Consider the following 56,822-nt stretch of genomic DNA (forward strand, 5'->3'; position numbering starts at 1 on the left):
ATGCGCTGCCCAATGCCGCTCCCGGCTCCGGTAACGATGGCAACCTGGCCGCTGAGATCGAAAAGCTTCGGGGCGTTCAGAGTGATGTCGGACACCGCTCTTCCTTTCTCTGTCTGTTTTGTTTTCACGCAATTCCTGACGCAAAACCGCTGCACACTTTTGCTGGAATTGCTTTAGATGGTGGCTAGCTCCATGACCGAAACGTCATTCGCCTCGTCACGATTGAGAATGCCTGCCTGTTTGCCTTGGGCAAGCACGAGAATGCGATTGGACACTCCGAGAACCTCCTCGAGGTCCGAGCTTACGACGATGACCGCCACGCCCCGTTTGGCAAGATTGACGATGATGTCGTAGATGCCCGCTCGGGCGCCGACGTCGATGCCTCTCGTCGGTTCGTCGAGTACGACGACCTTCGGATCGCGCATCAGCCATTTCGCGATGACGACCTTCTGCTGGTTGCCGCCGGACAGGTCCGAGGCATATTGCTCAGCACGGCCTTTTACGCCGAACTTGGTGACTGCCTTCTCCGCAAACGAGCGCTTGACGTGCGGCGTAATCCAACGCCCGCCCAGCTTGTCGAGATTGGCGTAGATAATGTTCTCGCTGATCCGGTGCCCGATAACGAGACCTTGCTCCTTGCGGTCTTCCGGGACCATCACGATGCCCTTGGCGATCGCGTCCGCCGGATCGCGCAGCCTGAGTTCTTCGCCTTCCAGCTTGATCGAACCCGCACTGATTGGGTCCGCGCCCGAAATGGCGCGGACAAGTTCCGTGCGGCCGGCGCCGACCAATCCGGCGATCCCGAGAATTTCCCCGGCCCGCACTTCGAAGGTAACGTCACGGAACGAATTATCAGGCGAGCTCAGCCCGGACACCTGGAGTACCGGACGGTCTGTCGGAACCGGCAGGGTAGGGAACAAGCGGTCAAGCGGGCGTCCGACCATGCTCTCGACAATCGTTCGCACCGGGGTCGCGCTATCGGAGAATTCCTGCACTCGCTCGCCATCGCGAAGGACGACGATCCGGTCTGTTATTTTTTTGATCTCTTCCATGCGGTGGGAAATGTAGACAATGCCGACGCCCTCTGACCGAAGCTTTCTAACCTGTTCGAAGAGAGCCTCCGTCTCCGCGCCACCAAGGGCCGCGGTCGGTTCGTCCAGGATCAGGAGCTTTGCATTGAGAGCCAAGGCCTTGGCGATTTCGATGAGTTGTTGATTTGCAGTGGAAAGGCCGGCGACCTTCCGCGTTGCGGGTATGTGAAGGTTCAGGCGAGCGAGCTGCTCCTGGGCGCGGCGAACCATTTGGCCGCGGTCGACGACGCCGTTCTTCATCGGCCAGCGTCCGATGAAGACGTTTTCCGCGATCGACAGCTGCGGCAGCAGCTGCAGCTCCTGATGGATCAGGACAACGCCCTTGTCGATCGCTTCCCTCGGGGAGGCTGGGGCATAAGGCTGCCCCAGCCATGTCATTGATCCTTCGGACGGTGTGCGGGACCCGGCGATGATGCCGGATAGTGTCGACTTGCCCGCTCCGTTTTCACCGAGAAGTGCAACCACTTCACCGGGATAGACGTCCAAACTGACATTCTTCAGAACCTGCAGTGGCCCATACCACTTGGATATGCCCCTCAGGGAAAGAACTGGATCAGTCATGGCACACCTCCTCAAGACCTCGACTTCATTACGGATGGTTGGCAATGAAGCCGGCGACGTTTTCCTTGGTCGTCAGCGTGGCATCCAGGAGCTGGACCGGCGGCACCTTTTCTCCGGCGACAAGCTTGGCGGCGTTTTCAACCGCATCGCGGCCCATCTTCTGCGTCTGCTGGGTCGCAGTGACGTTGAAGACGCCCTTGCTGAGGGCTTCGAGAGCTGCGGTGTCGCCATCGAAGCCGCCAACCACGATCTTCTGGGACGGATTGGCGACCTTGATCGCCTGCGCGGCGCCAAGGGCGAGACCGTCGGCCTGGGCGAACACGATCGAAACGTCCGGATTGGCCTGCAGCATGTTCTGCATGATCTGGAAGCCTTCGTCCTGGCTCCAGATGTTCGAGAACTGCTCGGCGACAACCTTGACATCGGGGTATGCCTTGAGAGATTCAGCGCAGCCCTTCGAACGATCGACTTCCGGCGTCGTGCCCTTCTGGCCGTGGATGATGACCATCTTGCCCTTGCCGCCGGCTTCCTTCAGGATGTAGTCGCAGACCGCCTTGGCAGACGCGACGGAATCCGTTGCAAGGAAGGTGTCGCCGGGTGCTCCCTCGGCGTTGCGGTCAACGTTCACGACCGGAATGCCAGCGCTTTTCGCGAGTTTGACCGGAACGGTCGCAGCGGCCGCACCTGCCGGAATGTAGATCAGCGCGTCGATTTTCTGGGTCAGGAGATCCTGGATCTGATTGACCTGCGTCGGCCCGTCGCCCTTTGCGTCGACGGTGATGACTTCGATGCCGCGCTTCTTGGCTTCGGCTTCGACCGATTGCTTGATCTGGTTGAAGAAGTTTGCCTGAAGGTTGGCAACGGCCAGGCCGAGCTTCTTCAGTTCCGCCGCGTGTACGGGGCCGAGCGTGAGGCCGAGCAGTGCAGCAGACGCGAGCATGGTGCGCGCAATTTTCATTGTATTTCCTCCGTTGTTTGATGGAACCCTCGGGTATGTCCTCCCCCTCGGGGTATTGATCCGCCCCAAACTCTTGGGACGGAATTCCAGGCCGCCGACGCGGCGGACCCCGCTCGTCAGGCGCGACGCCGACGAATGGTCTCCGCGCCAACCGCGAGCACGATGACGATGCCGATGATCACCTGCTGCAGGAACGGCGAGACGTTGAGAAGATTGAGCCCGTTGCGAAGGACGCCGATGATCAGAACACCGATAAGCGTTCCCCCGATACCGCCCGCGCCGCCCGAGAGCGAGGTCCCGCCGATGACGACCGCAGCGATGGTGTCCAACTCATAGCCCAGACCGCTGGACGGCTGGACGGAATCCAGCCTGGCCGCAAGTACGATGCCTGCGAGCCCCGCAAGGACTGAACTTACGACGTAGACGCCAATCGTCACGAGCGGGACGTTGATGCCCGCCAGCCGAGCGACTTCCGGATTTCCTCCCACCGCGTAGAGCATGCGGCCTTCGGACCGGAAGTGCAGGAAAAGCCAGGCCGCAAGAACAACCGCAAGCATGAGAAACACAGTGGCTGTCAACACGCCGAAATGGCGATCTATCGCCAGCATCATGAACCAGTCGGGGAAGCCTACGATCTGCTGGCCGTCCGTGATCATATTTGCGACGCCGCGAGCCGCCGACATCATCGCAAGAGTGGCAATAAACGCCGGAACCCTGAACTGCGTCACCAGAAGTCCGACGATCAGCCCCGAAATTCCCGAAGCGATCAGAGCAAAAACGATCCCGACCGGCAGCGGCAGGCCGGCGACATTCGCGGTCCAGCCCATGACCATCATCGCCAGAGCGAGTGCCGAGCCGACGGAGAGGTCGATGCCGCCGATCAGAATGACGAATGTCATTCCGACGGCCATGATGCCGAGAACAGTGATCTGATCGAGGATGTTGAGGCCATTCCGAACCGAAAGAAACGTGTCGGTGCTGAAGCTCAGAAAGATGCAAAGCGCCAGCAGCCCCACGAGCGGCCCGGTGGCTCCCTTGAGCTTGCTCAACCAGGCGCCGGACGAAAGCCCGTTTTCATTGATATCGAGCGCCACCATTGTTCCTCCCTATGCCTAGGCTACCAGCTAGTTCATTTCAAGAATAAATATTCACGCATGCTGGAAAATTCATTAACAAGTTGCTTTCCTGCTGTCAACAGGGTTTATGGACTTCGTGCGGCCGGTGTGCCGCTTAAAGGGCTTGACTAATCGGCTTCTTGTGCAAGAATATTGATAAATGAATATTTATGCACATGAGGAATCCATGAATACGATAGAACTCGAGCGGGTCGCTCGCGAGATTCGATTGCGCGATCTCCAGGCGGTCTTTGAAGCGGGCGCCGGCCATATTGGCGGGGAAATGTCGGTCATCGACATTTTGACAGCCCTCTATTTTCGTGTGCTGAATGTTTGGCCCGATCAGCCGAAGCACCCCGACCGCGACAGGTTCGTTCTTTCGAAGGGGCATACTGCATGCGCTCTGTATGTGACGCTCGCAAAACGCGGCTTCATTCCGGAGGACGAGATATCCACCTTTCTGCAGCCGCATTCGAGGCTGAACGGACATCCAAATTGCAACAAGGTTCCTGGCGTCGAAACGAATACCGGGCCGCTCGGCCACGGTCTTCCTGTCGCAATAGGAATGGCGAAAGCTGCCAAGCTCTCGGGCGCGAAATATCACACCTACGTCGTCACCGGCGACGGTGAGATGCAGGAGGGCTCCAACTGGGAAGCGATCATGGCGGCCGCGCAGTTCAAGCTCGATAACTTGACGCTGGTCATCGACCACAACAGGTTCCAGCAGGGCGCAGCCCTAGCTGAAACCAACGATCTCGCGCCGCTTCGTCCGAAGCTTGAAGCTTTCGATTGGGAGGTCACCGAGATCGACGGCAACAATATGAGCGAAGTCGTTTCGGCCCTCGAACACCGGGGATCGAGACCGCATTGCATCGTGGCCCATACCAACAAGGGGCATGGAATCTCGTTCATGCAGGACCGGGTCGACTGGCACCACAAGGTGCCGAACAAGGAACAATACGAAATCGCATTGGCAGAATTGTCGGAGGCATTGTAATGAACGCGCCAATACACGCACCCAAGCTCTACGATTGCCGCGACGCATTCGCCTCTACGCTTGAGCGGCTGGCAGCCGAAAACGAAACGATCGTCGCCGTCTGCAACGACTCCGTCGGTTCCTCCAAGCTCGGCGGCTTCAAGGCGAAGTTTGGGGAGCGCCTCGTCAATGTCGGTATCGCCGAGCAGAACATGGTCGGAGTTGGAGCAGGCCTCGCCAACGGCGGACGCCTTCCGTTCGTCTGCGCCGCCGCTCCATTTCTAACGGGACGGTCGCTGGAGCAAATCAAGGCCGATATTTCGTATTCGAACGCCAACGTCAAACTGGTCGGCATTTCCTCTGGAATGGCGTATGGCGAACTCGGCCCGACCCATCACTCGATCGAAGATTTCGCCTGGACGCGGGTTTTGCCTAATCTTCCGGTCATTGCGCCTTGTGACCGCATCGAAACAGCTGCTGCGGTGGAGTGGGCCGCGGCCTACAACGGCCCCTGTTTCCTGCGCCTGTCTCGCGTCGGTGTGCCGGATCTGCTCCCGGAGGGTCACAAGTTCGAACTTGGCAAGGCAAACCTCCTTCGCCAGGGTTCTGACGTCACCCTTATCGCAAACGGTACTTTGACTCATCGAATTCTGAAGGCTGCCGAGATCCTCGCAGAACGCGGCATCAACGCCAGGGTGCTCAACCTTGCAACGGTTCGTCCGATCGACGAGGACGCCATCATCGCTGCGGCGAAGGAAACCGGAGCGATCGTCACAGCCGAAGAGCATTCGATTTTTGGCGGTCTCGGGTCCGCGGTAGCCGAAGTGGTGGTCGACAATGCTCCGGTTCCGATGAAACGTCTCGGCGTTCCCGGCGTCTACGCTCCAACCGGTTCGGCGGAGTTTCTGCTCGACGAATTCGGGATGGCGCCGTCCGCGATCGCCGACGCCGCGCAGTCGCTGATCAGGCGCAAGTAACTGGGATCACGTGATCGGCCGGGACGCTTATTTGTCGTCCCGGCTGCCGTCTGATCCGAGGAGGATAGAATGCGGGCAATTCTGGCAATCGACCAGGGCACCACCAATTCGAAGGCAGTTGTCGTTTCCGAAAAGGGAGAAATTGTCGGCAGAGGTTCGGCTCCAGTCGGCATCGCCTATCCGAAGCCGGGCTGGGTCGAACAAGACCCACGCCGGCTCTACGCATCCGTCTGCGAGGCGATCGACGCCTGCCTGAAGGCCGCTCCCGACGTGGTTATCGAGGCCGTGGCGATTTCCAATCAGCGCGAGTCGGTCACGGCCTGGGACGCCGAAACGGGCGAACCACTTGGACCGGTGGTGAGCTGGCAGTGCCGTCGAACGGCACAGGATTGCGAACGTCTCATTGCCGAAGGCCACCTTGATCGCGTGCAGGCGCTCACAGGCCTGCCACTGGATCCGATGTTCCCGGGTTCGAAATTCCGATGGCTGCTCGACCGTATGCCGGCCGGGCGATCGGTGCGGCTGGGAACGATCGACAGTTGGCTCGTCCACTGCCTGACGGGTGGTCGCCGGCATGTCTGCGATGCTTCCAATGCCGCCAGGAGTCAGTTGTTCGATCTCCAGGAGCAGAGATGGAGCGAGGAACTGGGCGAGATTTTCGGCGTCGATATCGCACTCCTGCCCGAGGTGCTCGACAGTTCCGCCGAATTCGGCAGGACGCAAGGATTGCCAGGCGTGCCGGATGGAACGCCCATAATGGCCGCGATCGGAGACAGCCATGCTGCGCTGTTCGGTCATGGCGCATTCAAGCCGGGTGATGGCAAGGTAACCTTTGGAACCGGCTCTTCGGTGATGACGACGCTTGCGCGATTTATTCCCCCACGCAACGGCGTCACAACGACCGTGGCATGGCGTATCAAGGGAAAGCCGACGTTCGCTTTCGAAGGCAATATTCTCGTTTGCGCTGCCAGTCTCCCCTGGATGGCAGGCATTCTCGGCCTTTCGGACGTGGCGGCCCTTGTCGAACTTGCGGCAAGCGCCGAACCGGGCGGACCGGGCTTCGTGCCAGCATTCGTGGGATTGGGCGCGCCCTATTGGAACTCCGACGCCCGTGCCCTGTTCTCCCAGATCAATTTCAATACGACACGTGCGCAAATGGCGCGGTCGGTAACCGATTCGATCGCCTTCCAGGTGCACGACGTGATCGCAGCCATGCGAGCGCAAAGCGGCGGCGAGCTCGGGGCCCTCTATGTCGATGGCGGACCGAGCCAGAACCGATTCCTAATGCAGTGTGTCTCGAACCTCATCGAACATCCCGTGATCCAATGCGAAGCACCCGAGGCGTCGGCTTTGGGAGCTGCATATCTTGCGGGTCTCTCACTTGGCTTGTGGAGAGATCTCCCTGTTATCGCAGAGCTGCCCCGCAGCTCACAGATCATTGACCCGGAACCCGTGGATCGAGCGGTGCTTCTGGATAGCTGGAATGATGCACTTGCCCGCTCGACGTCACGCATTACAACGGCTAATGATGAATAAAAATTCACTCCAGGATTAGCGATGACTCGCCTCAACGAACTCCGCCTCATCTCAAGGGTCGCCCAGATGTACCACTTGGAGGGACGGCGACAGGCGGAGATCGCACAGCACCTTCGCCTGTCGCAGGCGACGGTGTCGCGCATGCTCAAGCGCGCCGAGGCTGAAGATATTGTGCGAACCAGCGTGACACCCCCCGCTGGCACCTACAGTGAGCTCGAGGGCGCTCTTCGCGAGAAATATGATTTGCCGGAGGCGATCGTCGTCGAGTGCACGGAAGATCGGGACGGAGCCATCATGGCCCGTATCGGAGAGGCAGCGGCTCATCTCCTGGAGGTGACGCTTGCGCCAGGGGAGATCATCGGCGTTTCGAGTTGGAGCCAGACCATCTCCAAGATGGTCGAGAACATTCATCCCCTGAAGAGCGCTCAGGCGAAGTACGTCGTCCAGACCCTTGGAGGCATGGGCGATCCTTCAGTGCAGACGCATGCGACGCAGCTTACCACGCGGCTTGCGCGGCTGACTGGCGCCGAACCGAAACTGCTCCCTGTGCAGGGCGTTACGACGTCCAGAGAGGCAAAGCTTCTTATGCAGGCCGACCCGTTCGTCCGCGAGACGATGGATCTGTTCGGCAGCATAACGCTTGCGATCGTCGGAATCGGGGCAGTCGAACCTTCCGAACTTCTCGCACGGTCCGGCAACATCTTTTCGTCTCGCGAACTGTCCGATCTCGCGGAAGCGGGAGCCGTCGGCGACATCTCGCTTCGCTTCTTCGATAGAAACGGCAAGCCGGTCAAGACACCCCTTGATGATCGGGTCATAGGGCTTCCACTTGAGGATCTCGAACGGGTGGACCGGGTCATTGCACTTGCCGGCGGGACCAAAAAGACGGACGCTATCGCCGGTGCGCTCCGCGTAGGCGTCATCGACATGCTTGTTACGGACAAGTTTACCGCGCAGCGATTGATCGACTGACAGGGCGGAGAGAAGCGCAGCGCCTGGTCGAGGTCGTGGATGGCGACCAGCATGATCATACCTTTGGTGCGGGCCAGACGGTGCCCGGATATCAACCCTTCCTCCCTCATTCCTGTGCTCGTCACAGGAATCCAGCCACAGCGCGTCGGCGCCGTGAATGACTCCCTACAGCAAGTGCGTTTTCCGCGCCCAGGGACTTGGGCGTACTGGATTCCTGTGACGAGCACAGGAATGCGGGCGGGTGGGGTGCGTACTACCCCTATTTTTCACCCACCGGTGACACTCATATGCCGGGCCACGGCCGGGCGGTTATGCGTGCGGTCGATGATGAAGTCGTGGCCTTTGGGTTTGCGGGTGATGGCCTCGTCGATGGCGGCGTGGAGGAGGGCGTCGCCTTCGGTGGCGCGCAGGGCTGCGCGCAGATCGGCGGCGTCGTTCTGGCCGAGGCACATATAGAGCGTACCGGTGCAGGTGAGGCGCACACGGTTGCAGCTCTCGCAGAAATTATGGGTCATCGGTGTGATGAAGCCGAGGCGGCCGCCGGTTTCTTCGACCCGGACATAACGCGCCGGGCCGCCGGTCTGGTAGTCGATGTCGGCAAGGGTGAACTGCTCCTCGAGATCGGCGCGCAGTTTCGAGAGCGGCAGGTACTGGTCGGTGCGGTCTTCCTCGATCTCGCCCATCGGCATGGTTTCGATGACGGTCAAATCCATGCCGCGGCCATGGGCGAAGCGCAGAAGCTCCGGCATCTCGGCATCGTTGAAATCCTTCAGCGCCACGGCGTTGAGTTTGATCTTCAGCCCTGCCTTTTGAGCTGCGTCGATGCCTTCCATGACTTTGGCGAAATCGCCCCAGCGGGTGATCTTGCGGAACTTGTCGGGATCGAGCGTATCGAGCGAGACGTTGATGCGGCGCACGCCGCAATCATAAAGCTCCTCGGCGTGGCGGGAAAGCTGCGAGCCGTTGGTCGTCAGCGTCAACTCGTCGAGGCCGGAACCGATCTTCTGGCCGAGCTGGCGCACCAGATACATGATGTTCTTGCGCACCAGGGGCTCGCCGCCGGTCAGCCTGATCTTGCTGACACCCTTGGCGATGAAGGCGGAACAGAGCCGGTCGAGCTCTTCCAGCGTCAGGAGATCCTTCTTCGGCAGGAAGGTCATATTCTCAGCCATGCAATAGGTGCAGCGGAAATCGCAGCGGTCGGTGACGGAGACGCGGAGATAGGTGACCGCCCGCCCGAAGGGGTCGATCATAGGGTGCGCACCTGCCACCAGCGGCGATGCATTGCCTATCGTTCCAACTCTAGTGTTCACCTGTATCTCCGTACTCCAGTCAATGTGGGCATATGCTATTGTCGCGTCAAGGGAAACAGGTCGCGTGCGCATGCCAATTTCAGCTTGCGCTGAAAAAGATCAGCGCCTACTCCTCGCATGAGAAGAGGACAAAATGATGAGCGATATCTGGCCAACGGAACTCCGCGTCTCGAAAGACCGGCAGCGGCTGGTGGTGACCTTCAACGACGGTCAGAGTTTCGACCTGTCGGCCGAGCTCCTGCGCGTGCTGTCGCCCTCGGCCGAGGTTCAGGGCCACGGGCCGGGGCAGAAGGTGACGGTATCAGGCAAACGCAATGTCGCGATCATCTCGATGATGCCGACCGGCAATTACGCAGTCCGCATCGGCTTCGACGACATGCACGATACCGGCATCTACACCTGGACCTATCTGCGCGAACTCGGCGAACGGGGCGCTGAGCTGTTTTCGGCCTACGAGGACGAGCTGAAGGAAAAGGGCATGAACCGCGACACGGCCGAAAAGCCGCGCTGAGGGGCGCCGTTATCACTCTCAATCCACGCATAATTCCAGCCATCGGGGGGCCATATGGCGAAGACGAACGGAAAGAACTGGCTGCGCGCCAAAGGGAGTGCTGCCGGCAGCAAGGTGACCTTCCTCGAACTGTTCTTCGACCTGGTCTTCGTCTTTTCGATCTCGCAGCTTTCGCATGCGCTCGCCGCCCACTACACGCCGCTCGGCGCCGCCGAGGCAGCGCTGATGACCTTCGCCGTCTGGTGGGTGTGGATCTTCACCGCCTGGGTGACGAACTGGCTCGATCCGGACAAGATGCCGGTGCGCGGCATGCTGGTGGCGCTGATGATGCTCGGTCTGCTGCTGTCTGCCTCGATTCCCGAGGCCTTCGGCGACAAGGGGCTGTTGTTTGCCGGCGCCTATGTGGCCATGCAGGTCGGGCGCTCGCTGTTTACGACCTATGCGATGACGCGCGTCGATCGCGCCAACACATTGAATTTCGTCCGCATCACCACCTGGCTGGTGGTTGCCGGGGTCTTCTGGATCGCCGGCGGGCTGCTCGAGCACGAGGCCCGGCTGATCGCCTGGGTGATCGCGCTTACGATCGAATATATCGGGCCGGCCGCGGGCTTTGCCGTGCCGGGGCTCGGCCGCTCGACGGCGCGGGATTGGGACGTTTCGGGTGCGCATATGGCCGAGCGCTGCGCGCTCTTCGTCATCATCTGCCTCGGCGAAGCGATTCTCGTTTCCGGACGCACCTTTTCGGAGCTGCCGTTTTCGGGGCTGACCAGCATTGTCTTCGTCATCGCCTTCATCGGCACGGTCGCCATGTGGTGGCTGTATTTCCGCTTCGGCCACGGCCGTGCTGCCCACCGCATCGAACATGAAGAGACGCCGGGCAGCTTGGCGCGGCAGGCCTTCACCTATGGGCATATTCCGATCCTTGCCGGCATCATCGTCCATGCGGTGGCCGTCGAGTTCATGTTCTCGCATCCGCATGAGACCGGCGATCTCGGCATCGCCGCGGCGGTGCTTGGCGGCTCCGGCCTGTTCCTGATCGGCAATCTCTGGTTCAAGGGCGCGACCAGCGGGCAGTTGCCGTTGTCGCATCTGGCCGGGCTGGTGCTTGTGATCCTGCTTGCCTTCGCAGCCCCCTTCATCGAGGTCTATTTGCTGGGCATTCTGGCGACGCTGGTGCTGATCATCGTTGCTGCCTGGGAGTACCGCTCGCTGGCCGGCACGACGGCAGCACCGACGCTGCATTGATCATCAAGCGCTCGCATCGAACTTGGTTCATGCGAGGCGCTTTAGGTCTTGGTTTTATGCATGTCGTCTTCCCAAAACCGCTGCACACTTTTGGGCGACATGCATTCGTCTAATCGTCGTCGCGCAACTCCTTGAGCAGCATGGCGATGATACGCTCCATCGAGGTGGCGGTCGCCATGCATTGCTCGATCGGCTCTTCCGAGAGCGTGCGCTCGATGAGATCGGTCTGGATCGCCATCGCTGCCTCAGTCAGCTTCCGGCCCTCCGGCGTCAAATGAAGGCGCAGCACGCGCTTGTCGCGCTCGTCGCCGCGTCGTTCGATCAGCCGGCGGTGTTCCATCTGCGGCAGCAGCATGCTCATGTTCGAGCGGCCGACCAGCAGCTTGCGCGCCAGCTCCTGCTGCGAGATTCCTTCGAAACGATAGATGTTGACCAGGATATCGAGGTGCGGCGGCTTGATGTCGAGATCGGCAAGCGAGCGGGACAGCGTTTGCTGCATCAGCTGACAGGCACGCGCCACCGCGATCCAGCTGCGAAAACGCGGATGATCCCAGGGAAGGGATTGATTTTTGTTCATCGTTGTACTTTATTGTTCAGTGTTGAACAGTCTTTTGGAATCTCACTATGGCAAACTTTGCGCTTGACGTCACCCGCCTCGCGTTTTCGGCCCTTCAGGCAGTTTCGGCTGACCTGGCAGGCAGAGCGGCATTCCAGCTGTTCTGCCGGACGCCATCGCCAATCCCGAAGGGAGCCAAGGCGAAGATGGCGCATGCAGCGGGAGCGGCTAGGCTTGCCGGCGCCGAACACTTCACCCTCAAGCTTGCAGGCGGGCGAGGGGCGCATGCCTATCGGCTGAACGGCGGGGCGAGGGGCAAGCGCAAACGCTATCTGGTGACGCATGGCTGGGGATCGAGCGCCGCCTATATGGCAGAGCTCGTCTCGATGCTTGCGGCATCAGGCGCCGAGGTCGTGGCGCTCGATTTTCCCGGCCACGGCCGTTCGGGCGGACGGTTCCTGCATATGGGGCTGGCGGTCGAGACGATCGCGGCGGCGGAGGCGCGTTTCGGCGCCTTCGATGCGGCAATCGGTCATTCCTTCGGCGGTGCGGCGCTGATGGTGTCGGCGGCAGGCTTGCTGCCTGGCGTGGCGCCTCTAACCGGCGAGCGCCTGGCGCTGATCGGCGCGCCCAGCGAAATGGGCTGGTTGTTTACCGATTTCGGCGGGATGATCGACCTTCGCCCGGCGGCGCAGGCGGCGCTGGGGAATGAGGTTTACCGTGTCACCGGACGGAGACTGGAGGATTTCGACGCCGGGGAGGCGGCCGGCGCGATCGGCCGGCCGGTGCTCGTCATCCATGCCGAGGATGACAAGGAGGTGTCGTCGCTCCATGCCAGGCGCTATGGCGCGGCCGGAAAGAGCGTCCGGCTTTACTGGGCGAACGGCTTCGGTCACCGGCGCATCATCGGCGCCGCGCCGGTTCTTGCGGCGATCGCGGCGTTTCTCGATGGCGATCGGGACGTGGGTGATGCGGCGGACGAAAGCATCAAAAAAGATGCAGAGATCATTCCGTTTTTTGAGCTTCCGGCAAGGCGCGCGGCATTGTAGCGTCCGTCCTGATATCAAGCCGCGGCGGGACGCCTCATGAAAATCATCAGCAGCATCGAAGAGCTCAACACGATCTATGGCGCCGGGCTTTCGCCGGCCTCGGTCAGCAAGGTGACGAAGCAATTGACCCCGCTTTATCGGGAGATGATCGAGATCTCACCTTTCGCGGCGCTTGCGACAGTCGGCCCCGAGGGTCTCGACTGTTCGCCGCGCGGCGATCTCGGTGGCGTCGTGCGCGTCGTCGACGACGAGACGCTGCATTTGCCGGACTGGCGCGGCAACAACCGCGTCGATTCACTTTCCAACATCGTGCGCGATCCACGTCTGGCGTTGATGTTCCTGATTCCCGGCTCCAATACGACGATGCGCATCAACGGCCGCGGTGTCGTCTCCGACGATGGGACGCTGCTTTCGAGCTTCGAAATGGACGGCAAACACCCGCGCACCGTCGTGGTGATTTCGATTGATGAGGTCTATTTCCAATGCGCGCGCGCCGTGATGCGGGCCGAGCTCTGGAATGGAGAGCACTTCGCCGATCCGGCGAAGCTGCCGACGCCCGGGCAGATGCTGAAGGCGGCGGTCGGCGATTTCGATCAGGAAACCTACGACCGGGAATGGCCGGGGCGGGCGGCGAAGACGATGTGGTAAAGCCGCCGTCACCTTATGGTGACAGCGTGCACACGGTGCGGAATTCCCGTCAGGTCTTGTAGATCAGCCAGCTCTTGGTGAAATCCTTCTGCATGCCGTCCTGATAGAGGATGGTGCAGTTGCGGCCGGCATTCTTGGCGCCGTAAAGCGCGATGTCGGTCTTGCTGTAGAGTTCGCCGGCATCGTCGGCGCTTGAGGCCATGCAGATGCCGATCGAGACGGTGACCGGACCGTAATTCACCCGCGTGCGGGAATTCTTGAAGGGCGTCGTCTCCAGGGTGCGGCGAATGCGCTCGGCGATTGCGATGACTTCCTCGGGCGTGTTGCCGTCGATGATGAGGGCGAATTCCTCGCCGCCGGTGCGGGCGACGAAGATGTCGCGGCGGACATTACTGCGGATGACGGAGGCGACGGTGGCGAGCACCTTGTCACCGACCGGATGGCCGTAGGTGTCATTGATCTTCTTGAAATTGTCGATGTCGCAAAGCAACAGCGCCGTCACCGGCCGCATGCCCGGATTGTCGAAGACGGCGGCGAGGCGGTCGTCGAAGGCGCGGCGGTTGGAAAGGCGCGTCAGCGAGTCGGTGTTGGCGATGCGCTTGTATTCGTCGAGTTCCTTGCGGACCTGGTCCATTTCCTGCGAGCGCTGGACGACATCCTCAACGGTGCGTTCGCCATGCGCCATGGTGTCGCCGGTCGCCTGGCTGAGGAGATCGATGGCGTTTTCGATCAGTTCGACGCTGGCATTGCTCTTGGACGTGATGCGCTTGTGGGTCTCGCCGAGCAGCCTGGTATAGCTTTCGAGCGAGTTCTGCTCCTGCCTGAGGATGCGCAACAGGCCGTCGAGTTCGCCAGCAAGACGCGTATGAGCGTCGTCGAAGATGCGGGCGGGACTGTGGGTGAAATGCTGCGCACCGAGCGCATCGAGCTCGGCCTGGGTCACCTGGCTGCCGAGCGCAGCAAGTTCGCGGGTGAGCGCCGGGTTGGACCCGATATAGGCCTCATAGAAGAGTTCGTAATTGCGCGGTATCGGCGCAACGCCCATGGAGCGCATGGCATAGGTGATCTGACCCGCAACATCGGGAACCGGCACCTTGGGCGCGACAGCCGTATTCATCCGGCGAACTCCTCATATATTCAAAGGCAATATTCTGTTTGTTAGCTTAAATTTCTTGGGAAAAGATTAAAGCGATATATACCAAAGATTACATACGACAAATGCCCGATGGGTCAATACTTCGATCAGGCCTATGATTCTCCACGGAAAAACGTATCTTCGGCGGGACAATGCATACCCGCTTTGCGGGAGCGGTGTCTAAAAAACTTACAGTTCTTCTTTGCGTGGAATCGTATTCATCTTGTCGACAGTTGGTTTTGGCCGTTTCGTATTTTGGTCCCGGCATTTCGGGGCGACATTTTCTGGCAGTGGACGCGATCGCAACGCGCAGACCGGGACGTGAGATCATGGAAACGCGCCCTCATGTTTCTTTCGCAATTCTGACCTTCACCGCCGTCGCGGCTGGCGCCCTGCTGCTGGAGCACACCGGCTTCTTCGCCGGTGCTTTCCGCAGGGAGATTTGGCAAGGGTCGATGCCGGGATGTGGTCAGTATCAGCGAGGCGGTGACGGCGCCGAACATCAGGGCATCGAATAAGGCGTCGGCACGATAAAGCAGGCTGCAACGCAGCCCGCCCGGTCAGCCCAAATTCAGTTCCTGGAAAAAGTCATTGCCCTTGTCGTCGATGACGATGAAGGCGGGGAAGTCTTCGACTTCGATCTTCCAGACCGCTTCCATGCCGAGTTCGGGATATTCGAAGACTTCGACCTTGCGGATACAGTCCTGGGCAAGACGGGCGGCGGGGCCGCCGATCGAACCCAGGTAGAATCCGCCGTGTTTCTTGCAGGCCTCGCGCACGGCGCGCGACCGGTTGCCCTTGGCGAGCATCACCATCGAGCCGCCGAAGGACTGGAACTGGTCGACGTAACTGTCCATCCGGCCGGCCGTCGTCGGGCCGAAGGAGCCGGAGGCGTAGCCGGCAGGCGTCTTGGCCGGGCCGGCATAATAGACGGGGTGGTTCTTCAGGTAATCGGGCATGCCTTCGCCCTTTTCCAGCCGTTCGCGGATCTTGGCATGGGCAAGATCGCGGGCAACGATGATGGTGCCGGTCAAGGACAGGCGCGTCTTGACGGGATGCCGGGAGAGTTCGGCAAGCACCTCGGCCATCGGCCGGTTGAGATCGATGCGCACCGTCGATTCCGACAGTTTCGCCTCGTCGATCTCGGGCATGTATTTCGACGGATCGCTTTCCAGCTGCTCGATGAAGATGCCGTCGCGGGTGATGCGACCCTTGGCCTGGCGGTCGGCGGAACAGGAGACACCGAGCCCGATCGGCAGCGACGCGCCGTGGCGGGGCAGGCGGATGACACGCACGTCGTGACAGAAATACTTGCCGCCGAACTGGGCGCCGACGCCCATCTGCTGCGTCAGCTTATGGATTTCCTTCTCCATCTCGATGTCGCGGAAGGCATGGCCGCTCTCGGAACCTTCGGTTGGCAGCGCGTCGAGATAGCGTGTAGAGGCGAGCTTGACGGTTTTCAGGTTCATCTCGGCCGACGTGCCGCCGATGACGATCGCCAGATGGTAGGGGGGACAGGCTGCCGTCCCTAACGTCAGGATCTTCTCCTTAAGGAAGTCGATCATCCGGTCATGCGTCAGCAGCGAGGGCGTGCCTTGGTAGAGAAAGGTCTTGTTGGCCGAGCCGCCGCCCTTGGCGACAAAGAGGAATTCATAGGCGTCGGTGCCTTCCTCATAAATGTCGATCTGGGCCGGGAGGTTATTCCTGGTATTCTTCTCCTCGAACATCTTGATGGGCGCGAGCTGCGAATATCGCAGGTTCTTCTTCTCGTAGGCATCCATGACACCGCGGGCCAACGCTGCACTATCCTCGCCCTCGGTCCAGACCCTGCGGCCCTTCTTGCCCATAATGATCGCCGTGCCGGTATCCTGGCACATAGGCAGCACGCCGCCGGCGGCGATATTGGCGTTCTTCAGCAGATCGTAGGCGACGAAACGATCATTGTCCGTCGCTTCCGGGTCATCGAGAATCGCGGCGAGCTGCTTCAGGTGGCCGGGGCGCAGCAGGTGGTTGATATCTGCAAAGGCGGTTTCGGCCAGCAGGCGGATGCCTTCCGGCTCGACGGTCAGAATCTCCTGGCCCTTGAACGTATCGACCGAGACATGGTCGCCGCTGATCTTGCGGTAGGGGGTGGCATCCTTGCCGAGCGGGAAGAGATCGTCAGCCATCGAAGTGACCTTTCTGGTAGGGCGTCGCTAAATTGGAACCGGTCTAAATCCGCTGCAGCGCAAATGCAATCGGGATACGGTCGCAGTCCCGCCGGTCGAGGCCATGGTCGCATATGTTTTCGCTGCCGGCGCGTAACGAGGTGAAATAGCGAAAAAGGCACGAGCTTCCGTTAAAGACGACTCAAAGTTGCCTTCGGTTCGCAGCCAGTCCATATTCCCGGCCGCGTTAACTTGCTGGAGCTTCCGATGACGAATGCAAAGCCAACTGCTAACGACGACCTCCGCATTTTCTTCGAGCACGACTGGATCCGAGGTGACTTGCTCCCCAATGACAGCGATCCCGAGGGATCGACGCTTTATCTTCGCTTTTTCGACGGTGTGCGCGTCGACGCGAAACATGGGCTCGCCCAGGAAACCATCATAAGAGGGGACTATGGAACCTTCACCGTGCGGCCGGACGGCCATTTCGAGTACGAGCTGGATTTTACGCTCGACGTGGTGAAGAACCTGCGGGCGCACGAACAACTGATCGAAGAAATCCGCTACAAGATCTCCGATGGCGCAGGCGGCACGGATGTCGGGGTTCTGACGCTCGCGATCGACGGCGTCAATGAAGAGGACAAATATCACGAAGTCCTCGATTTCGACGATATGGGCGTCACATCAAGGGCAGATAATTTCTTCCTCCCTGACTATCGGGGCTTTGCGCTCTCTGTGAACGGCAGTCATGAACTGACGCTTCTGAACGGTTATGTCTATGATACCATCCCGGGCGTCGACGCCATCACCGAGGATGGTTTCAGCGACACCGTTCTAGCCCCGGGTTCGGCGCCCGTCGTCTTGAAAATGCTCGATGGCGGTGAGTTCACCTTTCAGAGCGTTTCCATCGCCGAATTGTCGGCATCGCCCTTTCACCTGACGCTCACCGCGCTGAACGACGGCTTGATCGTCTATCAGCAGGAACTTGAGGTCACCGGCCCCAATCTCGAGGTCAATCTCGAAGACATCGAAGAAATCCGGTTCGACTTCATGGGCAATTCTGTCGTGATGGACAATTTTTCGCTGTTGGTTTGACGTTTCCCAGGTTTGCCGTGAGTTGCTCCCCCGGCAGGGCAGGCATGCGAAAGTGGGGTTTTCATCCGCTTTGGCAGGAGATTTCGGAGGGCGCTCCACTCATCCTCACTCAATTCTTGTGACATCGCTTGGGCAAAGCCCGAGGAAGGGAATGAGTGAGGGGAGCGGACAGGCCTTCTCAACCGTCCTACTTCGGCCCAATCATCGTTTCCGGCCGCACGATCGCGTCATACTCCTCCGATGTCACCAAGCCGCTCGCAAGTGCCTCTTCCTTCAGCGTCGTGCCGTTCTTGTGCGCCGTCTTGGCGATCTTGGCCGCCGCGTCGTAGCCGATCTTCGGGGCGAGTGCGGTCACCAGCATCAGCGAGCGTTCGAGGCCGGCCTTGATATTGTCCTCGCGCGCCTCGATGCCGACGACACAATTGTCGGTGAAGGAGACGGCGGCGTCGGCGAGCAATTGCACCGACTGCAGGAAATTATAGGCCATCATCGGATTGTAGACGTTGAGCTCGAAATGGCCCTGGCTGTCGGCGAAGGTCAGCGCCGCGTTGTTGCCGAAGATATGAATGCAGACCTGGGTCAGCGCCTCGCACTGGGTCGGATTGACCTTGCCGGGCATGATCGAGGAACCGGGCTCGTTTTCCGGCAGTGCCAGCTCGCCAAGGCCGGCGCGCGGGCCGGAACCGAGCAGGCGGATGTCGTTGGCGATCTTGAAGAGAGCGGCAGCCGCCGCATTGATGGCGCCATGGGAAAAGACCATGCTGTCATGCGAGGCGAGCGCCTCGAATTTGTTCGGCGCGGTGACGAAGGGCATGCCTGTGATGGCGGCGATCTCTTCGGCGACCTTTTCGGCAAAACCCACCGGCGCGTTGAGGCCGGTACCAACGGCAGTACCGCCCTGGGCCAGTTCGCAGAGGCCGGGCAGGGTCATTTCGATGCGCTTGATGGCGGAGCCGACCTGGGCGGCGTAACCCGAAAACTCCTGGCCGAGCGTCAGCGGCGTCGCGTCCTGGGTGTGGGTGCGTCCGATCTTGATGATGTGGCTGAATTCGGTGACCTTCATGTCGAGGGCGGCATGAAGGTGCTTGAGGGAGGGTAGCAGCTGGTGCGCAATCCGTTCGGCGCAGGCAATGTGCATCGCCGTCGGATAGGTGTCGTTCGACGACTGGCTCATATTGACGTGATCGTTCGGATGCACCGGCTTCTTGGAACCCATGACGCCGCCAAGCATTTCTATTGCGCGATTGGAGATCACTTCATTGGCATTCATATTGGACTGCGTGCCCGAACCGGTCTGCCAGACCACCAGCGGAAAATGCTCGTCGAGCTTGCCGTCGATCACTTCCTGGGCGGCATCGACAATGGCTTGGCCGAGGGCAGGATCGAGCTGGCCGAGCGACATGTTGGCGCGGGCGGCCGCCTGCTTGACGATGCCGAGTGCCCGCACGATCGACAGCGGCTGCTTTTCCCAGCCGATCTTGAAATTGCCGAGCGAACGCTCGGCCTGGGCGCCCCAATATCGGTCGGCGGCGACCTCGATCGGGCCAAAAGTATCGGTTTCGGTGCGGGTTGCGGTCATCGGCCTTGCCTTCCCTTTACATGCTGTTTTCGGGCATCTTCGAAAGATGAGGTCTTATAGGTTGGAAAGTCCGACAAGAAAACCGGATGCCGTGCGAAATATTGAAGATGACAGTCATGTTTGCGCGGGCTTTTCGGCGTGCCTTTTAGGCCACTTCGGAAATTTTATGCGTCCGGGCGTTTTTGCCCCACTGGTCTGTGGCCGAAAATTCGGTAAAAAATTAACTAATAATTTCATAATTTTGTGTGAACTGCTGCACGGCGCCGTGCAGGACCTCCGTCACACAAAATTGAGTCCGCCGGCGCTGGCGGCGCAGGCCGGTTTCTGATCAATGAGGCCCTACGCTGCTTGAGTTTCGCGGGATTTGATCTGAGAACAGCATGACCGGGACTGGAAGATATATGACGTTCGTTTTGAAAAGCGCGGCATCCGCATTGGCAATTTCCTGCGGCATAGCAGTGATGAGTGCCGCACCCGCGCATGCTTACACACTGATGGACATGCTGCGCGGCGACAGGCAGCGGAGCCAGAGCACCATCTTCATGGATCAGGCGCCCGGCCGACCGGTGCCGCGCGGCGCCGTCGGGGGCTCGCTCGGCGGGCTCGACCCGGAAGCGCCGCTGCCGAAGGTGAGTGGTCCGCGTTATTATACTTATAAAACCGAGACGCTGCAGCTCGTCGATACCGGCAAGTTCGCCGATCCCGTCGTCACCGGCGCGGTCGCCGATGTTTCGGCAAGCGGCGATGCCGGCGCCGAACCTGCGGTGCAGCGGCGTTTCCTGGCGCAGGCCAAGGTGCGCGCCAATGCCGACGTCGCAAAAGCGCTCGAAGCCTATTATGGCGACAGCCGCAATCCGCTCGTCTGGGTCGAAGGCAACCAGATCAACGACCGCGCGAAGGCGGCGATGACGGCACTTGCCGATGCGGCCTCCGTCGGTCTCGACCCTGCCGACTACGCCGTCCAGACGCCGGCGATCGACCCGGCCAATCCCGATCCCGCCTTCCGCGACCGGGCGCTGACGCAGTTCGAGCTAGAACTCTCCGCCAAGGTCCTTGCCTTCGTGCAGGACACGGAGCGCGGCCGCATCGATCCGAACAAGATCTCCGGCTATCACGACTTCCAGCGCAAGGTCGTTAACCTGACGCCGGTGCTGAAGCTTGCCCGCATGAGCCCCAATGTCGGTGCCTATATCGCCAACCGCTCTCCCGACAGTCCGCAGTTCCAGGCGTTGAAGACGGAGCTTGCAAAGCTTCGCGCCGCTGACGGCGGCAACGAGGAACAGATCGTCGTTTCGCTCGACAAGCTGCTGAGACCCGGCGACAGCTCGCCCGAGATCGCCAATATCGTCAAGGCGATCGGCAAGCACGGTTCCGAGACGCTCAGGACGGATCACGCGGCAACGCTTGCTGCTTACGCAGGCGGCATCGACTATTCGCCTGACATCGTTGCGCTGGTCGAGGATTTCCAGAAGGAGCGCGGCTTGAAGGCCGATGGCGTCATCGGCCAGGCGACGGTGCGCGCCATGACCGGCGGCGACACCAATGCCTCGAAGATCGACAAGCTGGTCGTCGCCATGGAGCAGGCGCGCTGGCTGCCGGAGGATCTCGGTTCCCGCTACGTCATGATCAACCAGCCGGCCTACATGGCCTACTACCACAATGACGGCAAGGAACAGCTGTCGATGCGCGTGGTGGTCGGCGGCAAGAACAACCAGACCTATTTCTTCGATGACGAGATCGAGACGGTGGAGTTCAACCCGTTCTGGGGCGTGCCGCAATCGATCATCATCAATGAGATGCTGCCGAAGCTGCGCTCGGATCCGAACTATCTCGACCAGCTCGGCTATGAGGTCGAGGTGAACGGCCATGCCGTCGCCTCATCCAGCGTCGACTGGTACGGCTCGACCGACAACGTCTCGGTGCGCCAGCCGCCGAGCAGCGACAATGCGCTCGGCGAACTGAAGATCCTGTTCCCGAACAGCCACGCGATCTACATGCACGACACGCCGTCGAAGAGCTTCTTCAAGCGCGATATGCGGGCTCTCAGCCACGGTTGCGTGCGCCTTGCCAATCCGCGTGCGATGGCGGCCGCCGTGCTCGGCACGACGGTTGACGACGTCGCCAAGCAGATCGCCAATGGGCAGAACCATGCTGTGCGCGTGCCGCAGAGGATCCCGGTCTACGTCTCCTACTTCACCGCCTGGCCGAACAAGGACGGTGTGGTGGAATATTTCGACGACGTCTACGGCCGCGACGCCTATGTCGACAAGGCCTTCGAGGCGACGACCAAGGCGCGTGGGGCGCAGATTTGACCTAGGTTTCTATCGGTATTTTGGCGGGCGGTCTTCGGGCCGCCCGTTTTGTTTTGGCGGTGAGCACGGAAACAAAGTCAAAGTAGAGAGGGCGTGCCGTGTGGCACCCCCTCTGGAGGAATGGCGGAGGCGAGTGAGCGATCGCCTCAGACCGCAACCTTCGCCGCGAAATCGCGGATCAGCATCTCGACCAGTTCCGTCGTCAGCTCATCGAAATGGGTGATGATGTGGTCCGGTCCCAGCGTGTTCACCGGCACGTCGGAATAACCGAACGGCACGGCAATCGACGGAACGCCAGCGTTTCCGGCGACGGCGATGTCGTTGACGCTATCGCCGATCATCACGGCGCGGGCGATGTCGCCGCCGGCGCGGTCGATGGTGCCGGTGAGGTGGCGGGCGTCGGGTTTGCGGTATTCGAAGGTGTCGCCGCCGGTGATGGCGTCGAAATATCGGGTGAGCTCAAGCTTGTCGAGGAGACCGAGCGCCAGGCTTTCCATCTTGTTGGTGCAGACGGCGAGTCGGTAACCCTGTGATTTGAGCCGGTCCATGGCGGCGACCAGGCCGGGATAGGGCTGAGTACGGCCGGGCATGTTGCCGGCATAATGGGCGACGAAGCGCTCGACCAGCGGCGGCAGAGCATCGCTTTCAAGCGGATGGCCGCGCAGCCGGCAGGCGCGCTCGATCATCACGCGCGCGCCCTGACCGACGAGGTGGGTGAGATCGTCATAGCTGACGGGTTCGAGGTCGAGGGCTGCGATCGTATGGTTCAGACTCTCGACCAGATCCACATGGGTGTCGAGAAGCGTGCCGTCGAGATCGAAGACGACAAGCGCCGGGCGAGTGGGGGCAGGGGTCAAGGGCATGTCTCTTTGAGGGATGGATCGTCCTGAGATACAAAGGATCGTCCCGGGGAGCGACGGGGTCGCCCCGGGAACGACAGCTCGTTCCTGGGGTAGGCGATCGCGCGGCGGAAAGCAACGTCCAGCAATGGTCGCGAGGGCCGCAGGCATCTGTTTCGGCTTTTCATTTTCCGTGATGATTTTGACTTTCGTTTGCCAGGCGAGCCGTGTAAACAGCACATCCAACGCAATAATCGGAGCTGGCGGCGCATGGATGCCCGCGAAATGAAGATCAAGGCCGCCGAGGCCGCACTCGCTCATGTCGAAAGCGGGATGCGTCTCGGGATCGGCACCGGCAGCACGGCGGAGGAATTCGTTCGGCTGCTGGCAGAGAAGGTCGCTGGCGGCTTCAAAGTCGAAGGCGTTCCGACGTCGGAAAGGACCGCGCGGCTTTGCGTCGAACTCGGCGTACCGCTGAAGTCGCTTGACGAACTGCCGGCACTCGACTTGACGATCGATGGCGCCGACGAGGTCGATGCGGGGCTGAGACTGATCAAGGGCGGCGGCGGCGCGCTGCTGCGTGAAAAGATCGTCGCGGCCGCCTCCGAGCGAATGATCGTCATTGCCGACGAGAGCAAGCTGGTCGAGACGCTCGGCGCCTTCGCGCTGCCGATCGAGGTCAATCCGTTTGGGCTCGTCTCGACGCGGATCGCAATTGAGAAGGTCGCGGCCCGGCTTGGTCTTTCTGGTGAACTTAATCTGCGCCAGTCCGGTGACGGAGAGTTTACCACCGATGGCGGCCATCACATCATCGATGCATCTTTTGGCCGCATTCCTGATGCAGAGGCGCTTTCGAGCGAGCTGAATTCCATACCCGGCGTCGTTGAACACGGGCTCTTTATCAATATGGCGGCACTTGCGATCATTGCCGGTCCTGCGGGTGTGCGCACACTGCAGGCAAACAGATAACAGGAGCATATACTCATGATGAACATTGCAGGTCTTGGCCGTTTCGCCGCTGCGACCGTCGTTCTTTCCGGGCTTGCCTTCGGCTCTGCCGTCAAGGCGCAGGAGGTCTCCGAGGAGCAGCTGAAGGCGTCTCGCGCCGCGATCGACGCCATCGGCGCCACTGCCCAGTTCGACAACATCCTGCCTGGTCTCGCCGAGCGCCTGAAGGCCGGCCTGATCCAGGATTCGCCGAACTACCAGGACGTTATTTCCTCGACGGTCGACGCGCAGGCGCTGAAGCTGGCGCCGCGCCGTGGCGATCTGGAGAAGGAAGCAGCACTCACCTATGCCAAGACCTTTACCGTCGACGAGCTGAAGGCGATCGCCGATTTCTATAATTCCGACGTCGGCAAGAAGCTGCTGCGCGACGGCCCTGTCGCCTCGCGCGAGACGGCGAAGGCTGCCGACATCTGGGCGCAGGGCATTTCCCGCGATCTGGAAAAGCAGAGCAATGCCGAGCTTTCCAAGGTCATCAAGGCGCCGCCGCCGGCAACCGACAGCCCGGCCGCTCCGGCTCCCGCACCGGCAGCCCAGCAGTAAAGCCTGTCCCACCAAACTTGCGAAAGCCCGGCATCGTCCGGGCTTTTTTGCTATGATGCCGCAAATGCCGCCGGCGAGGTTTTAGGTGACTGCAGATGTCCGATCATGACAAGGCTGTCCGAGTGCGGATATCCGGCAAGGTCCAGGGTGTCGGTTTTCGCATGTGGACGCGCGATGAGGCGGTGCTCCTCGGTCTGACCGGCTGGGTACGCAATGAACAGGACGGGACCGTCGTCGCGTTGATCGCGGGACCGGATATCGCCATCGCGACAATGATCGAACGTCTCAGGCGGGGACCCGCGGGAGCGTCGGTTTCAGGCGTCGAAACGGAAGCAGCTAAACTCGAGACGACGCTGGCGGATTTCCGGATCACCCGCTGACAACGGCGATATCTGAAGAATACTCCCTGGCCGCTCAGCCCCAAGCATCCGAGTTCTTTGCCAGTTGCCACACACCCGTCTCATCCGGTTCCACGCGCTTGTTGCCGCGATAGAAGATCGGCAGCCCTGTTCTCTTGTCCATCGCGAACCGGCTTGGCGTAAATTTCTCATTCTCGTGGCCCTGGGTGGCGAGCCCGAGCGCTTCCTTGAATTTGCCGGCCTTGCACAGGTTGGCGAAGAGAGTCTGATCCATCTTTTGCTCCGGCATGCTTTCTATATCCCGTGGATTGCGTGCCAGCCCGAGGCGGCTGGGTCAACCGTAAACCGTGGCCGGGTCAACCGCAAACGGTGACGGGATCAACCGTAACGGTGACCGGATTGACCATTTGCCGCGAAGATTCGGCGATGGGAACGGGATGACGCAGGAGCGGGCTTTTGTTTTCGTGACGATCGCTCCTATATCAGGAACATCCTTCCTGCGATTCCCTCCCGGAGCTCCTCATGTCTTCCTACGACTACGACCTTTTCGTCATCGGCGGCGGTTCCGGAGGCGTACGTGGCGCGCGTGTCGCTGCCTCGCTCGGCAAGAAAGTGGCGATCGCCGAGGAATACCGCTATGGCGGCACCTGCGTCATCCGCGGCTGCGTGCCGAAGAAGCTCTTCGTCTATGCCTCGCAGTTCCACGAGCATTTCGAGGATGCGGCAGGCTTCGGCTGGACGGTCGGCGAGAGCAGCTTCGACTGGAAGAAGCTGGTGGCGGCCAAGGATGTCGAAATCGCCCGGTTGGAAGGTCTCTACAAGAAGGGGCTCGCCGGCGCCAATGCCGAGATCTTGGAAACGCGCGCCGAACTCGTCGATGCCCATACGGTGCGGCTGCTGAAGACTGGGCAGACGGTGACCGCAAAGACGATCGTGATTGCCACCGGCGGACGGCCGAACCCGCATGCGGCCCTTCCTGGTCACGAGCTCTGCATCTCCTCCAACGAGGCCTTTCATCTCGAAGAACTGCCGAAATCGATCGTGATCGCTGGCGGCGGCTATATCGCCGTCGAATTCGCCAATATCTTCCATGGGCTTGGCGTCGAGACGACGCTGATCTATCGCGGTGCCGAGATCCTGTCACGCTTCGACGAGGATCTGAGACGCGGGCTGCACGAGGCAATGGTCGCCAAGGGCATCCGTATCCTCTGCCACGACATGCTGCAGAAGGTTTCGAAGGGTGAGGACGGCGGCCTCATTCTGGAGACACTGAACAGCGGCACGCTGCAGGCCGGCGTCGTAATGTTGGCGCTCGGGCGCGATCCGAATACGGAAGGCCTCGGTCTAGAGGCGGCCGGTGTCGCCGTCGACGAACGCGGCGCCGTTATCGTCGATGAATATTCCCGCACCAATGTCGAAAACATCTATGCGCTCGGTGATGTCACCAATCGGGTACAGCTGACGCCGGTGGCGATCCACGAAGCGATGTGCTTCATCGAAACCGAATACAAGAACAATCCGACCCGGCCGGACTACGAGCTGATCCCGACCGCCGTCTTCTCACAGCCGGAGATCGGCACCGTCGGTCTTTCGGAAGAGGAGGCGGGCAAACGTTATGGCGAACTCGAAGTCTATCGCGCCCAGTTCCGGCCGCTGAAGGCCACACTGTCCGGCCGGGCCGAGCGGATGATCATGAAGCTGATCGTCGATGCGGCGAGCCGCAAGGTCGTCGGCGCCCATATCCTCGGCCACGATGCCGGCGAAATGGCGCAGCTGCTCGGCATCACGCTGAAGGCTGGCTGCACCAAGGACGATTTCGACCGGACGATGGCTCTGCATCCGACGGCCGCCGAAGAGCTCGTCACCATGTATGCGCCGAGCTATCGGATCCGCGACGGCAAGCGGCTTTAGGCCGCGAGGGGCTTTAGCCCTGCATGTCGTCGACCCGGAGCCGCGGCTCACTTCCGGGCGGCATGGATTAGCTGGTGATGCGGGGAGCGCGGATGACCTTGAGGAAGAGCGCTTTCATCGCATCGGCGATACCTTGGGTCGGCGTCACCTCGAAATAGAGGCCGGGCGAGGCACATGCCTGCATCTTCGTCGGAATCTCGCTCTGGAAGGGACTGATCCATTTGTTGTACCAGTCGTTGGTCGGCAGCGGCAAATAGGTGGTGTAGAGCACGGCGATCTTGACGCCGCGATCCTTCAGCGGTTTGCAGAAGGAGGTGTCGATCGGTTCCTGACAGCGGCCGCCGGTGGTCTTCTTGGTGCATGTCGACGGCTTGTAGCTGTCGCCGACGCCATCGGAAACGAAGAAGAGGATCTTTTCAGGGCTGATATTCGACGTGCCGTCACCGGCCGGATCGATGATGGTATTCATCTGCGTCAGGGCGCTGTCGAAGCTGGTGAGCTGGTCCTGGTTGTAGTTCTGGTAGGGAATGGTCATCAGGTCGACGGCGTCGGTGTAATTCTTCACCTTCGTCAGATCGGAGGTTGGGCTGGAGATCGTCGTCAGCTTGGCGTCCTCAGCCTTGGTGCCGAATGTATAGACGCCCATGCGGAATTGGTCGCTGCTGACGCGTTCGGTCTTGGCCGTATCGGTCAGCGCCTGGGTTGCCTGGCGCACGACGTCGATGCGCATGGCGACGCCGAGGCTCTTGGCGATGGTGTAGTTGTTGGTGCTCTGGTCCATCTGATGGCAGGCGAAGGCGCAGCCTGTTTTAGCCTGCAGCTTGGAAACATCGGTCGCGGTGGCGCCGACGCCCATGGACGGCGTGTTGTCGAGCAGGATGTAGAAATCCATGAAAGCGGCGGTTTGATATTCCGCCGTCGCGGCGCCCGAGATCGTGATCGAGTCCCGACCGAGGATGCGCATGAAGGTGGTGGGCACGGTCGCGCTGAAGGAAACCTTCGAATTCAGCTTGTTGGCGGTCTTGGTGACGTCGATGCCGAGATCGACGTGAACGTCGGTCAGCTCCCCGGACATCTGGGACATGAAGATGTTGCGGGCATCGTCCTTGCCGAGCGAGATCGTGCCGTTGCCGCTCATCGTCATGGCGGCGGCGACCGCGCCGGATTTTTCGGCGATCGAACCGACGGCGGCGGCGTCGGCGGCGGCGAAAAGCTGTGTCCTCAGGCTGAGCGCGTGGGCGAAATCAACCGCCATGCCGGCAGCACCGAAGAGCGGCACCGCCAGCAGCGCCGTCATGATGCCGAAATTGCCCGAGCGGTCCGATATGAAACCGGACGGAAGGATCGCCATGCCATTACCCCGATGTTGAAACTCTCACCGGTTCTACATGGAAAGTCTAAAATATGGGGAAATCGACATGGTATATGCTGGTTTAACTGGAGAATGGCGGGCGGCGGCGGCGAGGCGACAACTGTCGGCGAATGGTCTTTGCAAGACTGACCTAAAGGTCTATAAGCCGCCGCATATTGAGGGCATCCTAAGGTATGGATGTGAGTGAGGTGAGTGAGATGGCAGAGAATTGGACCCCGAGCAGCTGGCGGCAGAAACCGATCCTGCAGGTTCCCGAATATCCCGACGCAGCCGCTTTGGCGGCAACGGAGGCCCAGCTCGCCAGCTATCCGCCGCTCGTCTTTGCCGGCGAGGCGCGCCGCCTGAAGAAGCATCTCGCCAATGTTGCCGAAGGCAACGGCTTCCTGCTGCAGGGTGGCGACTGTGCGGAGAGCTTCGCCGAACACGGCGCCGACAATATCCGCGACTTCTTCCGCGCCTTTCTGCAGATGGCTGTCGTGCTGACCTTCGGCGCGCAGCTGCCGGTGGTCAAGGTCGGCCGCATCGCCGGCCAGTTCGCCAAGCCGCGTTCCTCGAATGTCGAGAAGCAGGGCGACGTAACCTTGCCGGCCTATCGAGGTGACATCATCAACGGCATCGAGTTCACCGAGGAGTCGCGCATTCCGAACCCGGAGCGCCAGGCCATGGCCTACCGGCAGTCGGCTGCGACGCTGAACCTTCTGCGCGCCTTCGCGATGGGCGGCTACGCCAATCTCGAAAACGTGCATCAGTGGATGCTCGGCTTCGTCAAGGACAGCCCGCAGGGCGAGCGCTACCGCAAGCTTGCCGACCGCATCAGCGAAACCATGGATTTCATGAAGGCGATCGGCATCACCTCGGAAAACCAGCCGGCGCTGCGCGAAACCGATTTCTTCACCAGCCACGAGGCGCTGCTGCTCGGTTACGAGGAGGCGCTGACCCGCGTCGATTCCACCTCGGGCGACTGGTATGCAACGTCGGGCCACATGATCTGGATCGGTGACCGCACGCGCCAGGCCGACCATGCGCATGTCGAATATTGCCGCGGCATCAAGAACCCGATCGGTCTGAAATGCGGTCCGTCACTGCAGGCCGACGATCTGTTGCAGCTGATCGATATTCTAAATCCGGCTAATGAAGCCGGGCGCCTGACGCTGATTTGCCGCTTCGGCCACGAAAAGGTTGCCGAGAGCCTGCCGAAGCTTATCCGCGCCGTCGAGCGCGAAGGCCGCAAGGTCGTCTGGTCCTGCGACCCGATGCACGGCAATACGATCACGCTCAACAACTACAAGACCCGGCCCTTCGAGCGGATCCTGTCGGAAGTCGAAAGCTTCTTCCAGATCCACCGCGCCGAAGGCTCGCATCCCGGCGGCATCCATGTCGAGATGACCGGGAAGGACGTGACCGAGTGCACCGGCGGCGCCCGCGCCGTCACGGCCGAAGATCTGCAGGATCGCTACCACACCCATTGCGACCCGCGTCTCAACTCCGACCAGGCGCTCGAGCTCGCCTTCCTGCTTGCCGAGCGCATGAAGGGCGGCCGCGACGAGAAGCGCCTGGTTGCCAACGGCTGATATCAGCCCGAAACGGATGAAGAAAAGCCCGGCCGATGCCGGGCTTTTTTATTGCTGTGCTTACGGATGGCGGCTCAGATGCTGGCCTGGATACTGTGCAGGCCGGCATAGACGCCGCCTTGCGCCATCAAGTCGTCATGGGTGCCCTGTTCGACGATGCCGTCAGCCGTCAGGACCAGGATGCGGTCTGCATGGCGGACGGTTGAAAGACGATGGGCGATGACCAGGGTGGTTCGACCATTTGCCAGGCTGAGCAGCGCCTGCTGCACCGCCCGTTCGCTCTCGTTGTCGAGCGCGCTGGTCGCCTCGTCGAAGATCAGTATCTCCGGATCTTTGAGGAAGGCGCGGGCGATGGTAATGCGCTGGCGCTGGCCGCCCGAGAGCTTGACGCCGCGTTGGCCGATATCGGTGTCGTAGCCTTGGGGCAGGGCCATGATGAAGTCGTGCGCATTGGCGGCGCGCGCCGCCGCCTCTAGTTCGGCGTCGGTGGCGTCGGGCCGGCCGTAACGCAGGTTTTCCGCCACGGTACCGGCAAAGAGGTAGACATCCTGCTGCACCACGCCGACATGGCGGCGGAGCGAGGCCAGCGTCACCTCGCGGATATCGGTGCCGTCGATGCGGATCGCCCCGGCCTCGACATCGTAGAAGCGTGGTATGAGCGCACAAAGCGTGCTCTTGCCGACCCCCGAGGGGCCGACCAGGGCAACGAACTCTCCGGGCGCGATGGTCAGCGACAGCCGTTCGAGGACGCGCGGACCATCGGACTCGTAGCCGAAGGCAACATCGGAAAAGCTGATCTCGCCCTCTGGCGCCGCCATTGGACGGGCGGCCGGCTGATCCGTGATATCGGGGGCGATCTCCAGGATCTCCATGGCCCTGATGAAGCCGGTGTAACCCTCCTGCCAGAGGCGTACGAAATTGGCGAGCCGCTGCACCGGATCGACCAGCACAGCGACGCAGAGCAGGAAGGTCAGCATATCGGGAACGGTCAGCTCCGCCGCCAAAATGCGCAGGCCGCCGACGATGATCACCAATATGGTAATGAGCTGGGCGAAGGTTTCGGTGCCGACCGAGAACCAGGCCTCGCTGCGGTAGCCTTCGGCGCGGCTTTGCAGGAAGCGCCGGTTCTGCTCGGCGAAGCGTTCGCGCTCCAGCGCCTCGTTGGCGAAGGACTGGACAACGCGGATGCCGGCGAGGGCATCCTCGACGCGCTCGTTGACGGCGGCGATCTGCCGTTTGCTGGCCTCGAGCGCGCGGTTCATGCGCCGGTTGAAATAGAGCGCATAGGCCACCGCCACCGGAGTGAGCAGCAGGATGATGCCTGCCAATGGCGGATCGATGAAGAACAACACCAGCATGGCCCCGCCATATTTGAGCACGGCGATGGAAAGATCCTCAGGACCATGGTGAAAGAGTTCGCCCAGCCACAGGCTATCATTGGTGATGCGGCTCATCAGCTGACCGGTGCGCTGGCGGTCGTAAAAGCTGAACGAGAGCTTCTGGCAATGCTCGAACAGTTCCTGTCGCACCGTGGCCTCGATGCGGGCGCCCATGACGTGGCCGCGATAGTCGACGAAGAAGATCGCAGCGATCTGGACCGCCAGAACCGCCAGCATGATGCCGCCCATCGCCAGGATCTGTGCGAAGGCCTGCGGTGCCTCGGGCAGAGCCAGAAGCCTGCTGGTGACGATGTTGGCGCAGAGCGGCAAGGCGACAGCGGTGCCGGCGACGAGGATGGCGCAAAGCAGATCCGCGAGCAGCAAAGGCAGATGCGGACGGTAGTAAGAGAGGAATTTGCGCATGCGCGACCAACGCCGGCCGCGGTCGGCGGCACTGGAATCGTCACGGAAAAGGTTCAGGAAGGAGTTATGGCGTCGCGAGCTTTTCCTCGCGCGAGAGAACGAAATATTCATGAAGCTGAATGTCCTTGTGGGGGATTTTTCCTTTCTGTTTGGACAGGGTCGCTCTCATGTCAGTCTCCCGGGGGTCGAGTGAATTGGACCTTAAGTATCGCCGACAACAGCCGGCGATTCAATGCCGGGATGAGATGAGGTTGGCGGCTGTTGTCGTCGAGCAACAGGTGCTCGAGCCGACCAAGCATGCATAAGGCCAGCGATTTTCAAGATTTCTGATGATTTCGTTGAACGGAATGGATTTGACGCCGGGGGCGATCGCCGGCAACGTTCCGTCATAAACGGGAGAGCGATCATGACCGGACGGCATACAGGCGGCTGCCTCTGCGGCGCCGTGCGATTTTCAACGACGGCGAGGCCAGGACCAGTCGTTGGCTGCCATTGCTCGCAGTGCCGCCGGCAGACGGGATTTTATTACGCCGCGGTCAATGTGGCCCGCGCGGCTCTTTCGGTCGATGGCACTGAGGCGGTCCGTTGGTACCGGTCGAGTGACGAGGCGCAGCGCGGCTTCTGCTCGAATTGCGGCTCCGCGCTGTTCTGGCAGGCGGACGGATCGGCGGAGATTTCGGTGATGGCCGGCGCCTTCGACGCGCCGAGCGGCCTGACCTTCGGCCATCATATCTACTGTGCCGACAAGGGCGATTTCTACGAGATATCGGACGGCCTGCCGCAATACGCCGTGAATCCCCCATCGTCATCCTCGCCGGCCCGTGATTGACAAAGGTTGATCGCCGAGGCTAGGTTTACCCTGCTGCGTAGGGCGCTTCGTCGAATGTCGAAAGGGCAATGCCCGCCTACAATGTATCAACAGTTGCGCCCATGCCGAATCTCGAAAACCTGCAAAAAGCAGGCCAAGCAGTATTTGCGATGGCACAGCGAAAGATACTATCCTGTTGCAGCCGAGATCAGAGCTGCGTTGCCGCGCTTCCGTCATCTCGATGACAGCCAGGTGCTGGAGGCGCGCTTCAAGCTTAGCGACGCGCAGGACCTGATTGCACGTCAAATGGGTTTCGAGGGATGGCAGGCGCTCAAGACAGGAGCCGCAGCCATGACAGATCCGAAAAAACAGCCAGCACCACAAGCCATCCTGAGTTCGCTATCCGCGCAGTTGTTCGTCACCGATATCAAAGCGTCGTGCGAATTCTTCACCGGCAAACTCGGCTTCAGGGTCGACTTCGTCTATGGCGACCCGCCGTTTTACGGACAGGTCATCCGCGACAATGCTCAACTCGCTCTGAGGCTGGTATGCGAGCCCGTGTTCGTCGGCGATATCAGGCAACGGGAGCATCTGCTTTCAGCCTCGATTACCGTCGGTACATCAGACGAGATCAAGCGCCTGTTCCTGGATTTCCAGGCCGCAGGCGTATCCTTCCATCAGCCCCTCAGGAAGGAGCCGTGGGGCGCCAGAAACTTCATCGTGCTGGATCCGGACGGAAATCTCATCCTGTTTGCCGGTCCGGGCGGCTGATCATTGCGCAATAAGCGCTGCCTCAGCTTCTGGCGGAAAGTTCGGCGCTGAGGCGGGCCACATCCTCGCGCAGCGCCGTCAGCTCGGTCAGCACGCTCATATCGATCTTCTGGTGCAGGGAGAGCACTTCGAGCTCGGCCTTGAGATTGACCTCATAATCCTTGGCGGCCTCGAAGCGGTCGCGCTCGGCCTGCCGGTTCTGCGACATCATGATGATCGGCGCCTGGATGGCGGCGATCATCGACAGGATCAGATTCAGAAAAATGAAGGGGTATGGGTCGAAGGGATTCGCCACCAGACCGATGGTGTTCAACAGTGTCCAGACGGCGAGAAAGGCGAGGAAGGCGAGTATGAAGGACCACGAGCCGCCGACGCGGGCAATGCCATCGGCGATACGCTCGCCGAAGGATGACTCGGCGGATAGAGCGGCATTGACGTCGGTCGAGATGATCTTGCGCGCGTGCGTTTTCGCCAGCACGCGCTTTTCGATATCGCCGAGTTCATCGGCCGGTTTGTCGAAATGATGGTGCACGAAATTCGAAAGGTTAGACATTGCCTGTTTCCGATGCCGGTTATCGATGCGGTCGCTTTCGGCGCCAGTATTCCGCTCCGGAGGCAAATTGCAATGCGTATCGGTGCCGCGCGGAGCCACGCGTGATCCGTTCATAAAAATTTCGTCGTCGCGAGGTGCCGCTTTCGGCCCGAACGTGTTGCGGTCGTGAAAGGTGCAGGCTAAATAAATGACATGACACAGGAAAACGCCCTTTCTGATATGTTCCGCATCGCCATCGGCCAGCTCAACCCAACGGTCGGCGATGTCGCCGGCAATCTTGCCAAGGCGCGCGAGGCGCGCGCCGATGCTGCCCGCGAGGGCGCGCATCTGCTCGTCCTGACTGAGCTTTTCATCTCCGGTTATCCGCCGGAAGACCTGGTGCTGAAGCCCGCCTTCATCCGCGCCTGCTGGAAAGCGGTCGAGAGCCTGGCGGCCGATACCGCCGATGGCGGGCCGGGCGTCCTCATCGGCTTTCCCCGGCAGGACGAGACCGGGCGTTACAATTCAGTCGCCGTGCTCGACGGCGGCAAGGTGATTGCGGTGCGCGACAAGATCGACCTGCCGAATTACGGCGAGTTCGACGAGAAACGCGTGTTCGACCAGGGCGCCATGCCGGGTCCGGTGAATTTCCGCGGCGTGCGCATCGGCATTCCAATCTGCGAGGATATCTGGGGCGATCTCGGCGTCTGCGAGACGCTGGCCGAAAGCGGGGCAGAGATCCTGCTGTCGCCGAACGGTTCGCCCTATTATCGCGGCAAGGTGGATATCCGTCACCAGGTGGTGCTGAAGCAGGTGATCGAAACCGGCCTGCCGCTGATCTATGCCGCCCAGCTCGGCGGCCAGGACGAGCTGGTTTTCGATGGAGCAAGCTTCGCCTTCAATGCCGACAAGTCGCTCGCCTTTCAGATGAGCCAGTTTGATATCGCACTGGCGGTGACGACGTGGAAGCGCGGCGAAAGTGGTTGGCATTGCGCCGAAGGGCCGATGGCGCACATTCCCGAGCGCGAGGAGGCCGATTACCGCGCCTGCCTGCTCGGTTTTCGCGACTACGTCAACAAGAACGGCTTCAAGACTGTCGTGCTCGGCCTTTCCGGCGGCATCGATTCTGCGATCTGCGCGGCGATTGCCGTCGATGCGCTCGGCGAAGAACGGGTGCGCACCGTCATGCTGCCCTATCGCTATACTTCCGAGGATTCGCTGAAGGATGCGGCCGACTGCGCCAGGGCGCTCGGCTGCCGCTACGATATCGTGCCGATCGAGCAGCCGGTGACGGGCTTCAGCAGCGCGCTCGCCAGCCTTTTCGAAGGCACGGACAGCGGCATCACCGAAGAGAACCTGCAGAGCCGGGCGCGCGGCGTCATCCTGATGGCGATCTCCAACAAATTCGGCTCGATGGTGGTGACGACTGGTAATAAGTCGGAAATGTCGGTCGGTTATGCGACACTCTACGGTGACATGAACGGCGGCTTCAACCCGATCAAGGACCTCTACAAGATGCAGGTCTATGCGCTTTCTCGCTGGCGCAACGAAAACGTGCCGCCGGGTGCGCTGGGACCGTCGGGCGAGGTGATTCCGCAGAATATCATCGACAAGGCGCCGTCGGCCGAACTGCGTCCTGATCAGAAAGACCAGGATTCGCTGCCGCCCTATCCCGTGCTCGACGATATTCTCGAATGCCTGGTGGAGAAGGAGATGGCGGTCGAAGAGATCGTCGCGCGCGCCCATGACGTGGCGACCGTCCACCGGGTCGAGCACTTGCTCTATCTCGCCGAATACAAGCGCCGGCAATCGGCGCCTGGCGTCAAGATCACCAAGAAGAATTTCGGCCGCGACCGGCGCTATCCCATCACCAATCGTTTCAGGGACCGCTGACGCAATCGGGACCGCTGACGCAATCGGGACCGCTGACGCAATCGGGATCGCTGACGCAATCGAGATCGCTGGCGCAATCGAGATTGCTGACGTCACTACGTTTTTCGGGAGGAAACATGCGCAGCTCGGTTGAGATCTACAATGTCAGGACCGGCAGGGCCCGTGAGGTCTGGCAGACGGACAGACTGGTGGAGGCGCCGAATTTCTCGCCCGACGGTTCCTACCTGCTGCTGAACGGCGACGGGCTACTCTACCGGCTGCCGCTCGATGGCGGCGAGGTGGTTAAGGTCGATACCGGCTTTGCCGTCAACTGCAACAATGATCATGGCATTTCGCCCGACGGCACCGAGATCGTCATCTCCGACAAGACCGAATTCGGCAAGTCGGCGATCTACATCCTGCCGATCGAAGGCGGCACTCCGCGGCTCGTCACGCAAAATCTGCCATCCTACTGGCACGGCTGGTCGCCGGATGGTCGTCAGCTTGCCTATTGCGGCATCCGCGACGACGTCTTCGATATCTACACGATTTCCGTCGACGGTGGCGCCGAGACGCGGTTGACGCATGGTGAGGGCCGCAACGACGGACCGGACTATTCGGCCGATGGGCAATGGATCTATTTCAATTCCAGCCGTACCGGGCTGATGCAGATCTGGCGCATCCATCCCGATGGCACGGGTCTCCACCAGGTGACATCGGACAATCAGGGTAACTGGTTCGCCCATCCGTCGCCTAAGAACGACCAGGTGCTGATCCTGTCCTACGACCCTTCGGTGTTCGACCATCCGCGCGATCTCGATGTACGGCTGCGGCTGATGGACATGGATGGCGGCAATCTGAAGACGTTGTTCGAGCTTTTCGGCGGGCAGGGCACGATCAACGTGCCCTGCTGGTCTCCTGATGGCGAGGAATTCGCCTATGTCCGGTACTTTCCGGTAGGTTAGGCCGCCGCTGCCTTGCGACGATCGCGTGCCGATTTCGCCAGGTCTTCGAGCACCGCGACCGACATATCCCAATCGATGCAGCCATCGGTGATCGACTGACCGTAGACCAGCGGCTTGCCGGGCACGAGATCCTGGCGGCCTGCGACGAGGTTGCTTTCGATCATCATGCCCTTGATGTGGCGGTTTCCGGCAGCGATCTGTGCGGCTACGGATTTGACGACGCGCGGCTGGTTCATCGGATCCTTGCTGCTGTTGGCATGGCTGGCATCGATGAGGATGCGCGGGGCCACGGCGAGCTTGACGGCTTCGGCGGTGACAGCTTCGACGTCGGCCGCCTCATAGTTGGGCCGCTTGCCGCCGCGCAGGATGATGTGGCAGTCCTCATTGCCCGTCGTAGAAGCGATCGCTGCCTGTCCGTCCTTCGTCACGGCCGGGAAGTGGTGCGGTTGCGAGGCGGCGAGGATCGCGTCGAGCGCCACGCGCGCTCCGCCGTCGGTGCCGTTCTTGAAGCCGATTGGGCAGGAGAGGCCGGAGGCAAGCTGCCGGTGGATCTGGCTTTCGGTCGTGCGCGCGCCGATCGCGCCCCAGCTGACGAGGTCGGCGATGTATTGCGGCGTAATCGTGTCGAGGAATTCGACGCCGGCCGGAAGACCCATGGCATTGATATCGAGCAGCAGGCGTCGTGCAATCCTCAACCCTTCCTCGATGCGGTAGCTGCCGTCGAGGTGCGGGTCGTTTATCAGACCCTTCCAGCCGACGGTCGTACGGGGCTTTTCGAAATAGACGCGCATGACGATCTCGAGATCACCGGCAAAGCGCCGCCGCTGTTCTTCCAGCCGCGCGGCGTACTCCCTGGCGGCAACCGGGTCATGGATGGAGCAGGGGCCGATTACGGCGATCAGGCGATCATCCTCGCCCCGGAGAATCCTGTGGATGGCATCACGGTTGCTGGTCACGGTGTCGGTGACGGCAGCATCGCGGCGAATTTCCGCGAGGATATCGGTGGGTTTGGTGAGGGGCGTGATCTCGAGGATACGAAGATCATCAATGGCATCAGACACGGTATGGCTCCTGTTTGGTCATACCGTGCGGAACAAAAAAGCCGCCAGGTAGACTAGCGGCTGTTCGGGTTGTCGTCGCGTCGAATTCAGTTACGCATAGACCCGCATCCGCTGTGAGTAGCGGTACCAATAAAATCGCGAGGCGTTGACTGACGTGATCGACATGCGGCGTGTTTAGCGCCAAGGCCGCGCGTTGTCACGTAGAATTTGCTGCTTGGAAGCTGGCGTTGGGAGGTTGTATGGGACTTTGCCGTCATTCGGCGCCGTGCAATAAAGGCCGGTAAGTCAAGGAAGCGCGGTGATGAAGTGAATCAGAGCAGTACTCCGGACGATAAGACGGGCAAAGTCCGCCTTTCGGGACAACTAATTTGTACGTCTTTGGACGAGGTTGATATTGTCCAGAAATATCTTCCCGAACACATCCGGTTAACCAGGTCAGAGCCAGGTTGCCTTTCATTTGACGTTAGGCAAACCGAAGACCCTATGATCTGGGATGTTGAAGAACGCTTTACTGACAGGCTTGCGTTTGAGGCGCATCAAATCCGCACAAAAGGTTCTGCATGGGGAGCCGCGACCAGCGCCATCCGCCGCGAATACGAAATCTCCGCAGATTCTTAGAGCTAACTTACGTCCGCTTCGAGCTCTTCACATTATTCAATTGACCATCCCTTCAATGGCACTCAAGGGACGCCCAATGTTTGAGGCGTTGCGCTGCAAACGGCATCGCCAAGGTACCGGGCATGTCGACGGTCTTGAAGATGGAAGCACGTTGCACACGATCTCATCCAAGCGACGTGGCTGAGACTTTGTTTGTGCCTGTCGCCCTAATTATGCCTCCGGGCGACAGGCCACTCTGCTATTGTTTTAGAAGACGCAGTTTCCCAGATCAGAGGGCGTCGACGTTCACGCCGACGGTGATGGCGCCGATCGGTGTTCCCTTGTCGTCTGAAATCGTCACGCTGGCTTGCGACTGCAGCGTCTGGGTCGATTCATCCTTTTCGATCTCATCGACGAAGACGGCATCCTTGCCGGCGCCGAAGGACTTCTGGAACTTGCCTTCGTCGCCCTGCCAGTAATCTGACGTGACGTCGCTCTGGCCGACATTCAGGCCCTTTGCATCCATGACAAAGATCTCGGTGATCTTGCCGCCGGAGGCCTCCTTCTTCGCCTGAAGGAATTTCGACAGCGCATTGTTGAGCACGCCGTCGATCATCGAGTGGTCGGAACCATCGACTTCGGCGCGCCACTTCTTGTCGAGGGTGTCGATATCGGCTGCACTCAGGTTGGCGTTGGCAGCGTCCTGCGCCTTGACAGCCTCGATGATCGCGGGGTCGTTCAGCCAGGGCGTTACGTCGCTCTTCACGTAGTCGAAGATCGGGGCAAGCTTCGCATCCTCAGCCATGGATAGGTCCATGGGCACGGCAAATGCGGTGCAGGCCAAAAGAAATGCGGGCACGAGTTTCTTCATAACTGTTTCCTTCCTGATTATAGGTTGCTGAGAACTAAGGCTTATCGGACGAAGGCGGTGTCAGAACTCTTCCCAGGCGCCGGGAGCGGCGGCAACGGCGGCATTGCCTGCATGACGCTGCACAAAGGCTCGGGGTTCGGGACGAGATTGGCGGGCGGGTTGAACGGGTTTGGTCTGGCTGGCCGCGGACGCGCCGACGACGAATCTGCCGGCCGAGTCCTGCAGTTGGCGTCCCTGCGACAGCAGTTCCTGGCAGGCCGCATTGGTTTCCTCGACCATTGCCGCGTTCTGTTGCGTCGCCTGATCCATCTGGTTGATCGCGCCATTGATTTCCTGCAGACCGGTCGCCTGTTCGCGGTAGGACTGGACGATGGAGGCGATACTGTCGCTGATGCGGTTGATCTGCTCCTCGATCTTCAAGAGAGCGTCGCCGGTTTCGTTCACCAATCCGACGCCTGCGGCAACCTCTTGGCCTGATACATTGATCAGGTTCTTGATTTCCTTGGCGGCATTTGCCGACCGCTGGGCGAGTTCACGCACCTCCTGCGCGACAACCGCAAAACCCTTACCGGCTTCGCCCGCACGCGCCGCCTCGACGCCGGCGTTCAGCGCCAGCAGGTTCGTCTGGAAGGCGATTTCGTCGATAACGCCGATAATGCGGCCGATCTGGCTCGACGAGGTCTGAATACGGTCCATCGCGCCGATGGCATCACGCACCACCGTCGCCGAGACGTGAGCGCTGTGCTTCGTCTCCTCGACCAGCTTCCCGGTATTTTCGGCGCGCTGCGACGATGTTCGGACGGTGGTGGTCATCTCATCCAATGCGGCAGCGGTCTGTTCCAATGATGCCGCCTGTTGCTCGGTCCGCTTGGCGAGTTGATCTGCGGAGGAGGCAAGCTCGCTCGAGCCGCCTTCAACCGCCACGGAGGCGGCCTTGATCTCCGTCAGTGCGGCGGCGACGGCCTCGACCATGTTGTTGAAATCCTGCCGCAACTTGTCGAATTCCGGACCGAGATCGGCCAGGTGTACGGAGAAGTCGCCTGCGGCGAGCTTTTCCAATGCATTTGCGAGAGCGGTCATGACCAGCCGCTGCGTGTTGCTGGCCTCTTCCGTGAATAATGCGTTGCGCGCCCGTTCGGCATCGAGCGAAGCGCTCTGCTCGGCAGCGGCCTGCTCCCTTTCGACCTTCGCAATCGCCTCGTGGCGGAAAACTTCCAACGCACGCGCCAGGAAGCCGATCTCGTCGCCATTTTCCTTGTAGGTGACGGGAGAGGCCAGGTCGCCTTTCTGCAAGGCGCTGATCCGTTCGCTGATGATCCGGATGGGCCGGCCAACGAGGCTGCGCATGGCAAGAAGGAAGGCGATGACGGCCAATGCGGTGATCGCGGACTGCGTGAGCAGCGAAACGAGAACCTTCTGCTTGACTTCAGAAGCGATTTTTTCGACGGACCAGTTGGTGACGATATAACCGGTGACCTTGCCTGACTTATCCAGTGGAAGCGGTGCGGTGATCGTCACCACGCCGGCAGATAACCCACCGTCATTGATGGTCGTCTTTTCAGGCTTTGCACTCAGGCCCTTCGCCAGATCGGCCGCTGCGGGCAGACCGTTGATGCCGTCGCGTGTCCAGGTGTCGACGGCGACAGCCTCCGCATTGAATGCGGCAAACTGCACGAGATCGAGCGAGGGATCGTCGCGGTAGAGCGAATAAGCCTCTCGAACGGCATTCGCCTTGCCCCATTTCACGCCGCCCGCCGCCAGAGAGGCAAACTGCTCCGCATCCTTGGACCAGTTCGCCTTGGCGCCATCGATCAGCGCTCGGGTTTCGTACATCCATGTGTAGGTAGCAAAGGCGGAAATGCCGCACAGATTGACGGCCACGATAATCGCCGCCAGCTTGGCTGTCAGAGGCATCGTTTTCAAAAATTGGAACATTCCGCGGGGGCCTAGAATTGCGGCTCAGTCGGACATGTTCCCGACCGGCGTATCAATACGGGCATCCACGCTGACGGTCACATCACGAGCGCTCATGCCCATGTCCTGATAGCGACCCAAAACGCGCAAACGCAGTGTGTATTTGATGTGTGAATAAATCATAAAGTAGAAAGGGATGCCGGAGCACACGCGTGTGATTTCGCTATCACGCCCGCTGGTGATCTGCCGCGATCAGCTGTTTTCCGCGATCGCCTCTTCGGGCTCCGTCTGCCGGTGTTTGCGGCGGCGCGTCGTCAGTTCCGCGCCGGCATCGCGCGGCAGCCGCAGGAAGGTGATGCAGGCGAGCGCCGAAATCGCCGAGACGCTGAAGAAGGCGACGTGGAAATCCGAGACCAGCAGCCGGCCGCCATGGAAGCTGCTCGAAATTTCGAGGATGCCGCCGGCGATCGCCACACCCATTGCCATGGAGATACGCTGGGCAACGGCATTGATCGCGGTTGCCTGGCTGCTGTCGGCGGCGGCGACATCGCCGAAGGCCATGGCGTTGACGCCCGAGAAAGCCATGGAGCGGAACAGGCCGCCGATCAGCAGGCAGGCCATGATCAGGAAAAGCGGGGTTTCGACGGTGAACAGGCCGTTGATGCCGAGGAAGATCGCCGCCAGCAAGGTGGTGATTGATATGACGGTGCGGAAGCCGAAGGCATTGAAGGTGCGCGAGGCGGCGAATTTCGAGCCCATGGAGCCGAGTGCGCTGACGAAGGTGACCGAGCCCGATTGCAGCGGCGTCAGGCCGAAGCCGAGCTGCAGCATCAGCGGCATCAGGAAGGGCAGCGCGCCGAGCCCCATGCGGAAATTCGAGGCGCCGAGGATCGCCGCCCGGAACATCGGGTAGCGGAACATCTTCGGATCGAGAAGCGGATAGGGTGCGCGGCGGGCATGCAGGAGGTAGAGGAGACCGGCAAGGATGCCGATCGCAACCGTGACATAACCGTAGATGACGGGCACGGCCGGCAGGCTGATCACCGAGACGCCGAAGACGAAGCCGGAGAAGCCGAGGCCGCACAGGAAGAAGCCCGGGAAATCCATCGGCCGCGGGCTGCGCGGCTCGACCGCCGGCAGGAAACGGGTGACGAGGATGATGCCGAGCACGCCGATTGGGACGTTGATCCAGAAGATCCAGTGCCAGGTGAGATAGGTGGTGAGGAAACCGCCGATCGGCGGCCCCATGATCGGGCCGATCAAGGCGGGAATGGTGAGCCAGGCCATGGCGTCGACGAGTTCGTGGCGCGGCGTCCCCCGGACCAAAAGCAAGCGGCTGACAGGCGTCATCATCGAGCCGCCGGCGCCCTGGATCAGCCGCGAGATGACAAAGGCCGTGATCGAGTTGGAGAAAGCGCAGGCGACCGAGCCGATCATGAAGACGAAGATCGCCATGCGGAAGATGTTGCGCGCACCGAACCGATCGGACATCCAGCCGCTGATCGGGATGAAGATCGCCAGTGCCACGAGATAGCTGGTGACGGCGAGCTTCAGCGCGATCGGCGAGGTGCCGATATCGGCTGCGATCGCCGGCAGGCTGGTGGCGATCACGGTCGAATCCATCTGTTCCATGAACAGGGCGACCGCAAGGATCATGGGCGTGAGGCGGGGCACGGGCAACCCGGATGCTGCGAGGGACTGTATCGTCCATACGCCTTCGGTGGTGATAAGGCCATAGAAACTATGGATGAAGGAGCTTGTCGAGCCGCTTCAAACCGACGCGGGAGGGTGCGTGGCTCAACGTGGTTCCCGACTGCGTCCTCGGGCCGGCTTGCCGTCGCCGCGCTTTCCTGAAATAGATGCGCCGTCAGGTGCCCGCCATCAACGCGGGAGAATCGGGAATCCGGTGCAAGGCCGGAACGTGCCCAACGCTGTAAGGCCGACGCTTGCCGCTTCATCTCGCCACTGGCTTCTCGCCGGGAAGGCTGCGGCAGACGGATGACGCCGAGTCAGAAGACCGGCCTGGCAAGATTGACCGATCCGCGCGGACGGCGGGCGGTTGCGTTGTTGGGGATTTGACGATGCGACCCTTTGATGAGGATGCCCTTTCGGCGGCGTCCGGTTTTTCCTTGGCCGAGCGCGAGGCCGTCTATCACGCGATCAAGACGCGGCGCGACGTTCGCAGCCAGTTCCTGCCCGATCCCTTGCCTGACGATGTTGTGGAGCGGCTGCTGACGGCCGCCCATCATGCGCCCTCCGTCGGCTTCATGCAGCCGTGGAATTTCATTCTGGTGAAAAGTGCCGCGGTCCGGGCGCGCGTCCAGGACGCCTTTGTGAAGGCCAATGAGGAGGCGGCGCTGATGTTTACCGGCGAGCGGCGACAGGCATACCGCTCCCTCAAGCTCGAAGGCATCACCGAGGCACCGCTCGGCATATGCGTGACCTGCGACCCCACCCGCAGCGGCAGCGTGGTGCTGGGGCGCACCCACAATCCCAGGATGGATAGCTATTCCACAGTCTGCGCCATCCAGAATCTCTGGCTTGCGGCGCGGGCGGAAGGGGTCGGCATCGGCTGGGTCAGCATTTTTCGCGAAGGCGATCTGAAAAGCATTCTCGGCATACCCGAGCATATCGAGGTGGTCGCCTGGCTCTGTGCCGGTTTCGTCGATCGGCTTTATGACGAGCCGGAACTCTCCGTCAAAGGCTGGCGGCAGCGTCTGCCGCTCCAAGAGCTCGTCTTCCATGACGGGTGGGGACGCAACGACCCGTAGCAATCACTGCTGTTGAGGCTGCGGCCCCGGTGTTGCCGGATTGGCTAGGTCGATCGAGCCTTGATCACCGGCAAGAAATTGCGGGCCGACCTGGCGGACCTTGTTCTGCACGGGATCGTAGGGGCGCTCCGGGACGGATGGTTGCGGTGGGGCTGCGGCAGCATCCTTCGCCGTGGGATTGGTGCGGATGGTGGTGATCGAACCTTGTTGCGGCGGTTCGCTTGACGGCTGCTTGCCGCGCATCTCATCGTAGTAGGCGGTGAGATTGCAGGCGCAGGAGGACTTTTCCCCCGGCGTGCGGTTCTTGTAGGCAAAGGCGTTTTTCATGGCGCTGTAGGGCGTGCCCGTTGCGACCGAGATCATGTTCGAGGCTTCGGTGCTCGTCACGTCACGATAGAACAGCTCTGTCTCGATACCCGGGCACATCTTGGCGCACGTCTGGGCGTCGCGGCCGAAATCGACCGAAGTGGCGTTCGAGCTGATCGGGAAGAAGCCGCCGTCGCAGGTGCGCACACACATGGTGCTGACCGGCGAGAGCATTTCGGCCCGCGGCAGGCCGTAGCGCGGATCGACCTCTTCACCGCCGCCGAGCGGAATGAAGGTATCGGTGCGCATCGCCTGCTCCTCGATGCTCGGGGCGGGGTCGGCGGCGCTGCGATCGCTCGGGGCATAGAAGTTTTCGCTGTTGCAGCCATTGCGATCGAGCGCGGCGATCAGTTCACGGCGCGTCCCATCATCGCCGCTCTGGCCGGCCAGCTCGTTACGGCGGTCCTGGAGATATTGGATATTGTCGATCATGCGGCCTTCGGACTGCGAGAGTTCACCGCAATAATCGGCATTCTCGCCGCCGATCACGACCATGCTGCCCGAGGTGCAGCCATTGTTGCGCAGCTCGTTGCGAACCTTGCGCAGCTCGAGGTTCTGCTCGGCCATGGCGCTGGCATATTGGCGCGCTTCCCGGCCGTTGCTATTGCCGATCGATCGCGGCAGATCGGCGAGACGGCCGCGCAGGTCCTCGCAGACAGCGCTCGTCTGGGCGGCGGCCGGCGCTGCGAAGGCGAGGAGGAGGGCAAGAGACAAGTTTCGGCGTTTCACGGCGTCGTCCGGGGTGAGCAAAAAGTCGATCGGTCGATTGCGGCCTCGATCGCCGCGCATTGTCTCTTAAGGCGTTTCTCTTAATGAGCTTGGAGAAAATCCTAGCGCATTTTCGCGATCTTATCCAGCAGACGCGGGTAATCTTCCGTAAGGGGAGGTCGGGGCAGATTCATTGTCCATGATCCACATTGCCCTACAGTTCTCGGTCGGGGCGGGCACTGTTGCCGCCACCATCGTCAATGGTTGACACAACGCAGAGGTACAGTTCGAATGTCCGCTTCGGGGCGAGCAGGCAGTCGCAAATTGCGCTGGCGCAGCGAAGGCAAAAAGCGGAGAAAATGACGAGCATTTCCAACAAGCTTCACTTCCCTGCAACAACAGTCGGAATATCGGAAGGCCAACATGGCCTCCACCTCTTCGTCGACGGTTGCTACGAACCCGGCTCCGGGCATGGGGGTTGGGCTTTTGTCGCTTATCGCGATGCCGTGGAGATCGCCTCCGGCTTCGGCGGCGTCGAAGATTCCGCCAATAATTCGATTGAATTGGCCGCCGTCCTCGAGGCGGCAATATGGATCAATAGCCAAACGACAGGCGAAGCTGCGACCATCTGGTCGGATTCCGTCTACGTCGTCAAAGGCTGCAACAGCCGGCGGCATATCTGGAAGAACAATGGCTGGAAGAAAAGCAGCCCGAATGGCAATGGCCGAAGCCGAACGATCGCCAATGCGGAACTCTGGAAAGCGGTTGACCTTCAGCTGTCCCAGAACGGTCTGGTGGCAATTGCCTGGTGCAAAGGCCATTTCGGCATCGCCGGCAACGAACGTGCGGACGCGCTTGCGGATAGAGGGCGCCTTTCGTTACAAGGCGCCCGATAGCTGTTTCATATCAACCGGTTGCAGATGCCCAGGACAAGCCTGAGCATGACGAAATGAGGAGCCGGCTTAGGCCGGCTGCGATGCTTCGACGACGGCGAGTGCCGCCATGTTGACGACGCCGCGGGAGGTGACCGAAGGGGCAAGGATGTGTGCGGGCAGGGCCGTGCCGAGCAGGATCGGTCCGACATGCAGGCCGTCGGTCATCGACTTGACGACACCAAGCGTGATGTTGGCGGCATCGAGGTTCGGGAAGACCAGGAGGTTCGCTTCGTCGTGCAAGGTCGTGTCCGGCATGACGCGCTTGCGCAGCGCTTCGGTGATGGCGCTTTCGCCGTGCATTTCGCCGTCGACTTCGAGATCGGGAGCGGCGTCGCGCACGAGCTGCAGAGCGCTGCGCATTTTCGTGGCGCTTTCGGATTCGCGCGAGCCGAAGTTCGAATGCGAGACGAGGGCGGCGCGCGGGGTGATGCCGAAACGGCGGATTTCCTCGGCCGCCAGCACCGTCGCCTCGGCAACCTCCTCGGCGGTCGGATTGAAGGTGACGTAGGTGTCGGTGAAGAAGGTGGCGCCGCGCTGCGAGATCATCAGGCTGAGCGCCGAGAAATCACGGACGTCCTTGCGCTTGCCGATGATCAGGCGGACATCGCGCAGGTGCTTCTCGTAGCGGCCTTCGAGGCCGCAGATCAGCGCATCGGCCTCACCGCGCCGCAGCGCCAGCGCGCCGATGACGGTGGTGTTGGTGCGCACGATGGTGCGGGCGGCTTCGGGAATGACGCCGCGGCGGCCGACGAGCGAGAAATAGAGATCGACATATTCACGGAAGCGCGGATCGTCTTCCGGGTTGATCACCTCGAAATCCTGCAGCGGCCGGATGCGCAGCCCGTAACGCTTGAGGCGCGTTTCGATGACCTGCGGGCGGCCGATGAGGATCGGTTCGGCGAGGCCTTCCTCGAGCAGCACCTGGGCGGCGCGCAGCACGCGTTCGTCCTCGCCTTCGGAGAAGATGACGCGCTTGCGCTCTGCAGCCTTGGCGGCGGTGAAGATCGGCTTCATGACGAAGCCGGAGCGGAAGACGAAGCGGTTCAGCTGGTCGAGATAGGCGTCGAAATCCTGGATCGGGCGACGCGCCACGCCGCTCAGTTCTGCTGCCTTGGCGACCGCAGGCGCGATGCGCAGGATGAGGCGCGGATCGAAGGGCGAGGGGATGAGGTAATCCGGACCGAAGACCGGGGTCTCACCGGAATAGGCACGGGCGGCGACGTCGGACGGCTCTTCGCGGGCAAGCGCGGCGATGGCGCGCACCGCCGCCATCTTCATTTCCTCATTGATCGTCTCGGCGCCGCAATCGAGCGCACCGCGGAAGATATAGGGGAAGCAGAGGACGTTGTTGACCTGGTTGGCGAAATCCGAGCGGCCGGTGCAGATCATCGCATCGGGGCGGGCGGCGCGGGCGAGATCCGGCATGATCTCCGGCGTCGGGTTGGCGAGCGCCATGATCAGCGGCTTGTCGGCCATCTGCGCCAGCAGCTCCGGCTTCAGGACGCCGGCGGCGGAAAGGCCGAGGAAGACGTCGGCGCCGCCGATATTTTCGGCCAGCGTGCGCGTGTCGCTCTTCTGGGCATAGACGGATTTCCATTCGTCCATCAGCTCGGTGCGGCCCTCATAGACGAGGCCTTCGAGATCGTGGACCCAGATGTTTTCGCGCTTCGCCCCGAGAATGACAAGCAGGTTGAGGCAGGCAAGGGCGGCAGCACCCGCGCCGGAGGCGACGATCTTGATGTCGGCGATGTTCTTGCCGGCGAGTTCCAGCCCGTTCAGAATCGCGGCGGCGACGATGATCGCCGTGCCGTGCTGATCGTCGTGGAAGACGGGGATCTTCATCTTCTCGCGCAGGCGCCGCTCGACCTCGAAACATTCCGGCGCCTTGATATCTTCGAGGTTGATGCCGCCGAAGGTCGGCTCCAGCGAGGAGACGGTCGAGACCATCTGTTCGACGCTTGCTGCGTCGATCTCAATGTCGAAGACGTCGATGCCGGCGAATTTCTTGAAGAGTACGGCCTTGCCCTCCATAACCGGCTTGGAGGCGAGCGGACCGATATTGCCGAGGCCGAGCACGGCGGTGCCGTTGGAGATGACGGCGACGAGATTGGCGCGCGAGGTGTATTCGGCCGCCATTTCGGGATTGTCGCGGATGGCGAGGCAGGGGGCGGCAACACCCGGCGAATAGGCGAGCGCCAGGTCGCGCTGGTTGCCGAGTGGCTTGGTCGCCTGGATCTCCAACTTGCCCGGACGGGGATAGCGGTGGAAGAAAAGCGCCTGTTCGTCGAGATCGCCGCTCGTCAGGTTCTTTTCCGTCTTGGATTTATCCGGGTGATCCATTGCCGCCTCCGTGCACGTCTTTTTGGAGTTCCCTCCATACATCAATCGGATACGGGCGACAGTATGGAAATGGGGGATGGGAAAAGTTTTCGTGATGGGCGTGCCGTGGGGCCAAGCGGCGGCCCTGGTTAGCTAATCCTTTTGGAAAACTTGTTTGACGACCTCAACAGGCGCAGGATGCCGGCCGCGACGGTGCGGGGCGCCGGTCGCATGGAGGAAATCATGGACAATTTGAACCTGACGACTCTGCAAAGGGGTCAGACGATGGTCAATGACGTAGCCATCGATGCCTTTGCCGCCGGATTTCGCGGCAGTCTGCTGACCAGCAAGGATATGGATTACAACGATGCGCGGGCGATCTGGAATGCGATGATCGATCGCCGGCCCGGGCTTATCGCGCGTTGCGCCGGTGCAGCCGATGTCGTGCGGGCAGTGCGGTTTGCACGCGACAATAATCTGCTCGTTTCAGTGCGTGGCGGCGGGCACGGCATTGCCGGCAACGCCGTCTGCGAGGGTGGTATCGTCATCGACCTGTCGGCGATGAAGTCGGTGCGGGTCGATCCTGAGACCAAGCGCGCCAGGATCGAGCCGGGGGCGACGCTTGCCGATGTCGACAAGGAAACGCTGGCCTTCGGGCTGGTACTGCCGACCGGGATCAATTCCACCACCGGCATCGCCGGCCTGACGCTCGGCGGCGGCTTCGGCTGGCTGACCCGCAAATTCGGGCTAACGCTCGACAATCTGCTTTCGGTCGATGTGGTGACGGCCGACGGTGAGCTGGTCAAGGCGAGCGAGACTGAGAAACCTGACCTGTTCTGGGCGCTGCGCGGCGGCGGCGGCAATTTCGGCGTCGTCACCTCCTTCGAGTTCAAGCTCAACCCGCTCAACACAGAGGTGCTGGCCGGCCTCGTCGTGCATCCCTTCGCCGATGCGGAAAAGGTGCTTAAGGAGTACCGGCAGGCACTGGAAGAAGCACCCGACGAACTGACCTGCTGGGTGGTGATGCGCCAGGCGCCGCCGCTGCCGTTCATTCCCACCGAATGGCACGGCAAGGAGATCGTGGTGCTCGCCATGTGCTATTGCGGAGACATTGCGGCGGGAGAGAAGGCTGCGGCGAGATTGCGCGCGATCGGAAAGCCGATTGCCGACGTCGTCGGCCCGGTGCCGTTCACCGGCTGGCAGCAGGCATTCGACCCGCTGCTGACGCCCGGTGCGCGCAATTACTGGAAGAGCCAGGATTTCGCCGCCCTATCGGATGCGGCAATCGACGTGCTGCTCAAGGCCGTGCGCAAGCTGCCCGGACCGGAATGCGAGATCTTCATCGGCCATGTCGGTGGTGCTGCCGGCCGCGTGCCCACAGAGGCCACCGCATTTCCGCAGCGCAGCTCGCATTTCGTCATGAATGTGCATGCCCGCTGGCGGGAAACGGGAATGGACGGAAATTGCGTCGGTTGGGCGCGGGAACTCTTCGAGGCAACCAAGCCGCATTCGGTCGGCACCGCCTATGTCAACTTCATGCCGGAGGACGAGGCCGATCGGGTCGAAAGCGCTTACGGTGCCAATTACAGCCGCCTTGCCGAAATCAAGCGGCGTTACGATCCGAACAATCTGTTCCGGATGAACCAGAACGTCAAACCCACGGCGGCCGTACGGGCTGCCTGACGGGAATGGCGCGACATCAAGGCATTGAGCCTGCGCCGCGCGTTCGCTTTACGCGCGGCGGCAAAATGATCCGAGTGCTCGACGACTGATGTCCTCGGCCGGTGACAATCTGTTCTTTGTCAGCCTTTGGTGAGTTCGATCAATTCCTGCAACAGCGCCGTGTCGTCGGGAGCCGCCTGGTTGTCAGGCCTCAGAACATGGGCAAGCCATGCTCCGTCCGCCGCCAGGCGAACGATTTCGAGCCGCATTCCAGCGTCGGTTTCGGCGTGTTTGATGAGCCGGTCATTCATCCATTTATGCCAGAGCGACTTGGAGTAGGGGTCGGCAAGCACGGTCATGGTCTGCGCCGACCAAGGGCTTTTGTTAAGGGCGCGGTCGGCAAATAGCGTGCGGACATAGGCGCGGGTGAATGTGCCGTGGCCGCCCTTATCCCTTTCCAGTTCCTGGTCGATCTCGCGGTCGAGATTTTCCATCATGCCGTCGAATACGGCTTCTATGAGCGCCTGCTTATTGGGGAAGTGGTGAAACAGACCTCCCTTGGTCACGCCGGCTGCGCTGGCGACTGCCTGCAGGCTGACGGCGGCGAGACCATGTTCGAGCGCCAGCTTCGTGGCGCAATCCAGAAGAGCCTGCCGCACGACATCCGGCTGTTTCTTTCTGTTGCGGGGGCTATCTACCAATGCATGACCTGTGTTCGGGATAAGCTTCGCGTCGAGACGGTTCGAGAGGATCAGTATCACTCCCGGGATCGCCGGACCATGGGAACTTCAAGTATGAGAATACTATCATACCGACCGGTAGGTATCTTGCAATGCGAAAAAAGATCGACTATCTGTCGGTTCACGAGGCCCGCCGAACGTCATGTCGGCGGGCTGTGCTTTTTTGGACCCCAGCGGACCATCAGGAAGGCTTATGAATATGCTTTTTCGTCCGAAATCATTAGGTTACGCGCTGACGTTGGCGCTGTTGCTCGGCGCCGGCCTGCCGGCTCACGCACAGGAAGGCGGCGCGATGCCGCCTGCAGCCGTCAGCGTCCTGACGCTCAAGGCGCGTCCGGTTCCCGTTGTCAGCGAATTGCCCGGCCGCATTGCCGCAACGCGCGTTTCGGAAGTGCGGGCTAGGGTTTCCGGCATCCTGCAGGAACGGGTGTTCGAGCAGGGCAGTCTCGTTCACCAGGGTGACGTGCTCTACCGCATCGATCCGGCGCTCTTCCGGGTCCGCGTGGCGAGTGCCGAGGCAAGCCTCGAGCGCGCCAAGGCGACGCAGTTGAATGCCCGCCAGCAGTTGGAGCGCCAGAAGTCGCTGCGCGACCGCGATGTCGCAAGCGGTATCGAATATGATGCGGCCGCCGTCGCCCTTGCCCAGGCCGATGCCGATGTCGCGCTGGCGCAGGCAGCGCTCGACGAGGCGAAGATCAATCTCGGCTATACCGAAGTCCGGGCGCCGATCACTGGCATCATCGGCGGCGCGCTGGTGACGGAAGGCGCGCTGGTGACGGCCGACGCCGGGGATGCACTGGCGATGATCCAGCAGATTGACCCGGTCTATGCCGACTTCACGCAATCCTCCGGAGACCTGCTGGCGCTGAAGCGGGCGGTCGAGAACGGCAGCCTGGCATCGACGGAAGCCGGGAAGGCCGATATCAAGCTCGTCTTCGACGACGGCACGGTCTATGGCGAAGCCGGAAAGCTGCTCTTCAGCAGCGCCAGCGTCGATGCGACGACGGGTCAGGTCACGCTCCGCGGTGAATTCCCCAATCCGAAGGGCGACCTGCTGCCGGGGCTTTATGTCCGTGTTCGCATCGAGCAGGCCGTCCGTGTGAAGGCAATCCTCATTCCGCAGCGCGCCGTCATCCGCACGGCCGATGGCAAGGCGCAGGTCTATGTCGTCCAGGAGGGAGACGTGGCGCAACCGCGCGATATCGAGCTCGGTCAATCCTCCGGCAATGAATGGGTCGTCGAAAGCGGCCTGTCGTCGGGCGAACGCCTCGTCGTCGACGGTGTCCAGAAGCTGCAGCCGGGCGCAAAGGTCGCGCCGGAAGAATGGCGGGATGGCCAGCTCGCGTCCGGTGACGCCAAGAAGCCGGAGTAAGCTCGATGGCACGTTTCTTTATCGATCGCCCGATCCTTGCCTGGGTCTTTGCGATCTTCATCTCCATCGCCGGCCTGATCGCGCTGCCCTTCCTGCCGGTCGCCCAATATCCGAAGGTCGCGCCGCCGCAACTCAGCATCACCACCAGCTATCCCGGCGCGTCGCCGCAAGATATCTATCAGGGCGTCACCCGCCAGATCGAGGAAGAGCTGAACGGGGTCGAGCACCTTTCCTATTTCGAGTCGACCTCCGATACATCGGGCGCGATGACGATCACTGCGACTTTTGCGGCAGGCACCGATATCGATCAGGCCTCAGTTGACGTTCAGAACGCCATCCGCCGTGTCGAGCCGCGGTTGCCGCAGTCGGTCAAGGATCAGGGCATCACGGTCGAGGAGGCGTCGTCCGGCTTCCTGATGTTCATCTCGCTGACCTCGACAGACGGCAAGACCGATGAGGTGGCGCTCGGCGACTATCTCAACCGGAACGTCATCGGCGAGCTGCGCCGTCTCGAAGGCGTCGGTCGCGCGCAGTTGTTTGCCTCGCAGCGGGCGATGCGTATCTGGATCGATCCCGACAAGATGGTCGGCCTCAACCTCACCGCCTCCGACATCAGCGCGGCGATTTCGGCGCAGAATGCCCAGGTGGCGGCGGGCCAGATCGGCGCCGCACCCAATCCGATCTCGCAGGACCTGACGGCGACGGTGCTGGTCAAGGGACAGTTGACCGACACCAAGGAGTTCGGAGACATCGTGCTGCGCGCCAATGCCGACGGATCGAACGTCAGGCTGCGCGATGTCGCGCGCATCGAAGAGGGCAGCGAGAGCTACAGCTTTTCCACCCGCTTGAACGGACAGCCGAGTGCGGCGATCGCCATCCAGCTGTCGTCGACAGGCAATGCCGTCAATACCTCCAATCTGGTCAAGGCGAAGATGGAGGAGCTATCGCGCTTCTTCCCGGCGGGCGTCGAATATGCGGTTCCCTACGACACCAGCCCGTTCGTCTCGGCATCGATCGAGAAGGTGGCGCATACGCTCGCAGAAGCCGTCGCACTCGTCTTCGTCGTCATGCTCATCTTCCTGCAGAGCTTCCGCTACACCATCATTCCAACGCTCGTCGTGCCGGTCGCGCTGCTTGGGACGCTTGCTGTCATGTATGCCGCCGGCTTCTCGATCAACGTGCTGACGATGTTTGCGATGGTGCTGGCCATCGGCATTCTCGTCGACGACGCCATCGTGGTGGTGGAAAACGTCGAGCGGCTGATGGCGGTGGAAGGGCTGTCGCCAAAGGAGGCGACCAAGAAGGCGATGCGACAGATCACCGGCGCGATCCTCGGCATCACGCTGGTTCTTTCCTGCGTCTTCGTGCCTATGGCGTTCTTCCCGGGCTCGACCGGCATCATCTACCGCCAGTTCAGCCTGACCATGGTTGTCTCCATCCTGTTTTCGGCCTTCCTGGCGCTGTCGCTGACACCGGCGCTCTGCGCCACCTTCCTGAAACCGATCAAGGGCCATCATGAAAAGAAGGGCATCGCCGGCTGGTTCAACCGCAATTTCGACCGGCTGACCGGCCGCTACGCCCGCACCGTCGGGGGATTGGCCAAGCGCTCCTGGCGGGCCATGGCCGTCTATCTCGCGCTGGTCGTGGGCCTCGGCTATCTCTTCGTCAACCTGCCGAGCAGCTTCGTGCCGGATGAGGACCAGGGATTCCTGATCGTTGACGTGCAGGGACCGCCGGAGGCGAGCCGCAACCGCACCGTGGCTTCGCTCGAAAGCATCGAGGCGATCTTCAGGAAGGAACCGGCCGTTGCCAACGTCGTCGCGATCCAGGGCTTCAGCTTCTCCGGGCAGGGACCGAACGCCGCCCTGGTGTTTGTCACGCTCAAGGACTGGGCCGAACGCGGCGCCGGCAATTCGGTGCAGGAGATCTCCAACCGCGCCAATATGCAGCTGTTTGGGCTGAAGGATGCCACGTCCTTCGCGCTGTCGCCGCCGCCGATCGAAGGTTTCGGCACGACCAATGGCTTCACCTTCCGCCTTCAGGATCGTGGGGCGAAGGGCCAGGCGACACTGACCGAGGCGGCGGGCATTCTGATCGGCAAGGCATCTGAGAATCCCATCATCGCCGGTATCCGCCCGGAAGGCATGCCCGACTCGGCCCAACTCGTGCTGGTCATCGACCGCGAAAAGGCAAATACCTTCGGCGTCGCCTTCGCCGACATCAACAGCACGATCACCGCCAATCTCGGTTCGAGCTATGTCAACGACTTCCCGAATTCGGGCCGCATGCAGCGCGTCATAGTGCAGGCGCAGGACAAGAGCAGACTTCAGGCCGAAGACCTGATGAAGCTCAATGTCCGCAATGCGAGCGGCGGCATGGTGCCGCTGTCGTCCTTCGCCATCGCCGAATGGCAGAAGGGACCGGCGCAGATCGTCGGCTATAACGGCTACCCCGCCGTGCGCATTTCCGGCGCTCCGGCGCCGGGATATTCATCGGGCGCGGCGATTGCCGAAATGGAGCGGCTGGCAGCCGAACTTCCCGACGGCTTCGGCTTCGAATGGACCGGCCAGTCGCTGGAGGAGCTCAGATCTGGATCGCAGGCGCCGTTCCTGTTCGGCCTCAGCATTCTTTTCGTCTTCCTGCTGCTGTCGGGGCTTTACGAAAGCTGGTCGATCCCGCTGTCGGTGATGCTGGTCGTGCCGCTCGGCGTCATCGGCTGCGTGCTCGCGGTGATGAGCCGCGACATGTCCAACGACATCTACTTCAAGGTCGGCCTGATCGCGATCATCGGATTGTCGGCGAAGAACGCCATCTTGATCGTCGAATTCGCCAAGGACGGCTTTGCCGAAGGGAAATCGCTGATGGAGGCTGCGATCGAAGGCGCTCGTCTGCGCTTCCGGCCGATCATCATGACTTCGCTCGCCTTCACCTTGGGCGTGGTGCCGCTGGCGATCGCCACCGGGCCAAGTGCGGCCAGCCAGAATGCCATCGGCACCGGCGTGCTTGGCGGCATGATCTCGGCGACGGTGCTGGCGATCTTCTTCGTTCCCGTCTTCTTCGTCTTCGTGCTGCGTCTCCTGAGGACGAAACGGCCGGAGGCGATGAACGAGGAAGCCTCGACCGCGCAGGAGCCGGCAACCATGACGTCACCGAGCTGACGCGAAGTCACCGCCTGAACCGACGAGTTGGCAGGTTGCCTTGCGCAAACCGCCACACACCTTCGCACCGGGCCGTTCATTTCTTGGCTGTGTTGCTAGCCGCCGAGCTTCGGCGTGATCGTCACGTCGGTGCCATAGGCATCGCGCAGTTCGCCTTCCTGTCCCGGCTGCCGATCGACCGCCTGATGCAGCAGGATCGACTCGTATCCTTGCGAGCGCGTCCCCTCGATCAAGGTGATATCGGCATTTCCGGGATTGTCGGAGCGCTCGAACCACTCGACGGGGCGGTGCAGGAAGTTCATTTCCACCGCCCGGTTGGTGACGCCATGGCCGACGATCACGACGTTGTGGTCGCTATTTTCGGCGTCGTGCATGACGGTCTGCAGGAACAGGCGCACCCGCTGGGCCACATCCGCCCGGCTCTCGCCATCCGGCGGCCGCGCGTAGAATTTGCCGCTGTTGCTGCGCAGCCTTGCCCATTTTTCGAACTCATCGGGAAACTTCTGCTTCTGTTCGGCATGATCATAGATCTCGGTGAAGAGACCGAAATCTTGCTCGCGCAGCAGATAATCCTCCCTGATGTCACCGACGACGCTTTCCGGCAGGGCTGCAAGCAGCGCATCCTTGCTCTGCCGCGTCCTGAGAAAGGGCGAGTACCAGATGTGCAGCTTGCCGAAACCGGCGCTCGGCAACGCCGTGACATAGGAGGCGATCACGCTGCCTGCCTCCAGCGCCTGCCGATAGCCCCACTGCGTCAGCGGCACGTTATGATCGCCGAATTGGCGATAGGCCTGTTCATTGATGTTGCCGAGGGATTCGCCGTGGCGAACGAGAAAGATACGCATCAGCCATCCCGCATTGTCGGATATGAATCGCTGTCATCATGAACGCCCTGAATGCGCAGGGCAACATGGCTGGCGGGCCGCGCGGCGACGGACACTCTGCCAGCGCAGCGACGGACATTCTGCCAGCGCGGCGGCGGACAATCTGCCCGCGCGGCGACGGGCATTCTGCCCGCGGGGGATGAGCGGTTTGCAGCGCTTTTCCACATCTTGTCATCATCCTGAAACACGAGTCTGGTTTTGGAAGGTTAGATGAAAGATGGGGACATGAGCGGCAGCTCGTGAAAGACATGATGGAACCCAGACATTTCCGCACGCTCTTCATTTCCGATGTCCACCTCGGCTCGAAGGCCGCGAAGGCCGACTTCCTCTTGGATTTCCTGCGCCACCACGAAGCCGATACGATCGTGCTCGTCGGCGACATCGTCGACGGCTGGCGTCTGAAGCGCAGCTGGTATTGGCCGCAGGTCTGCAATGACGTCGTTCAGAAACTGCTGCGCAAGGCGCGCAAGGGCACCCGCGTCGTCTATATTCCCGGCAATCACGACGAATTCCTGCGAGACTTCCCGGGCATTCATTTCGGTGGCATCGAGGTCGTCGAGCGCATGATGCATGACGGCGCCGACGGCAAGAAATACCTGATCCTGCACGGCGACGAATTCGACGTCGTCGTCCGCAACGCCCGGCTGCTCGCCTATCTCGGCGACTGGGCTTACGATACGGCGATCCGCATCAACATTCTCCTGGCAGCAGTGCGCCGCCGGCTCGGCATGCCCTACTGGTCGTTCTCGGCCTGGGCCAAGCTGCAGGTCAAGCATGCCGTCAACTTCATCGGTGAATTCGAGCGCGTCGTGGCCGAGGAAGCCCGCAAAAACGGCGCCGATGGCGTGATCTGCGGACATATCCATCATGCCATCATTCAGGACATGGACGGCATCCGCTACATCAACACCGGCGATTGGGTGGAAAGCTGCACGGCGGTCGCCGAGCACGAGGACGGTACGTTCGAACTGATCACCTGGCGGGCGCTCGCCAGCAGCGTGCCGGCGCTTGCCGCCATCGAAATGCATGACGAGGGCGAACTCGCCCCCCAAGCTGCCTGATTTTGGCGGCCTGATTTTTGTGCTGGCACATCCGTGCCCGCGCTCCCAAGAATTTAGCCGTTACCGTCAGGTGACAGGCCCTATTTATTTTCTAAAACGTTTCAGAACGGCTATTTCTCGCAATAGTCGCCTCCAGGGTGGCGTGTTAGGACAACGTCCAGTTTCCTTCAGGTCTGCCCATGATTCCCGCTCAACATTCCCCGACGGGTGAGGGAGCGCCGCCGCGCTTCCGGCTGCTCAGCGCGCTTTCCTATTGTGCGCCGCTGCTCGTCAACGG

50 protein-coding genes, 2 pseudogenes and 1 riboswitch (2 of these 53 cut by a window edge) are annotated in these 56,822 nt (G+C 61.3%); of the genes and pseudogenes, 29 read left to right on the forward strand and 23 right to left on the reverse strand.

What is annotated here, in order from left to right; genetic code table 11:
• The 4 genes from FHT69_RS05730 to FHT69_RS05745 form a co-directional block, all read right to left on the reverse strand.
• On the reverse strand, positions 1–95 hold the start of the coding sequence (locus tag FHT69_RS05730; RefSeq protein WP_183905078.1) for an SDR family oxidoreductase. It extends 694 nt beyond the left edge of the window; 95 of the gene's 789 nt are visible here — the first part of the coding sequence; it begins with the start codon at positions 93–95; the stop codon falls past the left edge of the window.
• Positions 96–173: 78 nt separating this feature from the next.
• A complete protein-coding gene (locus tag FHT69_RS05735) occupies positions 174–1,652 on the reverse strand; it encodes a sugar ABC transporter ATP-binding protein (protein WP_183905079.1) in 1,479 nt (492 codons plus the stop codon).
• Positions 1,653–1,680: 28 nt separating this feature from the next.
• Positions 1,681–2,610 carry a sugar ABC transporter substrate-binding protein gene (locus tag FHT69_RS05740; protein WP_003579719.1) on the reverse strand — a complete coding sequence of 310 codons (930 nt, stop codon included), beginning with the start codon at positions 2,608–2,610 and terminating at the stop codon, positions 1,681–1,683.
• Positions 2,611–2,726: 116 nt separating this feature from the next.
• Complete coding sequence (locus tag FHT69_RS05745; protein ID WP_047610119.1) at positions 2,727–3,707, reverse strand: ABC transporter permease; 981 nt, start codon at positions 3,705–3,707, stop codon at positions 2,727–2,729.
• 205 nt (positions 3,708–3,912) lie between these two features.
• On the opposite strand from FHT69_RS05745, the gene FHT69_RS05750 reads away from it, so the two are divergent.
• The 4 genes from FHT69_RS05750 (at position 3,913) to FHT69_RS05765 (ending at position 8,186) form a co-directional block, all read left to right on the forward strand.
• A complete protein-coding gene (locus tag FHT69_RS05750) occupies positions 3,913–4,722 on the forward strand; it encodes a transketolase (RefSeq protein WP_047611614.1) in 810 nt (269 codons plus the stop codon).
• Complete coding sequence (locus FHT69_RS05755; protein ID WP_047610117.1) at positions 4,722–5,678, forward strand: transketolase family protein; 957 nt, start codon at positions 4,722–4,724, stop codon at positions 5,676–5,678. Before FHT69_RS05750 ends, FHT69_RS05755 begins: the two co-directional genes overlap by 1 nt.
• 69 nt (positions 5,679–5,747) lie before the next feature.
• Positions 5,748–7,214 (forward strand): FGGY family carbohydrate kinase, encoded by a 1,467-nt coding sequence (locus tag FHT69_RS05760; RefSeq protein WP_097630986.1) that lies wholly within the window; start codon positions 5,748–5,750, stop codon positions 7,212–7,214.
• A 21-nt stretch (positions 7,215–7,235) separates the two neighbouring features.
• On the forward strand, positions 7,236–8,186 hold the full coding sequence (locus tag FHT69_RS05765; protein WP_047610113.1) for a sugar-binding transcriptional regulator: 951 nt from the start codon (positions 7,236–7,238) through the stop codon (positions 8,184–8,186).
• A 266-nt stretch (positions 8,187–8,452) separates the two neighbouring features.
• Here FHT69_RS05765 and moaA read toward each other — a convergent pair whose 3' ends face one another.
• A complete protein-coding gene (gene moaA / locus FHT69_RS05770) occupies positions 8,453–9,499 on the reverse strand; it encodes a GTP 3',8-cyclase MoaA (protein WP_047610111.1) in 1,047 nt (348 codons plus the stop codon).
• Positions 9,500–9,635: 136 nt separating this feature from the next.
• On the opposite strand from moaA, the gene FHT69_RS05775 reads away from it, so the two are divergent.
• Entirely contained in the window at positions 9,636–10,010 is a 375-nt protein-coding gene (locus tag FHT69_RS05775) for a gamma-butyrobetaine hydroxylase-like domain-containing protein (RefSeq protein ID WP_047611612.1), read from the forward strand.
• A gap of 54 nt (positions 10,011–10,064) precedes the next feature.
• Entirely contained in the window at positions 10,065–11,255 is a 1,191-nt protein-coding gene (locus FHT69_RS05780) for a low temperature requirement protein A (RefSeq protein WP_097630984.1), read from the forward strand.
• A gap of 109 nt (positions 11,256–11,364) precedes the next feature.
• On the opposite strand, the gene FHT69_RS05785 is transcribed toward FHT69_RS05780, so the two are convergent.
• Entirely contained in the window at positions 11,365–11,832 is a 468-nt protein-coding gene (locus FHT69_RS05785) for a MarR family winged helix-turn-helix transcriptional regulator (protein WP_028759204.1), read from the reverse strand.
• A gap of 47 nt (positions 11,833–11,879) precedes the next feature.
• Between FHT69_RS05785 and FHT69_RS05790 the strand changes: the two genes are divergently transcribed.
• The gene (locus FHT69_RS05790) at positions 11,880–12,860 is read left to right on the forward strand and encodes an alpha/beta hydrolase (RefSeq protein ID WP_097630983.1); all 981 of its coding nucleotides are present in this window, start codon (positions 11,880–11,882) and stop codon (positions 12,858–12,860) included.
• Between the two features lie 36 nt (positions 12,861–12,896).
• The gene (locus FHT69_RS05795) at positions 12,897–13,508 is read left to right on the forward strand and encodes a pyridoxamine 5'-phosphate oxidase family protein (protein WP_097594337.1); all 612 of its coding nucleotides are present in this window, start codon (positions 12,897–12,899) and stop codon (positions 13,506–13,508) included.
• Between the two features lie 49 nt (positions 13,509–13,557).
• Here FHT69_RS05795 and FHT69_RS05800 read toward each other — a convergent pair whose 3' ends face one another.
• Positions 13,558–14,625, reverse strand: a complete 1,068-nt coding sequence (locus tag FHT69_RS05800) for a GGDEF domain-containing protein (RefSeq protein ID WP_063475007.1) — start codon at positions 14,623–14,625, stop codon at positions 13,558–13,560.
• A gap of 347 nt (positions 14,626–14,972) precedes the next feature.
• Here FHT69_RS05800 and FHT69_RS34635 point away from each other — a divergent pair.
• Positions 14,973–15,177 (forward strand): annotated as a pseudogene (locus FHT69_RS34635) (hypothetical protein).
• A gap of 26 nt (positions 15,178–15,203) precedes the next feature.
• Here the strand turns inward: FHT69_RS34635 and FHT69_RS05810 are convergent.
• Positions 15,204–16,811 (reverse strand): fumarate hydratase, encoded by a 1,608-nt coding sequence (locus FHT69_RS05810; protein WP_097622377.1) that lies wholly within the window; start codon positions 16,809–16,811, stop codon positions 15,204–15,206.
• A gap of 246 nt (positions 16,812–17,057) precedes the next feature.
• Here FHT69_RS05810 and FHT69_RS05815 point away from each other — a divergent pair, with 246 nt between their 5' ends.
• On the forward strand, positions 17,058–17,885 hold the full coding sequence (locus FHT69_RS05815) for an Ig-like domain-containing protein (RefSeq protein WP_028758852.1): 828 nt from the start codon (positions 17,058–17,060) through the stop codon (positions 17,883–17,885).
• 187 nt (positions 17,886–18,072) lie between these two features.
• Here FHT69_RS05815 and fumC read toward each other — a convergent pair whose 3' ends face one another.
• The gene (fumC, locus tag FHT69_RS05820; RefSeq protein WP_097594339.1) at positions 18,073–19,464 is read right to left on the reverse strand and encodes a class II fumarate hydratase; all 1,392 of its coding nucleotides are present in this window, start codon (positions 19,462–19,464) and stop codon (positions 18,073–18,075) included.
• 91 nt (positions 19,465–19,555) lie between these two features.
• Between fumC and FHT69_RS05825 the strand changes: the two genes are divergently transcribed.
• Entirely contained in the window at positions 19,556–19,792 is a 237-nt protein-coding gene (locus FHT69_RS05825) for a hypothetical protein (protein ID WP_125853729.1), read from the forward strand.
• Between the two features lie 73 nt (positions 19,793–19,865).
• The gene (locus FHT69_RS05830) at positions 19,866–21,776 is read left to right on the forward strand and encodes a murein L,D-transpeptidase (RefSeq protein ID WP_183905080.1); all 1,911 of its coding nucleotides are present in this window, start codon (positions 19,866–19,868) and stop codon (positions 21,774–21,776) included.
• A 146-nt stretch (positions 21,777–21,922) separates the two neighbouring features.
• On the opposite strand, the gene FHT69_RS05835 is transcribed toward FHT69_RS05830, so the two are convergent.
• Entirely contained in the window at positions 21,923–22,639 is a 717-nt protein-coding gene (locus FHT69_RS05835; RefSeq protein WP_174824473.1) for an HAD family hydrolase, read from the reverse strand.
• Positions 22,640–22,885: 246 nt separating this feature from the next.
• Here FHT69_RS05835 and rpiA point away from each other — a divergent pair, with 246 nt between their 5' ends.
• The 3 genes from rpiA (at position 22,886) to FHT69_RS05850 (ending at position 24,543) form a co-directional block, all read left to right on the forward strand.
• On the forward strand, positions 22,886–23,584 hold the full coding sequence (rpiA, locus tag FHT69_RS05840; protein ID WP_028758547.1) for a ribose-5-phosphate isomerase RpiA: 699 nt from the start codon (positions 22,886–22,888) through the stop codon (positions 23,582–23,584).
• 15 nt (positions 23,585–23,599) lie between these two features.
• Positions 23,600–24,163 carry a DUF2059 domain-containing protein gene (locus FHT69_RS05845; protein ID WP_028758548.1) on the forward strand — a complete coding sequence of 188 codons (564 nt, stop codon included), beginning with the start codon at positions 23,600–23,602 and terminating at the stop codon, positions 24,161–24,163.
• A 95-nt stretch (positions 24,164–24,258) separates the two neighbouring features.
• Positions 24,259–24,543, forward strand: coding sequence for an acylphosphatase (locus FHT69_RS05850; RefSeq protein ID WP_028758549.1), 285 nt, complete (start codon positions 24,259–24,261; stop codon positions 24,541–24,543).
• 34 nt (positions 24,544–24,577) lie between these two features.
• Here the strand turns inward: FHT69_RS05850 and FHT69_RS05855 are convergent, their stop codons facing one another.
• Positions 24,578–24,796, reverse strand: a complete 219-nt coding sequence (locus FHT69_RS05855) for a hypothetical protein (RefSeq protein WP_028758550.1) — start codon at positions 24,794–24,796, stop codon at positions 24,578–24,580.
• Between the two features lie 248 nt (positions 24,797–25,044).
• Here FHT69_RS05855 and gor point away from each other — a divergent pair, with 248 nt between their 5' ends.
• Positions 25,045–26,433, forward strand: a complete 1,389-nt coding sequence (gor, locus tag FHT69_RS05860) for a glutathione-disulfide reductase (protein ID WP_132571955.1) — start codon at positions 25,045–25,047, stop codon at positions 26,431–26,433.
• Positions 26,434–26,500: 67 nt separating this feature from the next.
• Here the strand turns inward: gor and FHT69_RS05865 are convergent, their stop codons facing one another.
• Positions 26,501–27,784, reverse strand: coding sequence for a pilus assembly protein TadG-related protein (locus FHT69_RS05865; protein ID WP_063475001.1), 1,284 nt, complete (start codon positions 27,782–27,784; stop codon positions 26,501–26,503).
• Positions 27,785–28,002: 218 nt separating this feature from the next.
• Between FHT69_RS05865 and FHT69_RS05870 the strand changes: the two genes are divergently transcribed.
• Positions 28,003–29,376, forward strand: a complete 1,374-nt coding sequence (locus FHT69_RS05870) for a class II 3-deoxy-7-phosphoheptulonate synthase (protein WP_168333223.1) — start codon at positions 28,003–28,005, stop codon at positions 29,374–29,376.
• A gap of 74 nt (positions 29,377–29,450) precedes the next feature.
• Here the strand turns inward: FHT69_RS05870 and FHT69_RS05875 are convergent, their stop codons facing one another.
• Positions 29,451–31,289, reverse strand: a complete 1,839-nt coding sequence (locus FHT69_RS05875) for an ABC transporter ATP-binding protein (RefSeq protein WP_183905081.1) — start codon at positions 31,287–31,289, stop codon at positions 29,451–29,453.
• A gap of 295 nt (positions 31,290–31,584) precedes the next feature.
• Here FHT69_RS05875 and FHT69_RS05880 point away from each other — a divergent pair, with 295 nt between their 5' ends.
• Entirely contained in the window at positions 31,585–32,007 is a 423-nt protein-coding gene (locus tag FHT69_RS05880) for a GFA family protein (protein WP_047610093.1), read from the forward strand.
• A gap of 101 nt (positions 32,008–32,108) precedes the next feature.
• Positions 32,109–32,757: pseudogene (locus tag FHT69_RS05885) on the forward strand (VOC family protein).
• A gap of 22 nt (positions 32,758–32,779) precedes the next feature.
• On the opposite strand, the gene FHT69_RS05890 reads toward FHT69_RS05885, so the two are convergent.
• Positions 32,780–33,310: a DUF1003 domain-containing protein gene (locus tag FHT69_RS05890; protein ID WP_028758558.1), complete on the reverse strand. Its 531-nt coding sequence runs from the start codon at positions 33,308–33,310 to the stop codon at positions 32,780–32,782.
• A gap of 192 nt (positions 33,311–33,502) precedes the next feature.
• On the opposite strand from FHT69_RS05890, the gene FHT69_RS05895 reads away from it, so the two are divergent.
• Positions 33,503–35,182 (forward strand): NAD+ synthase, encoded by a 1,680-nt coding sequence (locus FHT69_RS05895; protein ID WP_183905082.1) that lies wholly within the window; start codon positions 33,503–33,505, stop codon positions 35,180–35,182.
• Here FHT69_RS05895 and FHT69_RS34515 read toward each other — a convergent pair.
• The gene (locus FHT69_RS34515) at positions 35,169–35,300 is read right to left on the reverse strand and encodes a hypothetical protein (protein WP_281414266.1); all 132 of its coding nucleotides are present in this window, start codon (positions 35,298–35,300) and stop codon (positions 35,169–35,171) included. The two genes, FHT69_RS05895 and FHT69_RS34515, sit on opposite strands and share 14 nt — an antisense overlap.
• Here FHT69_RS34515 and FHT69_RS05900 point away from each other — a divergent pair.
• Positions 35,299–36,126, forward strand: coding sequence for a TolB family protein (locus FHT69_RS05900; protein WP_183905083.1), 828 nt, complete (start codon positions 35,299–35,301; stop codon positions 36,124–36,126). The genes FHT69_RS34515 and FHT69_RS05900 overlap by 2 nt on opposite strands.
• Here the strand turns inward: FHT69_RS05900 and FHT69_RS05905 are convergent.
• The gene (locus FHT69_RS05905) at positions 36,123–37,187 is read right to left on the reverse strand and encodes a 3-deoxy-7-phosphoheptulonate synthase (RefSeq protein WP_183905084.1); all 1,065 of its coding nucleotides are present in this window, start codon (positions 37,185–37,187) and stop codon (positions 36,123–36,125) included. The two genes, FHT69_RS05900 and FHT69_RS05905, sit on opposite strands and share 4 nt — an antisense overlap.
• Before the next feature lie 306 nt (positions 37,188–37,493).
• Here FHT69_RS05905 and FHT69_RS34095 point away from each other — a divergent pair, with 306 nt between their 5' ends.
• Positions 37,494–37,805 (forward strand): putative quinol monooxygenase, encoded by a 312-nt coding sequence (locus FHT69_RS34095; RefSeq protein ID WP_183905085.1) that lies wholly within the window; start codon positions 37,494–37,496, stop codon positions 37,803–37,805.
• 268 nt (positions 37,806–38,073) lie between these two features.
• Here the strand turns inward: FHT69_RS34095 and FHT69_RS05915 are convergent, their stop codons facing one another.
• The 3 genes from FHT69_RS05915 to FHT69_RS05925 all read right to left on the reverse strand — a co-directional run bounded on the left by FHT69_RS05915 (position 38,074) and on the right by FHT69_RS05925 (position 42,225).
• Complete coding sequence (locus FHT69_RS05915) at positions 38,074–38,655, reverse strand: hypothetical protein (RefSeq protein WP_168333228.1); 582 nt, start codon at positions 38,653–38,655, stop codon at positions 38,074–38,076.
• Positions 38,656–38,715: 60 nt separating this feature from the next.
• Positions 38,716–40,590: a methyl-accepting chemotaxis protein gene (locus FHT69_RS05920; protein ID WP_183905086.1), complete on the reverse strand. Its 1,875-nt coding sequence runs from the start codon at positions 40,588–40,590 to the stop codon at positions 38,716–38,718.
• A 231-nt stretch (positions 40,591–40,821) separates the two neighbouring features.
• Positions 40,822–42,225: a DHA2 family efflux MFS transporter permease subunit gene (locus tag FHT69_RS05925; RefSeq protein WP_183905374.1), complete on the reverse strand. Its 1,404-nt coding sequence runs from the start codon at positions 42,223–42,225 to the stop codon at positions 40,822–40,824.
• Positions 42,226–42,421: 196 nt separating this feature from the next.
• A riboswitch (cobalamin riboswitch) is annotated at positions 42,422–42,610 on the forward strand.
• Between the two features lie 40 nt (positions 42,611–42,650).
• On the opposite strand from FHT69_RS05925, the gene bluB reads away from it, so the two are divergent.
• Positions 42,651–43,340: a 5,6-dimethylbenzimidazole synthase gene (gene bluB / locus FHT69_RS05930; protein WP_028758681.1), complete on the forward strand. Its 690-nt coding sequence runs from the start codon at positions 42,651–42,653 to the stop codon at positions 43,338–43,340.
• A gap of 3 nt (positions 43,341–43,343) precedes the next feature.
• Here the strand turns inward: bluB and FHT69_RS05935 are convergent, their stop codons facing one another.
• Complete coding sequence (locus tag FHT69_RS05935; RefSeq protein WP_183905087.1) at positions 43,344–44,435, reverse strand: DUF2865 domain-containing protein; 1,092 nt, start codon at positions 44,433–44,435, stop codon at positions 43,344–43,346.
• Positions 44,436–44,773: 338 nt separating this feature from the next.
• On the opposite strand from FHT69_RS05935, the gene FHT69_RS05940 reads away from it, so the two are divergent.
• Positions 44,774–45,310: a ribonuclease H gene (locus FHT69_RS05940; protein ID WP_183905375.1), complete on the forward strand. Its 537-nt coding sequence runs from the start codon at positions 44,774–44,776 to the stop codon at positions 45,308–45,310.
• 66 nt (positions 45,311–45,376) lie between these two features.
• Here FHT69_RS05940 and FHT69_RS05945 read toward each other — a convergent pair whose 3' ends face one another.
• Entirely contained in the window at positions 45,377–47,689 is a 2,313-nt protein-coding gene (locus tag FHT69_RS05945; protein ID WP_028758684.1) for an NADP-dependent malic enzyme, read from the reverse strand.
• Positions 47,690–47,911: 222 nt separating this feature from the next.
• On the opposite strand from FHT69_RS05945, the gene FHT69_RS05950 reads away from it, so the two are divergent.
• On the forward strand, positions 47,912–49,351 hold the full coding sequence (locus FHT69_RS05950; protein ID WP_063475200.1) for an FAD-binding oxidoreductase: 1,440 nt from the start codon (positions 47,912–47,914) through the stop codon (positions 49,349–49,351).
• Between the two features lie 119 nt (positions 49,352–49,470).
• Here the strand turns inward: FHT69_RS05950 and FHT69_RS05955 are convergent, their stop codons facing one another.
• Complete coding sequence (locus FHT69_RS05955) at positions 49,471–50,031, reverse strand: TetR/AcrR family transcriptional regulator (RefSeq protein ID WP_047611603.1); 561 nt, start codon at positions 50,029–50,031, stop codon at positions 49,471–49,473.
• 232 nt (positions 50,032–50,263) lie between these two features.
• On the opposite strand from FHT69_RS05955, the gene FHT69_RS05960 reads away from it, so the two are divergent.
• Positions 50,264–51,442, forward strand: a complete 1,179-nt coding sequence (locus tag FHT69_RS05960; RefSeq protein WP_176707368.1) for an efflux RND transporter periplasmic adaptor subunit — start codon at positions 50,264–50,266, stop codon at positions 51,440–51,442.
• Between the two features lie 5 nt (positions 51,443–51,447).
• Positions 51,448–54,600 carry an efflux RND transporter permease subunit gene (locus FHT69_RS05965; RefSeq protein ID WP_063474991.1) on the forward strand — a complete coding sequence of 1,051 codons (3,153 nt, stop codon included), beginning with the start codon at positions 51,448–51,450 and terminating at the stop codon, positions 54,598–54,600.
• Positions 54,601–54,695: 95 nt separating this feature from the next.
• Here the strand turns inward: FHT69_RS05965 and FHT69_RS05970 are convergent, their stop codons facing one another.
• The gene (locus FHT69_RS05970) at positions 54,696–55,445 is read right to left on the reverse strand and encodes a histidine phosphatase family protein (RefSeq protein WP_063474990.1); all 750 of its coding nucleotides are present in this window, start codon (positions 55,443–55,445) and stop codon (positions 54,696–54,698) included.
• A gap of 287 nt (positions 55,446–55,732) precedes the next feature.
• Here FHT69_RS05970 and FHT69_RS05975 point away from each other — a divergent pair, with 287 nt between their 5' ends.
• Both FHT69_RS05975 and FHT69_RS05980 read left to right on the forward strand, forming a co-directional pair.
• A complete protein-coding gene (locus FHT69_RS05975; RefSeq protein WP_183905088.1) occupies positions 55,733–56,545 on the forward strand; it encodes a UDP-2,3-diacylglucosamine diphosphatase in 813 nt (270 codons plus the stop codon).
• Positions 56,546–56,724: 179 nt separating this feature from the next.
• Positions 56,725–56,822, forward strand: partial view of an MFS transporter gene (locus FHT69_RS05980; RefSeq protein ID WP_097594347.1) — the 5' end (the start) only. It continues 1,123 nt past the right edge of the window; 98 of the gene's 1,221 nt are visible here — the first part of the coding sequence; the start codon lies at positions 56,725–56,727; the stop codon falls past the right edge of the window.

It is taken from the genome of Rhizobium sp. BK008 (assembly GCF_014197345.1).
Lineage (GTDB): Bacteria > Pseudomonadota > Alphaproteobacteria > Rhizobiales > Rhizobiaceae > Rhizobium > Rhizobium anhuiense.

Coding starts and splice junctions, on each gene's coding strand:
- FHT69_RS05750 (WP_047611614.1), top strand. CDS start 3,913: ATGAATACGATAGAACTCGAGCGGGTCGCTCGCGAGATTCGATTGCGC.
- FHT69_RS05855 (WP_028758550.1), bottom strand. CDS start 24,796: ATGGATCAGACTCTCTTCGCCAACCTGTGCAAGGCCGGCAAATTCAAG.
- FHT69_RS05790 (WP_097630983.1), top strand. CDS start 11,880: ATGGCAAACTTTGCGCTTGACGTCACCCGCCTCGCGTTTTCGGCCCTT.
- rpiA (WP_028758547.1), top strand. CDS start 22,886: ATGGATGCCCGCGAAATGAAGATCAAGGCCGCCGAGGCCGCACTCGCT.
- fumC (WP_097594339.1), bottom strand. CDS start 19,464: ATGACCGCAACCCGCACCGAAACCGATACTTTTGGCCCGATCGAGGTC.
- FHT69_RS05925 (WP_183905374.1), bottom strand. CDS start 42,225: ATGATCCTTGCGGTCGCCCTGTTCATGGAACAGATGGATTCGACCGTG.
- FHT69_RS05755 (WP_047610117.1), top strand. CDS start 4,722: ATGAACGCGCCAATACACGCACCCAAGCTCTACGATTGCCGCGACGCA.
- FHT69_RS05940 (WP_183905375.1), top strand. CDS start 44,774: ATGACGAGCATTTCCAACAAGCTTCACTTCCCTGCAACAACAGTCGGA.
- gor (WP_132571955.1), top strand. CDS start 25,045: ATGTCTTCCTACGACTACGACCTTTTCGTCATCGGCGGCGGTTCCGGA.
- FHT69_RS05795 (WP_097594337.1), top strand. CDS start 12,897: ATGAAAATCATCAGCAGCATCGAAGAGCTCAACACGATCTATGGCGCC.
- FHT69_RS05815 (WP_028758852.1), top strand. CDS start 17,058: ATGACGAATGCAAAGCCAACTGCTAACGACGACCTCCGCATTTTCTTC.
- FHT69_RS05900 (WP_183905083.1), top strand. CDS start 35,299: ATGCGCAGCTCGGTTGAGATCTACAATGTCAGGACCGGCAGGGCCCGT.
- FHT69_RS05810 (WP_097622377.1), bottom strand. CDS start 16,811: ATGGCTGACGATCTCTTCCCGCTCGGCAAGGATGCCACCCCCTACCGC.
- FHT69_RS05785 (WP_028759204.1), bottom strand. CDS start 11,832: ATGAACAAAAATCAATCCCTTCCCTGGGATCATCCGCGTTTTCGCAGC.
- FHT69_RS05775 (WP_047611612.1), top strand. CDS start 9,636: ATGAGCGATATCTGGCCAACGGAACTCCGCGTCTCGAAAGACCGGCAG.
- FHT69_RS05875 (WP_183905081.1), bottom strand. CDS start 31,289: ATGAATATTTCGTTCTCTCGCGCGAGGAAAAGCTCGCGACGCCATAAC.
- FHT69_RS05975 (WP_183905088.1), top strand. CDS start 55,733: ATGATGGAACCCAGACATTTCCGCACGCTCTTCATTTCCGATGTCCAC.
- FHT69_RS05950 (WP_063475200.1), top strand. CDS start 47,912: ATGGACAATTTGAACCTGACGACTCTGCAAAGGGGTCAGACGATGGTC.
- FHT69_RS05850 (WP_028758549.1), top strand. CDS start 24,259: ATGTCCGATCATGACAAGGCTGTCCGAGTGCGGATATCCGGCAAGGTC.
- FHT69_RS05960 (WP_176707368.1), top strand. CDS start 50,264: ATGAATATGCTTTTTCGTCCGAAATCATTAGGTTACGCGCTGACGTTG.
- FHT69_RS05915 (WP_168333228.1), bottom strand. CDS start 38,655: ATGAAGAAACTCGTGCCCGCATTTCTTTTGGCCTGCACCGCATTTGCC.
- FHT69_RS05865 (WP_063475001.1), bottom strand. CDS start 27,784: ATGGCGATCCTTCCGTCCGGTTTCATATCGGACCGCTCGGGCAATTTC.
- FHT69_RS05895 (WP_183905082.1), top strand. CDS start 33,503: ATGACACAGGAAAACGCCCTTTCTGATATGTTCCGCATCGCCATCGGC.
- FHT69_RS05845 (WP_028758548.1), top strand. CDS start 23,600: ATGATGAACATTGCAGGTCTTGGCCGTTTCGCCGCTGCGACCGTCGTT.
- FHT69_RS05970 (WP_063474990.1), bottom strand. CDS start 55,445: ATGCGTATCTTTCTCGTTCGCCACGGCGAATCCCTCGGCAACATCAAT.
- FHT69_RS05890 (WP_028758558.1), bottom strand. CDS start 33,310: ATGTCTAACCTTTCGAATTTCGTGCACCATCATTTCGACAAACCGGCC.
- FHT69_RS05735 (WP_183905079.1), bottom strand. CDS start 1,652: ATGACTGATCCAGTTCTTTCCCTGAGGGGCATATCCAAGTGGTATGGG.
- FHT69_RS05745 (WP_047610119.1), bottom strand. CDS start 3,707: ATGGTGGCGCTCGATATCAATGAAAACGGGCTTTCGTCCGGCGCCTGG.
- FHT69_RS05945 (WP_028758684.1), bottom strand. CDS start 47,689: ATGGATCACCCGGATAAATCCAAGACGGAAAAGAACCTGACGAGCGGC.
- FHT69_RS34515 (WP_281414266.1), bottom strand. CDS start 35,300: ATGTTTCCTCCCGAAAAACGTAGTGACGTCAGCAATCTCGATTGCGCC.
- FHT69_RS05880 (WP_047610093.1), top strand. CDS start 31,585: ATGACCGGACGGCATACAGGCGGCTGCCTCTGCGGCGCCGTGCGATTT.
- FHT69_RS05835 (WP_174824473.1), bottom strand. CDS start 22,639: ATGCCCTTGACCCCTGCCCCCACTCGCCCGGCGCTTGTCGTCTTCGAT.
- bluB (WP_028758681.1), top strand. CDS start 42,651: ATGCGACCCTTTGATGAGGATGCCCTTTCGGCGGCGTCCGGTTTTTCC.
- FHT69_RS05780 (WP_097630984.1), top strand. CDS start 10,065: ATGGCGAAGACGAACGGAAAGAACTGGCTGCGCGCCAAAGGGAGTGCT.
- FHT69_RS05800 (WP_063475007.1), bottom strand. CDS start 14,625: ATGAATACGGCTGTCGCGCCCAAGGTGCCGGTTCCCGATGTTGCGGGT.
- FHT69_RS05760 (WP_097630986.1), top strand. CDS start 5,748: ATGCGGGCAATTCTGGCAATCGACCAGGGCACCACCAATTCGAAGGCA.
- FHT69_RS05870 (WP_168333223.1), top strand. CDS start 28,003: ATGGCAGAGAATTGGACCCCGAGCAGCTGGCGGCAGAAACCGATCCTG.
- FHT69_RS05965 (WP_063474991.1), top strand. CDS start 51,448: ATGGCACGTTTCTTTATCGATCGCCCGATCCTTGCCTGGGTCTTTGCG.
- FHT69_RS05765 (WP_047610113.1), top strand. CDS start 7,236: ATGACTCGCCTCAACGAACTCCGCCTCATCTCAAGGGTCGCCCAGATG.
- FHT69_RS05740 (WP_003579719.1), bottom strand. CDS start 2,610: ATGAAAATTGCGCGCACCATGCTCGCGTCTGCTGCACTGCTCGGCCTC.
- FHT69_RS05920 (WP_183905086.1), bottom strand. CDS start 40,590: ATGTTCCAATTTTTGAAAACGATGCCTCTGACAGCCAAGCTGGCGGCG.
- FHT69_RS05830 (WP_183905080.1), top strand. CDS start 19,866: ATGACGTTCGTTTTGAAAAGCGCGGCATCCGCATTGGCAATTTCCTGC.